Origin of the sequence: uncultured Clostridium sp., assembly GCF_934754925.1 — a bacterium.
In the GTDB taxonomy this organism is placed as follows: domain Bacteria; phylum Bacillota; class Clostridia; order Clostridiales; family Clostridiaceae; genus Clostridium.
Window position 1 is genome coordinate 57,672 of record NZ_CAKVJA010000004.1, and the last position, 41,889, is coordinate 99,560.

Below are 41,889 nucleotides of genomic sequence, written 5' to 3' on the forward strand. Positions count from 1 at the left end.
TAATAGGTTTATGGTCATTTATCGGACCATTTGGTGATTATTTATTACCAAAGGTATTATTAAATTCATCAGCTGATTATACATTAGCTGCAGGTTTACAAACTCTTATAACAGATGAGCGTACAATTAATCAACCAGCCTTTACAGCAGGAGCACTTTTAACGGCAATACCTATAGTAATATTATTCGTTGTATTACAAAAACAATTAGTATCAGGTCTTTCAAATGGGGCTACAAAAGGATAGGATAGGAGATAGTAGATATGAAGGTAACATTAAATAATATAGGAAAAAAATATGAAAGTAGAGAAGATTTTACTTTAAGGCATATAAATTTAGAAATTGAAGATAAGGACTTCTGTGTAATTTTAGGACCATCTGGATGTGGTAAAACTACATTATTACGTATGATTGCTGGTCTTAACTCAATTACTGAAGGTGATTTAATATTTGGTGAGAAGAGAGTTAATAAACTTGCTTCTAAAGATAGAGATATAGCTATGGTTTTCCAAAGCTATGCTCTATACCCACATATGACAGTTTATGATAACATGGCATTTTCATTATCAATGAGAAAAGAAAGAAAGAACGTTATTAATGAACGTGTTACTGAAGCTGCCAAATTACTTCAAATAGAAAAGTATTTATATTCTAAACCATCAGATATATCTGGAGGTCAAAGACAAAGAGTTGCATTAGGAAGAGCTATAGTTAGAAAGCCAAGTGTTTTCTTAATGGACGAACCTCTTTCTAACTTAGATGCTAAGTTAAGAGAGCATATGAGAGTTGAATTAGTTAGAATTCACAAGGCACTTGGAACTACTTCTATTTATGTAACACATGACCAAGTAGAAGCTATGACAATGGCAACTAAGATTGTTCTTATGAATGATGGTAAGATTCAACAAGTTGGTAAGCCAATCGAATTCTATGAAAAGCCACAAAATATGTTTGTTGCTAAATTTATTGGATCACCTACAATTAATATGATTAAAGGTAAGATGGATGGAAATAAATTTGTATCTGAAGATGGTTTAATATCAGTAGTTCCATCAGAAGCAGATTTAAAAGCCTTAGCTAGTTATAATGGTAAAGAGGTATACTTAGGAATTCGTTCAGAAAGATTTATTGGAAACCCTGAGAAGGCTGCATTTGAATGTAAAGTTGATGTAATAGAAGTTTTAGGTAAAGAAAAAACTTTATATGTTAAATTGAACAGCGGAAAAGAACTTGTTATTACAGTTCCTGGATATCATCCATATGAAGCTGGAGAAAAGCATAAATTTGGATTTGATTTAGATGCTTTACATTTCTTTGATGCAGAGACTGAATTAAGAATAAATTAATTTAATGATAAAGGTTAGAGCTATTTAAAATATAGCTTTAACCTTTTTCTTTTTTATATTATAGAATTATAGAAATTTTTAATAAATGTACTTATTTAATATAAGGTAGAATATAGTTTTAAAAGATAAATAGAAAGTTCATATATTATTTTGAAAGATATCTAATAAAATTTATTATAAATAAAATGAGAGGAATTATAGGTGATATGGATAGTTTCGAAATATTTACAGGTATATTTGGAGGATTAGGATTATTCTTATATGGAATGAAACTAATGAGTGATGGGCTTGAAAATATTGCAGGAGAAAAATTGAAGGGAATATTAGAAAAAATAACCAGTAACAAAATAATGGGAGTATTAGTTGGAATTGTTGTAACAGCAATTATACAGAGTTCAAGTGCTGTTACTGTGATGGTTGTGAGTTTTGTAAATGCTGGATTAATGACATTAACTCAAGCTACAGGGGTTATATTAGGATCAAACATAGGTACCACAATTACAGCTCAAATGGTAAGCTTTAAGTTAGAGATTATAGCACCGATATTTATTGGAGTAGGTGCTATAGTTATGATAGGTGCAAAGAGAAAAAAGGTTAAAGATTTAGCATATATAGCATTAGGTTTTGGAATATTATTCATGGGAATGGGATTAATGTCAGCTTCTTTAAAGCCTGTATCCGAACTAGATATATTTAATAATTTTATTTTATTAGTCGCAAATAATCCAATACTAGGAGTCTTAATTGGAATGTTAATGACAGCAATATTGCAAAGTTCATCGGCAACTACAGGTATTTTAGTAGCATTAGGAGCATCAGGAAATATAGATATGAATGTTGCTTTTCCAATTGTATTAGGGTGTAATATTGGAACATGTATTACAGCAATATTAGCAGGATTAACAGCTAATAGAACGGCTAAAAAAGCTGCATTGCTTCACTTGTTCTTTAATATATTTGGAACTATTATATTTTTACCGTTTTCAGATAAGGTAGTTATGATTGTACAATATTTAACACCGGATAGTGTTGCGAGACAAATAGCAAATGCACATACAATATTTAATATAGTAATAACAATTTTGATATTACCAATATCAAAATATTTTGTTAATCTTGTAAACAAGATATTGCCTGATAATGGAAATGTAATGATGTGTGGTGCAATATATTTAGATAAAAAACTTTTAGAAACACCAGTGGTTGCAATTACTCAGGTTGTTAAGGAAACAATAAGAATGGCCCAAATTGCGAGAAATAATTTTCAACTAGCAATGCAATCTTTTTTTTATGGAAAAGATGAAGATATAAAAAGTGTATATGAAAATGAAAATATTATAAATACGTTAGAAAAAGAGATTACAGAATATTTAATAGCAATTTCTCAGCATAATTTGCCAGAAGAGAATGCTGAGTTAATTAGTGAAGTATATCATACAATTAATGATATAGAGAGAATAGGTGATCATGCAGAAAATATTGTAGAGTTAGCTATAAATAAGTTTAATAATAATATTGAATTATCTAATGAAGCTTTAAAGGAAATTGAGGAAATTTCTAATGTAACCTTAGAATCACTTGATATAGCTATAAAGTGCTTTAAGGAGAAGGAATGTAAGGATAATATTATTGTTAATGAAATTGAAGAACGTATAGATAAATTAGAAAAAAGCTTTAGAAATAATAATATAATAAGATTAAATTCTAAGCAATGTTATGCTAATGCAGGAGTAATGTTTTTTGATCTTCTATCAAACCTTGAGAGAATAGGTGATCATGCAAATAATATTGCTACTATCAAGGAGAAAAACACTAATATAATATATGAATAATAGTAGAATTAATATATTTATGAGTTATATAAATTAAAGTTTACACATATAAATTTTAATATAAGTTGATTCTTGAGATGGGGGAATAAGTATAGTTATGAAAAGATTAAATTATTGTTTAGACTGTAAACGCGTATTTACTTCTGAAAATATATGTGAATATTGTAATTCAAATAATATTAAAGAATTAAAACGTGGAAAATCTGTAAATATAATTGGAAGTAAAGACAAGGGAAGTTATTTAAAATATAAAGAAGGAAAAGTTAGTGTAATAATTTATGCTGACAATAAACAAAAGTTTATTAAGGAATATGCTATTGATAAAATAAGAAAAATATTATAGAATTATCAAATTTAAAAGGTAATTTTAAATTAAATTATAAGAATAGTTTTTTAGGGTATAATTTGAATTGTATAAATTTAAATTATACCTTTATTTTTATAGGATATAAATAATATGTATGGTAAAAATATGTTTAAGGTTAAATTGCTCATAATTTAATATATCATTTAAAATATAGATAAGTTTTTATTAGCAAATTATAAATAGTTAAATATTATAATATAAATAGATTTTTAGGAGGATATGTGTTTGACAACTTTTTTTATAAAAAACTATAAGAATATAAAAAATAATATCATATTTGCTATACCTATTTTATTTATAATAGCTACTCCTATTCATTTTTTATATGATTTAACAGGTAAAATAGCAATAGTAGGTTCTATAACTCCAGTAAATGAAAGTATAGCAGAACATTTTAAGTTAACTACTATTCCAGTTATTTTATGGTGGATTATTAGTTATTACATACTAAGGAGAAAAGTAGATATAGATTTTAAAAAATGGATTTTTAGTGCTGCTATTTCTACACTTATTATGCCAATTGTTATAACTATTTTCTATTACACATATACAGGAGCTTTAGGAATTTCATTTTTAGCATTAGATATATTTTCATTACTTCTAGCATTAATTATAGGACAATGTTTAGCATTATATTTATATAAAAATATTAAAATAACAAATATAAAGTTTATAATAGGAATTTTAATTATACTTACAATAATAGTTTGTACAATAGTATTCACATTTTATCCACCACATATACCAATGTTTAAAGATTCAATGACAGGACTATACGGAATAGAATAGTATTGCGCATTACATGGGGCGAAAAAATGAAATATTTATTTTCCGGGAACGGTGAAATTTTCGCCTAGAATTTATATCTTTGTTCCATTGAACTTGCTAAAGTTGTAAAAGCCGCTGACGCTTCAATACAACTTCTTTACGAAAATTACACTAATTCCTGGATGTAATATCATTAATTTTCGTCATCACGGTATTTAAGCTTTAACCAACAATTTAGTTAAAGAGTGATTTAATTTGTGTTATGTGTTTTGTTGCTAGGTTATATCCATGATCATAGTTAGATTTTAGTTTGTTAATATCTTTTTCAAAGCTTTCTAACTTATATTCAGGTCTTAATATTATTGCTTTACCTTGTTTTTCGAGTTCTTCACAAAATTTTACAGTTTCGTTGTAAGATTCGTGTCTAGTTAAAAAAGCATTCTTTAAATTAGGATATTTACTCTTTAATAATTTAGATACAATAACATTTTTTTTACTTAAATCCTTTATATAACCTTTAGGTTGTGTAAGAACTATTAAGTGCTTTTTATTTCCATCAGCAATTGCTTTTCTTATTGGAATAGGGTCACAAAGACCACCATCATAATATTCATTATTATTTATCTTTATAACAGGAAAAAATATTGGGATAGCACAAGTTGCTCTAAGAAATGTAGCTTTATTATCAAGATCTTTTCCATCTAAATATTCTGCTTCACCAGTTTTAGCATTAGTAACTCCAATTAAAAATTTACCTGTATATTTTTTATAAGTATCCATATCAAAGGGGATTAATTTATTAGGTATTTCATCAAAAACAAAGTCTAACCCAAATAAACTTTTACATTTAAGAAAATTTCCATAGCCTAAATATCTTTTATCATTTCTATATTTGGTTAGGATTTCAAGATTACGTCCCCTTTGTTGAGAAATATATGAGACTCCATTAGTTATTCCAGCAGAAACACCTATGCAATAAGGAAAAATGATATTATTATCAAGTAATGCATCCATTACTCCTGCACTAAAAATTGGTCTAAAAGTTCCACCTTCTAAAATTAAACTTGGCATAAAGTGACTCCCTTCTAAAAGTTCTTATTTAGTAATTATAAAACAAAAAGATTTTCATTACAAATATTGGAGGTAAATAGATAAAAAAATATTTTCTATTCAATAAAAAATAAAAATATATTATAATGTAAATAAAATCATAGTTTATATACTTAATAATAAATTAAAAGGGTGTAGTTAATGTTTTTTATAGGGATATTTGGAATAGATAATAAAATAAAAGAAATTAAAAATTTAACTAACTTCTCTTGTAAAAGTTGCAATATTTCAAACGGAGCAAAGTTAATCAAATCCTATACTTTTTTTCATTTTTTCTTTATACCATTATTTAAATGGAATGAGGAATATTATGTAATTTGTAATGGATGTAAATCTTCTTTTAGTATTTCTAAGGAAAAGGGAAAAGAAATTGAAAGAGGGGGAGATGTAGAAGTTACATATTGGGATTTGAAAGAAGTAAATAATAATTATGAAAGTTATTATATAGTAAAAAGATGTTCTAGATGTAATAGAGAAGTTGAAGATAATTTTGAATATTGTCCTTATTGTGGTGAGAAAATTAGATAGTCCATATTGATATAATTTTATTTAGACAAGGATGTCTTTATCATATAGATAGAGACATCTTTTTTAATTTTTTTTATTATAAATTTATATAAAATGTATTATAATAGACAAGTAAATTTGGATAAAAGTACTAAAATTGGGTGGAGGTAATAATGAAGAAAAAGATAATAAGAAATATTATATTGGTAGTTTTTGTGAGTGCTGTTATGTATTCATTAATAGTAAGTAGGCCTAAAAACATAACAATAGAAGTTGATGGAGTTACTATAGAGCATAAAAGTACATGCGGTAATATAAAAGAAGTAATTGATGAATTAAATATAAACTTGAATAAGGAAGATAAAATAAATTATAGTCTTGAGTCTAAAGTTAAAAATAATCAAAATATAGTAATTAATAGAATTAATAAAAAAGAAGAAGAAGTAATTGAAAAAATTGATTTTAATGAGGTAGTAGTAAAAGATTATAAGAGTGCTATGGGTGAAATCAAAGTTATTTCAGAGGGAGTTCAAGGAGAAAATAAAAAGATTTACACAGTAACTTATGAAGATGGCAAAGAAGTTGAGAGGGTTTTAAAAAGTGAAGAAATCATACAGGAACCTTTAGATAAGATAGTATCAGAAGGAATTTTTGATGAAAATAGTTTAACTGTTTGTGTAAATAAAAATAGAACTTTATCTTCAGATTATAAGCCAGAGGATTTGGTTTTACCTAATGTTAGGACTATGAATAGTAAAAATAGTTTATATATGAGAGAAGAAGCTGCTAGAGCATTAGAAGATTTATTTAATGCAGCAGAAGAGGAAGGATTATATTTATATGCTGTATCTGGGTACAGATCATATAGAACACAGAAGAGTATATATAATCCATATAGTGGATATTCAGCTCCGCCAGGAGCTAGTGAGCATCAATTAGGATTAGCAATGGATATAACCTTAGCTGAATATGGAGGAAAACTTTATGTTAAGTTTGGTCAAAGTGAAGAAGGCGTGTGGGTAAAGGAAAATGCACATAAATATGGCTTTATTATAAGATATTTAGAAGGGAAAGAGGATATAACAGGATATAATTATGAGCCGTGGCATCTTAGATATTTAGGAATAAATCTTGCAACAGAGTTATATGAAAGAGGGATTACATTAGAAGAATATTATGGTGAATATTAATTTGAAATTAAGATAATTTTTAGGTTATTAAGTAGACCTATTAATCCTATAAAATGAAAGTTAATCATATAATTTTAATAACCATAACTTAGAGAGGAGGGGATGTTATGTATTGTAGGGATTGTGGCCAGCTTATAAGCAACGATAGTTTAAAGTGTACAAATTGTGGAACTAGAAAGGGTCTAGGAGATAATTATTGTTATAGATGTGGATCACGAATAAAGAGCCATAGTATAGAAGTTTGTGAATTTTGTGGTGCAAAGTTAAATAATAATATAGATGAATTAAATATAAAGATAAAAAATAAATTACTGGCAGGATTATTGGCACTTTTCTTAGGTGGTATGGGCATACATAGATTTTATCTAGGATATATTAAGATTGGGATAGTGCAATTAAGTTTGTGGGGTTTAGGATATTTTACTGGTGGTATAACATGGGTTATTGTTCAAATATGGGCTCTAATAGAATCTATATTAATATTTTTAGGAAAGATAAAAGATTCAGAAGGAAATGATTTAGAATAAATAATATAATAGTTAAGAAAAAGAATACGGTTATTAAAACCGTATTCTTAATCTTTAACTACTATTTCTTTCTTTTTTATTACAAAGAAAGCAATTATGAGACCTAGTAATGTTAATGCAGCAGTACAAGCAAATGAAACATTCATTCCATATACTTGAGCCTTAACTGGATCTGTATATCCAGATGAAATAGTGGATTTACTCATCAATGTTACTATTAAAGAAGTACCAATAGAACCGGCTACCTGTCTTAAAGTATTATTAGCAGCATTACCGTGAGCATATAACTTCTTATGTAATGAATTTAATGCAGATGTAGATAATGGCATAAGAAGCATAGATATTCCTAACATTCTTATAGCATAAATAGAAATTATATAAATTATAGGAGTAGATACTGATAAAAATGAAAGTCCAAAAGTACCTAAAGTTAAAATTGTTAACCCTGTTAGTGCAAGATATCTAGCTCCAAACTTATCAAAAAGCTTACCTGTAATAGGATTCATAATTCCCATGACAATTGCACCAGGCATTAAAGTTAATCCAGTATCAAAGGCTGAAGAGCCTCTAACATCTTCAAGATACATAGGAAGTATCAGTTCTGATGATATTAATCCTGCATAAGCTATCATTGAAATTATGGTAGAAAATGTGAAAACGGTGCTTTTAAATACAGCTAAATTAAGCATAGGTTCATCCATATTTAGTTGTCGCCATACAAAAATTATAAGAAAAACTATACCTATGATTAATGGTAAATATACCCTCATATCGGTCCAACTATAATTTCCAGCATTACTAAATCCAAAAAGTAATCCACCAAATCCAATAGTAGATCCAATAAATGAAATAATATCAAAGTGTACAGATTTATTTTCAGTTACATTCTTTAATAAAAAGTATCCTAATATTAAATCTAAAACGGCAAAAGGAAGAGTTACATAAAATAAATATCTCCAAGGATAAATATTTATTATCCAACCAGATAGTGTAGGTCCTATGGCCGGAGCAAAAGCAAGGACTATACCAACTATTCCCATAGCAAATCCTCTTTTTTCTATTGGAAAAATAATCATAAATACTGTCTGCATTAAAGGGATGATTATTCCACTAGCTAAGCCTTGAATAAGTCTAGCTGTTAAAAGCATTGTAAAGTTATTTGCAAATGCACCAATAATTGTTCCAATAGTGAATAATCCAATAGATACAAAAAAAAGGGTTCTATTTTTAAATTTATCTATAAGAAAGGCAGTAAATGGAATGATTATACCAGTCGCAAGCATATAACCTGTACTTAACCATTGAGCTGTTGATACACTTATATTTAAATCTTTCATTATGTCTGATAATGCGACATTCATAAATGTACTATTTAAATAACAAATAAAAGCTCCTAAAAGAAATACTCCTGCAATTATAATTACATTGTAGTCTTTATCTTTGGTTGATGCTTGAGTCATAAAATCACCTCAAAATTTATATTATATAAATATATTTCCAAAAGTGAGAATAGATTATACTAGATAAATTTGAAAAAGAATTGCGTCAAATGATAAACATAATTTTTGTTGTATTTTTTTGGAAAAATAATATATGTGAAATTATTAGAGTTTTTTTGCAAGTTAACTGTAATAAAAAATGAATAATTTCACAAGTTAGAAAATGTTTACAAAAATTAGGAATTATACTTATAATAAAATATGTAAAATAATTTATTAAAATTTATTTTAATAAGACACAATGGGAGGAGAATTTATGAGAAAATTTAAGAGAGCTTTGGCTGCTATATTAAGTTTAATGATGTGTATAGCATTCATTCAACTACCAATTTCAGTCCAAGCTACTGAAAGTACAGAAGTAAGTGCTCAGGCTACTGAAGAGGTTTATGTAAAAATTAGGTACAATAGACCAGATGGAAATTATGATGATTGGAACCTATGGGTTTGGGAAGCAGGAAAAGATGGTCAACGTGTTGATTTTATAGGTGAAGATCAAGAGGGTAAATTTGCTGTTGTAAAAACATCAAAAGATGCAGGGCAATTAGGGTATATTCTTCGTAGAAGCGAACAGGGTAATGAATGGGCTGAAAATTATTTTGGAGCTGATAAGTTTGTAGATTTAACTGCTGGAGACACAGAAGTTATTATAAATCATAAAGATGAAGATAAAGATGTAGAATTAAAGGAAATAAATAGGGATTTCGAAAAAGTAACTTTAAATGTACATTATTATAGATTCAATAATGATTATGATGAATGGGATGTATGGGCATGGTTAGATCCAAATCATGGGGGAGAAGGACATGCGTTTACTGGTGAAGATGATTTTGGAAAGACTACTTCAATAGTATATGAAAATGTAGTTGATGCAAGAGAAGATGGAATCGGTATCATTATTAGAAAACCAGACTGGTCAGCTAAGGATATTGAATTTGATAGATTTATTAACTTAGCTTATGCAAATAATAATGGTGAAATAAATGCATATTTAGTTCAAAGTAATTCAGAGATAGTTTTTACTGCTGAAGATGCAGTTAAAGATTTAGCAATAACAAGTGCTAAAATGGATTCAGTAAATGAAATTAGTTTTATTACTAATGTAAAGATGAGTAAAGATTTAAGTTTAGAAAATGTAACATTAAAGGAAAATGGAGAAGTAATAAAGGTTAAGAGCTTAGAAATTAATGAAAATTTAACTTCAGGTAAAATAGTAACAGAAAAAGATTTAAGCTTAACTAATGAGTATAATTTAGAGATAGATGGATATCTTAGCAAAGATGTAACATTAGGTAAGATATTTAATTCAGATGAATTTGCAGACTTATATCATTACAATGGAGAATTAGGAGCTTTATATTCAAAAGAAAAGACAAGCTTTGTTTTATGGTCTCCAACTGCAACAAGTGTTAAGTTAGCATTATTTGATGCAGGAAATGGTGTAGATGCTAAAGAAGTTAAAGAAATGGCTAAAGGTGAAAATGGAATTTGGACTTTAGATGTAAATGGAGATTTAAAGGGAACTTACTATACTTATTTAGTAACTAATAATGGAGTAGAAAAAGAAGTTACAGATCCATATGCAAAAGCTGTTGGAGTAAATGGTAATAGAGCAATGGTTATTGATTTAAGTTCAACTAATCCAGAAGGTTGGGAAAATGATGTAAAACCAGAATTTGTAGATGCTACAGATGCTATAATTTATGAATTGCACATAAGAGACTTTACAATTGATGAATCATCAGGTGCTTCTATGGAAGTTCAAGGAAAGTACAATGGTATGTGGGAATCAGGTACAACTTTATTTGGCAATGGCGATATAAAAACGGGAATAGATCATTTGGTAGAATTAGGAATAACTCATGTACACTTATTACCTACTTTTGATCATAGATCAATAGATGAAACAAAATTAGATCAAGCACAATATAACTGGGGTTATGATCCTCAAAACTATAATGTACCAGAAGGTTCTTATTCTTCAGATCCTTATAGTGCAGAAGTTAGAGTTGAAGAATTTAAGAAAATGGTAATGGAACTTCATAAGGTTGGAATTAGAGTAGTAATGGATGTTGTTTATAATCATACAGGTGCTACAGCTGATTCTCACTTAAATTTAGCAGTTCCAGATTACTATTATAGACAAAATAGTGATGGTGGTTTTTCTAATGGATCTGGATGTGGAAATGAATTAGCATCTGAACGTTCAATGGTTAGAAAAATGATGGTAGATTCAGTTAAATATTGGGCTGAAGAATATCATATTGATGGATTTAGATTTGATTTAATGGCACTTCATGACATAACAACAATGAAAGAAATAAGAACTACTTTAAATGAAGTAGATGAAAGTATATTAGTATATGGAGAAGGTTGGACTGGTGGAGATTCACCATTATCAAGTGAAGAACAAGCATTAAAAGTTAATACTGTTAAATATGGAGATTTACAAATAGCTGCATTTAGTGATGATATGAGAGATGCTATAAAAGGACATGTATTTGAAGATGAAACTGCTGGATTTGTAAATGGATTTGATGGACTTGAAGAAGTTATTAAATTTGGTATAGTTGCATCAACACCAAATGAGCAAGTTGATTATACAGGTGGACCAAATCAATATTCAGGATATGGTAAAACAGCTTGGGCTAATCAACCATATCAAACAATAAACTATGCATCAGCTCATGATAACTTAACATTATGGGATAAGTTACAAACTACAAATTCTAATGCAAGTGAAGAAGAACTTTTAGCTATGAATAAGATGTCAGCGGCTCTTGTATTAACATCACAAGGTATTCCTTTCTTCCAAGCTGGAGAAGAAATGGCTAGAACTAAGGTTAATGAAGATGGAAGCTTTAATCATAATAGTTATAACGCACCTGATAGTGTAAATAAAATGGATTGGACTAGAAAAGAAAAATATAATGATTTATTTGAATACTATAAAGGACTAATTTCTTTAAGAAAAGCTCATAAATCATTTAGAATGAATACAACTGCTGATATACAAGCAGGACTTAACTTCATAGATGTTACAGATTCAAATGTTGTTGCTTATACTTTAGATGGTAAGCAAACAAATGATTCATGGGATAATATTGCTGTAATATTTAACTCTAATGACAGTGAAGTTGAAGTAGAACTACCTTCAAGTGATTGGACAATAGTAGTAAATGGAGAAAAGGCTGGAGTTGAATCATTAGGAACTGTTGATGGAAATAAGGTAGTTATTCCTGCAAAAGCATCTTATGTTTTAGTAGATACTAACAGTTATAATGGAACAACAGAAGATGAACCATCAGAAGATGTAAAGCCTGAAACAAACGAAAAACCAGTTATTAATGCTAAAGATTTAGAATTAACAGTTGGAGATAAATTTGATGTATTAAGTGGAGTTACTGCATCAGACAAGGAAGATGGAGATTTAACTTCTAGTATTCAAGTTATTGAAAATACTGTAAATACTAAAAAAGCTGGAAAGTATAAGGTGACATACAAGGTTACAGATAGTGATAACAATGAAACAACTTTAACTATAAATGTAACTGTGAAAGCTAAAGAAATGCCAAAGACAGGGGGACAAAACTCTTTTGTGGTACTTGCTGTAGCATTAGGATTAGTTGTTTCAGGAGCATTTGTTATAAAAGGAAAAAGAAGACAAGCATAGTATCTTATATTAATTAAAGTAAAAGTGGAAGAGTAGATAAATTTGTTTAAAACACAAATCTATCTACTCTTTTTTATAGTTTATATCTTGGAGTTTATTTTATCTATTTCTTCTTTATCCCAAATAAAAAGTTGCTCTTTATTATTTAAAGCAGAGAATAGTTTATCCTTTAAATTAGGGAAAGTTCCATTAAGATTTTTAATTAACATCTTAACATCTTGTCTTTTAGTGTGACCATCAGCAGGACACGGATTTTTTATTATAGGATAATTATAATCTTTAACAGCTTTTTTTATCATATATTCATCGATATAAACCATAGGTCTTATTATAGTTAAATTATATTTCTCCATATAAGATTTTGGAGAAAAACAGTTAACTCTACCTTCATAAAACATAGCCATGACAAATGTTTCAACAGCATCATCTTTATGATGGCCTAAAGCAACTTTTGTACAACCTAATTTTTGTGCAGCATCATTTAATGCACCACGTCTTAGTTTTGCACAAAGAGAGCATGGATTTTTCTCATTTCTTATATCAAATACTATTTTTGCAATATCAGTTTGTATTTCATAAAATGGAACATCTATTTCTTTACATAATTTGTGAAGAGGTCCATTATCAACACCACCTGGGTTTAAAGTTATTGCTATAAGTTCAAATTTTACTGGGGAAAACTTCTGGAAATTTTTTAGTATGTGAAGAAGAGTTACACTATCTTTTCCACCTGATAAACCAACTGCAATCTTATCATTTTCTTCTATCATATCAAAGTGATTTATAGCTTGACGAGTTTTGCTAAGTAATTTTTGCATCATATATTTTGACCTCCAAAATTCAATACTTAGATATTTTAGCAAAGCATTAGTTTTTATACAAATAAAATTTAGAGGTAAAGTTAATTTTTATAAACATCTTGAGCTAGATAAGTTAATTTTTCTAAATCTAAAATTTTAATTGTATTTTTATTTTTTTCTATAATTTTTAAATCAGAAAGATTTTTTATAACCCTATTTAAATGACGATAGCTAGAGCCTAAAAGTTCAGCTAAATTAGTAATACCATCAATATCAACAAGTATTTTATCAAAAGAATTTGTTGGTAATGATGAGATTAAATAGCTTGCAAAACGATTTTCAATTGGCGAAAGGATATTAATGCTCATATAACTTGAGTTTCTCCTAAGTTTTTTTTGGAGAGATGATATTATAAATCTTAAAAATACAGGATCATTATAGCCATATTCTTTTATCTTATTTAAGGGTAATGCTAAGCAGATACAAGATTCCAAAGCTTGAACATTACAATCAGCATATGGATTTTCTATAAACTCAATATCACCCATTACTGATAGGGGAGTATTAAAACAAAGAAGTAATGATTTTCCTCCAGAAAGTAAAGTTGTTACTTTATATTTTCCTTCTACTAAAAAATAAATATAGAATAATTTTTCGTTTAATGAACAAAGATATTCATTTTTAGTGAATGTATGTATTTCTAAAGAATTTAATAAATTTTTATTTAAGTAAGAATGTAAAGAATATTTATCAACATAATAAATAAGCATGTTTTTATCAATAAGTTTTTTCATAAGTACTCCTTATAAAGTTAATTAATATATATTAAATTAGTAAAGTTATATAAAAAGAGTATACTATCAAAAGTAAAATAGGACAAATGTCCTATTTTACTTTTCTATCTATTGATAATATGTTTCTAGAACTTTAACGGGAGGAATTTAAAATGTATAATATTTTAGCATTAGTAATAGGGGCACTTATTTCTATTATGATATCTTTTAATAGTGGATTAGAAGGTTATGTTGGTAGTACATATTCTGTAGTGATTATTCATGCAATAGGACTTATTGCTATACTTATAGTTGCTGCGATTAAGAAGGAAAAAATAGTAATAAAGGAAGCTATACCATTTTACTTGTTTTTAGGTGGAATTTTTGGAGTTATGCTTACTTTAGTTAATGTAATTACAATAGGTAGCATTGGTGTTGCATTGACAACAGCATTAGCTGTATTTGGACAATTAGTATTTTCATCCTTAGTAGATCATTTTGGATTATTTGGTTTAACTAAATATGAATTTAATCCTAAAAAACTTGTAGGACTTTTTATAGTTTTAGTTGGATTAGTTATTATGACAATGGTATAAAGGGAGGATTATAGAATGTTAATGATTTTATTAGCTATATTAGGTGGAGTATTAACTACCTTATCAATGATAGTAAGCTCAACACTTGGAAAGAAAATAGGTTTAATTCAAAGTACAATAATTCATTATATAGGTGGACTTATAGGTGGAGTATTTATTCTAATTGGAATGGGGAGTACATCAGCTCCATCAATTATAGATATGAGTAAAATGCCACTATATATTTTTCTAGGTGGAATCATGGGAGTTATGGTAGTATATGCATCTAATATAGTAATTCCAAAGATACCGGTAGTATATAGTACATTATTAATGTTTTCAGGGCAAATGTTATGTGCAATTATTATAGATGCAATTGTAATGGGAGATTTTTCTTGGAAAAAGCTTTTAGGAGCAATAATAGTTGTGTTAGGTATTTTTTATAACTCAAAGATAGATGCAAAAGAGAGTGAAGCAGTAATAGAATAAAAAACTAAAATAGTATTATATTTATGTTTTAATAAATATAAAATTAAAAATCACATGTATATTGAGACATGTGATTTTTTATAATTTTAACTTTTATAGCTTTTTTAGATGAATTACATTACCAGAGTAATTACCAAATAGTTTTTCAAGATATACGCCTAAATGCATTAAGGCTCCGCCTGAAAAAATTTCATTAGTTTCTTTACTTATATAAATAGAATCTTCATTTAGTCCTTTTAGTTTTAATCTTTTTAAGTTAGAAATATTTTGTAATGATAATCCTTTAAATGTAAGTAATACTTCTGATTTATCTTTTGATACAATTTGAAAGCATTCTACACTATTATTTTTAGAGAAATTATTTATTTTATATCGCTTCTCACCAAATAATGAATTATTTTTGGTAACGGTTTCTGAATTGTTTTTAAAAAAATCCTTATCTGATATTCTTTCATTAATATTAATATATATCATATCAAATGTATTATTATTTTCTATAATACTAAATCCCATATTAACATGCCCCCTACTTTGTTTCTTTATTTAAATCGATATATTAATCAAATATTACATAAATTTGTTAACGTTTACCTATATAATATATTATTTTACTAATATAATCAAGGGAGTTAATAAAAAATGTATACTTTTCGTAAAAATGGTACATTCTTTTATAAAAATTAATATTTAAAATAAAATAATTTATAATGTTTATATAATAAATATTTTATTTTAGGAGTATTAACTAATGAGATTTTACTATGGCAATTATAATTATCTATTAATCTATTGAAAATATTAGAAAAAAGATATATTATATAAGTGATAATAAATAATAACAAATGATAATGAAATGGTAATAAAGTGATATAAAGAAGGGGTTATTTATGTTTATGGAAGAGAGATTAAATGAGATATTAGCTATTATTAAAGAAGAGAAAAAAGTATTAGTTAAAGAGTTAAGTGAAAAATTTAATGTTTCTGAAAGTATGATTCGTAAGGACTTACAAAGGCTTGAAAAAGAGGGGAAGATAAAGAGAACTTATGGGGGAGCAATATTAGAGAGAGAATCATCATACGATGAGAAAACTAACTCTAGAGTTTTTATAGACTTAGAATCAAAATCCTATTTAGGAGAGTTAGTTGTTGATATTATTGAGGATAATGATGTTGTTTTTTTAGATATTTCAACTACAAATCATACTATTGCTATGATGTTAGGAGCTACAAAGAAAAATTTAACGATTATAACAAATATGAATAGAATTGCTATGGAGTTTGATAGGGCACCTAATGTAGATGTAATATTAATTGGAGGAAGGTACAATAAAAAATTAGGGGGAACTGTAGGTAGTGCAGCAATAGAAGAGATAAAGAAGTTTAAAATCACCAAAGCCTTTGTTGGTGCAGGCGGAATTAATATAGAAGAGAATTTTATTAGTAATTTTAATTATGATGAGGCTGCTGTAAAAAAGGAAATTTTAAGATGTAGCAAGAAGAGATATATAGTAGCAAACTATGAAAAGTTGTATAAAGATGGAGCTTATAAGTTTGCAACTTTAGATGATATAGATTATATAGTAACTGAAAAAGAGCCTGAAGGGAATATTAAAGAAATTTTAAATCAAAAAGAAGTAAAAGTAATATGTTAATAAAGGATTTAGGAGTAAAATATATGATTAAATTAATAGCAACAGATATGGATGGAACATTATTAAATTCAAGAAATGAGATACAAGAAGGTTTTTATGAAGTATTCAACGAACTTCAGGAAAAAGAAATAATATTTGCAGCAGCAAGTGGAAGGCAGTACTACAATCTTTTAGAAAGATTTAAAGGTATAGAGGATAAGATGATGTTTATAGCTGAAAATGGAACATTTGTTGTGTATAAGGGAAAGGAACTTGTAGTTAATTCTTTAGATATAAATCTTGCTAGAGAGCTTATTAAAGTAGGTAGAAAGATAAAAGATTCCTATGTAATACTTTGTGGAAAAAAAGCTGCGTATATAGAAAGCTCTGATAAAAGATTAATTGAGCAGACAGAAAAATATTATGCAAGATATGAAATAGTATCAGATTTAACTAAAATAGAAGATGATATATTAAAGGTTACAATTTGTGATTTTGCAGGATCAGAAAATAATAGTAATAAATATTATCAGGATTATAGAGATAAAGCTCAAGTTGCAGTATCAGGTGAAATTTGGCTTGATATAACTGCAAAGGGAATAAATAAGGGCGTTGCAATAGAAGAAGTTCAAGAGTTATTAAATATAAAACATGAAGAAACTATGGTATTTGGAGATTATTTAAATGATTTAGAAATGATGAGTAGTGCGTATCATAGTTATGCCATGGAGAATGCTCATGATGATTTAAAAAAGGTAGCAAGATTTAGAGCTAAAAGTAATGATGATAGTGGAGTTGTACATGCTATAAAAGCAATGTTAAATAACTAGATTATATATAATAGAAAAAAAGCATGTCTTAAATTGATAGTTATTTCAATTTAAGACATGCTTTATTTTATAAAATATAAAGAAAAAATGTTTTAAATAATACTAAGAACGCTCCCAATCAGCATAAAAATCTAAAAGAACCCAAGTTCCTTTATCAAAATCATAAGAAAGTGTTCCATGTACATGTGCTGCATCAGGATTATATGAAGCAAGTTCAACTTTTGTAGAATTCAAATCTCCGTTTTCTGTTAAAACATAAAGAGAATCTACATAACTTTTGGTATAATTATAATTTACATCATTAAAAATAAAGCCATTCTCAAAATATACAGCATTACTAATAATATGTATAAGAATATCTCCAGCAGAAAATAACGGAGAAAATCCAGAGGTCTGTATATTAATAATATCATTTATATACCAACCATTTTTATAAGTGTATTTTATTTCAGCAGTAGCAAAGCACTGCATTTCTCCAGTAGGAAAATTTAAAGTTAAAGCTATAGGTGCATCTATAATATTAGATTTAATATAGCTAGAATCAACCAAATAAACATTATTGGTATATATAAGTTCTTGAGGTAGCCTATCGGTAGTTTTTTCTTTAATAGTATGAAAAATTAATTCATTTGAAGATGAAATTAATGAATTTAAATCTTCGGATGATATAGGAATGGGAGTTGTAAGTTTTTTATATATCATGGTAGATGTAATAGTACCAGACCAAATAAGTATCATAGCAATTAAAATAGTTAATTTTAATTTATAATTTTTTTTCTTATTATCAATAAAAATAATTTTATTACTAAATTGCATAATATTTTACCCTTTCTTTTGATATTTAAGTATATTATACTAATTATATGTAAAATTAACAATAATGGGGGATATATATTAAATGAATATAGTATTTAGAATGAGTATTGAAGATTATTTTGAATTAGCTAAATTAAAAAATTGTGATAAAGATCTTACAAGAAGTAGTAGGATTATATATAAACTATCAATTATAATTTTAATAATAGCAATAAATTTAAGTTTTTTTGAAGATGTATATCCATATTACATACCAATGATGGTAGTAAGTGGTATTTTATTAATTCTTTGGATTATATTTAGTGATGATATGTTTAATAGAGCTAGATATAGAGAAATAAGAAAAATAACAGTTAAGCAGTTTTCAAGTTCAATTGAGCTAATAAGAGATACTAGGATAACACTAAATGAAGAAGCAATAATAAAGGAATGTGACGGAATGTACAGTAAAACTAATTGGAACTGTATAAACAATATAAATGTAACACAAAACAATATATTTATTAATTTAATATCATGTCAAACAATAATTATTCCAATAAAAGTTTTTAATAGTAAAGATGAGCAAGAAATGTTTTTAGAATATATAGATGATAAGATTAATAGTAACTTAATAAAAGAATCTAAATAAAAAGATAAATCCACAATTTATACTTAGAGGTATAAATTGTGGATTTATTTTATATTAAAGAATCGTATATTTATTTACAATTAAACTTACTAGGCTTTACGTTATCTTGTACATCCATTAGAGCTTCGCCAAATCTTTGATAGTGGACAACTTCTCTTTCTCTTAAGAAACCTAGAATTTTTTTAATTTCAGCATCATCTGTTAAGTTCATTAACCATTCATAAGTTGTTCTTGCTTTTTGTTCAGCATCCATATTTTCATGTAAATCAGCAATTACATCACCTTTTGCTTGGATATAAGTTGCAGTCCACGGATTACCTGTTGCGTCTGTGTAAAATAGTGCCTTACCATGGTCTGCATAGTGTCCCGCTAATCCAGCAGCTTTTATTTCATCAATTGATGCATTGCTCATTAGTTGATATACCATGGTTCCTATCATTTCAACATGAGCCATTTCTTCTGTTCCTATGTCTGTTAAAAGACCTTTTGATTTATTAGTTGGCATTGTAAATCTTTGATTCAAATATCTAAGAGCAGCACTAAGCTCACCATCAGGGCCTCCATATTGAGTTATCAAAAGTTTTGCCATAGTTAAATCACAAGATTTTAAATTAATTGGATATTCTAAGGTTTTAACATAATACCACATAAATTAATCCTCCCTGTTACTTTCGTTTTCCCAAGGCCAAGGAGTATCAATCCAAGCATCAGGATTTTGAATATAAGCTGAACCAAAGTTACTTAAAGGACCATATGATTGTTCATAGTCCCATATTAACTTTCTTAGTTTGGAGGAAATTAATTTATAGTCATCAATTGCATCTTTACAGCTAGGAAAGTTATCTAAATATAAATTTAAGTCTATTGCAAAAAATTGTAACTTTCTAATTGCATCTAAACATTCATGTTGATTCATTTTTTGACCTCCTTAGAATACTTAATAGCACAATAAGGACTATAAATATCCTTAAATATTGTTCCGGCATCGAATGCAGAATTTATATCAAATAAATTTTGATATGGTTGTAAAACAATACATGCCTTTGCATAAGTTTTAGGGTCAAAAACTTTATAAGATTCATAACAGTTCTTTTTTGTGTTAGAACAAGCAATGTTACATGATAATTTAGATGGATCGTTTACGCAATCATTGCAGTCTATACAGTCATCGATTCTTTTATAGTACATAATAGTATATCCCTTCGTTAAATTCTCTATATAATACTTTATGTAGAAAATTGAAAAAAGTGACAAGATACTAAACTATAAAATTTTACTTTCTTTATGGCCACAATATTCGCATTTAAAATAAACTTTACCATGAACATTATTATCATATCCATATTCATACTCAGTCATTTCTTCACCACAGACAGGGCATACTAAAGTAATAGTATTATTTTTTTTTGAAGACATAAAATTTTCATCTCCTTATAATAAAATATTTTAAATTTAATATTTATTATGAAACAATATATTAGACTTAGCAATAATGAAATTAGATATTAAAAAAATACCATAGTTTGCATAAATGGATAAGAAGGTATATTATAAAATAATATAAAAATATAATTATTTATATTATACAAAAGAAAAGGGGAAAGATATGAAATGGAGTTAAGATTAGATATTTTTCAAACAATGGCTTTAGTAACCGTTGTATTTTATTTAGGAACATATTTTAGGAAAAGAGTTGGATTCTTATCTAAATATTGTATACCAGCCCCAGTAATTGGTGGACTTTTATTTGCTTTAGTTATGTTATTTTTAAAGATAACTAATTTAGCAACTATAACATTAGATACAACATTGCAAAATTTGTTTATGACTACGTTTTTTGCAAGTGTAGGTTTTACAGCAAGTTTTAAAATATTAAAAAATGGAGGAATAAAGGTAGCTATGTTCTTAGGAATAGCTATACTTTTAATTATTTCACAAGATATAGTAGGAGCAACACTAGCAAAAGTATTTCAATTAAATCCCCTATTAGGATTATGCACTGGTTCTATTTCTATGATTGGAGGGCATGGAACGGCAGGATCTTTTGGTCCACTTTTAGAGGAACTAGGTGTTAGTGGTGCCACCACAGTTTCTTTTGCTTCAGCAACATTTGGATTAGTTATGGGAAGTTTTATAGGAGGATTTGTAGCAAAGAATTTAATAGAAAATTATAAGATTAAAACACCTAAAGAATCTCAAGATAAGTCTATTCCACTTAGTGATTTTCATGAAGATAATCAAGCTATACTTTGTCACCATAAGCTTATGAAAGCTTCAGCTTACCTTTTCTTTGCAATGGGAGTAGGTTCAATTATATCTAAGTTTATTCAAGATACAGGCTTAACATTTCCATCGTATATAGGAGCTATGATTGCAGCTGCTATAATAAGAAATGTTTGTGATATAAGAAAGCAGGAAATTGAAGAAAAGGAAATAGAGGTAATAGGAAATATTAGTTTAAGTTATTTTTTATGTATAGCATTAATGGGACTAAGGCTTTGGGAATTATTTGATTTAGCATTACCACTAGTTGTTATGTTAGTTGCTCAATCACTACTTATGGCTATATTTGCATACTTTATTACTTTTAGAGCTATGGGAAAAGATTATGATGCTGCAGTTTTTGCATCTGCAAGTTGTGGATTCGGAATGGGGGCAACTCCAAATGCAGTTGCTAATATGGATGCACTTTCAGCTAAATTTGGATTTGCAGCAACACCATATTTTGTAGTACCAATTGTAGGAGCCCTTTTTGTAGATTTTGTTAATTCAGCAGTTATTACTTTATTTATAAATATATTAATGTAATACTTATAATTTTAAAAGAAGAGTATAGTGTTAAAGAATTATTATCACTATGCTTTTTATTTTAAATAAGTAGTCAAGGCTGTTTAATAGTTTATAAATTGGACAAAATAGGATATAATAATACCTAATATAACTTTAATAAGATTTTATAAATGGAAATATTTTATATAAGAGGAGATAAAAATATGCAAGCATATGAAAGACTAATAAAATACGCAAAAGTATATACAACATCTGACCCAAAATCAGAAACTACACCATCAACTCAAAGACAATTTGATTTAGCTAATATATTAGTTGAAGAAATGAAGGAAATTGGGATTCAAGATGTTAAGGTAGATGAAAATTGCTATGTTTATGGAGTTATTCCACCAACTAAAGGATATGAAGATAAGCCTAGTATTGGATTTATAGCACATATGGATACTGCACCAGCAGCACCAGGAGAAAATGTTAACCCTCAAATAGTAGAAAATTATAATGGGGAAGATTTAACACTTTTAAATGGAACAGTTCTTTCAGTAGAAAAATTTCCACATTTAAAGAACTTAAAAGGAAGAACTTTAATTACAACAGATGGAACTACTCTTTTAGGTGCAGATGATAAGGCTGGTATTGCTGAAATAATAACAGCATGTGAAAGAATAATAAAGGAAAATATACCTCATGGTAAGATATGTATAGGATTTACTCCTGATGAGGAAATTGGTAGAGGTGCTAGCAAGTTTGACGTTAAAAACTTTGGAGCTCAATTTGCATATACTATGGACGGGGGAGTAGAAGGGGAAATTTCTTATGAAAACTTCAATGCCTCAGCAGCAACAGTTGAAATTCATGGTGTTTCAGTTCATCCAGGGTCTGCAAAAGACACAATGATTAATGCAACAAATGTAGGTATTGAGTTTGATAGAATGTTGCCACAAGGAGAAAAGCCAGAACATACTGAAGGATATGAAGGGTTTTATTATTTAGAAAGCTTTAGTGGAAATACTGATAATGCAGTATTAGGATATATATTAAGAGATCATGATTCATGTAAGCTTGAATCTAAGAAAGCTACATTACAATTAGCTGAAAAGCTATTAAATGAAAAGTATGGAGAAGGTACAGTAAAACTAACAATTACAGATCAATATAAGAATATGGCTGAGCATGTTAAACCTTGTATGCATTTAATTGATAATGCAAAAGCTGCAATGAAAACTTTAAATGTTACACCTGTTATTGAACCAATTAGAGGTGGTACTGATGGAGCTACTTTAAGTTATATGGGATTACCTTGTCCTAACTTAGGAACTGGTGGATATGCATTCCATGGAGAGTATGAGCATATTACTATTGAAGGTATGGAAATTGCTACAAATATAATAATTGAAATATTGAAGAAATATGCTGAATAAATTGTGATATTAAAGTATTATTTTAGGCAGAGCAAATAATTACTCTGCTTATTTTTATGTTAAAATTTATAGTGGGGGTATGAATTTTATAAAAAGAGTTATTGTTATAGGTTGTGGAGAAGCAGGAAAATCAACTTTTTTTATTTTGAGTTAAAATATTTAGATATTATAGAAAATAGGCTTTGAGTTATGATATTATCAGAGGTATGGATAAGAATTGAGATTATTTATGATATTGATAAATAATACAAAAGTACTTACATATAGGAAGAAACATTGGTGAGGTGAAAAAATGATTAACTTTGATTATAGGTGCTTAACTGGAGAAGTAATTACTAAAGAAGATTTTGAATATGAAGAAGAGAGAAAGGCTTGGAATAGGGCTATAGAAAAATATCCATTAGTAATTGTATATTGCAAAACTGAAGATGATATCAGAAATGCAATAATATTTGCTAAAAATAATTCACTTTCAATAAGGATAAGAAGTGGACGTCATCATTATGAAGGATATTCTACAGGAAATGATATAGTAGTTATTGACGTTAGTAAAATGAATAAAATTTATATAGATGAAAAAAATGAAACCGTAAAGGTTCAAGGTGGAACTCGTAATAGAGAACTTTATAAAGCAGTAGGAAAAAAAGGATATCCATTTCCAGGAGGAGGTTGTCCAAGCGTTGGAGTAGTAGCCTTTACTTTAGGTGGGGGATGGGGATATTCATCTAGGCTTTTAGGATTAGGTTGTGATAGATTAGTAGAAGCTGAATTGATAGATAGTAATGGAAACTTAATAGTTTGTAATGAAGAGATAAATGAAGATTTATTTTGGGCTTTAAGAGGCTGTGGTGGAGGAAATTTTGGTGTAGTTACTTCTATGACTTTTAATTTACCAACTAAAATAGATATGGTGACATTGGTTAATATTGACTTTCCAAATATTGATTTTGAAGAAAATATTAATCTTATAGAAGCTTGGCAAGAAAAATATAAAATTTTAGATAAAAGAGCTAATTTTAAAATGGCTATTTATAATTCAAGTGAAAAGGGTAGAGGAGTAAAAATAGTTGGACTAGTTTATGGAGATAAAAAGTTAGCCAATGAGGTTTTAAAACCCATAAAAGATATTGTTAGCTCTGGAAGCTATAGTTTAGAGTATATGACTGTTTTAGAAGCTAATAGAATAATCCAAGATAGTCATCCAGAATATGAAAAATACAAGAGTTCGGGAAACTTTGTATACAGAGATTATACTAGAGAAGAAATTGTAGATCTTTTAAATATAATAGAAGAAAGAGCTGAAGGTGCTGTTTATACTGCAATTACATTTTATGGTCTAGGTGGAGTTATAAAAGAGGTTAAGAGGGATAGTACAGCATTTTACCATAGAGATGCAAGATTTATATTAGGTTTTCAATCAGTATGGGAAGATGCTAAATATGCACAAATAAATAGAAGATGGTTAGTAGAAAAATTAAAGTACATAAAATCTATAACAAAAGGCGCCTTTGTTAATTTTCCATGTGCAGAAATAGATAATTATGAGGAAGAATATTATGGAGAAAATTCAAAGTTATTAAAGAGAGTTAAAGAAAAATATGATAAGGATGATTTCTTTAATTTTGAACAAGATATTAGAATAGAAAAAAGATTATGGTATAATATTTTAGTGGAGTAAATAAATTTAAAATATATATTGAAACAGTAGGCTGTTTTTTAATAGCCTACTATTTTTTTATAAAGAATTACAATTATGATTAACAGTCATAATGAACGTGAGTTTGTTCTTTCTTATTTTTGCACCTATTAGAATTTTCATAAGCATCATCATTATTATTACAATTATATCTCATAACAATATTCCTCCTCATTTGTTTGTATACTACATAATATGAAAAGTAGAGAAAGTTGACATAAACTTTATAAGATTAATTAAAATTTTTTCTCCAATTCTCAAGGAAATTTATAATATCTTCTAAGGTAGGACTTTTGGAATTTCGTACATAATATCCTGATGTTGCAACTCCTAGTAATAATGAAAGCTGTACAGAAAGACCAAGCACTTGTCCAAAACAAAAACCAGCATTAAAGTTATCTCCAGCCCCTGTAGTTAATTTAGGATTTGGTTCATATGGTCCAATAGTATGATAAAGTTTACCATCGCATACTGCATAGGCTTCTTTAATAGGGTGAACAACTAAGCAATAGATATCTAGTTTTTGTGCAATAGATTTAACTAAAGTATCTAATGGTAGTTTGTCTGCTGTAGATGAGATATCTAAAACTTCACCGATTTCATAGGCCTCTTTTTCGTTAAGCCCTAAGATTACTTTAAATTTATTAGAGAATTTTTTTATTACAGAAAGAGCTTCTAATATATCATTTTTTAATCTATTTTCAGGATCGGCTAAATCAAAATATATTTAAGGCAGTTTAAATAATTTCATAATATATATACGGTTAATTTATATTAAATATGTTAGTATTTTTTATAAATAATAAGTGATATAATAGAAATTAAATGTTTTTATAATATATGATGATAATGATATTAACAAATGATAAAAGAAAAGTTATTTTTATATTTTTAGTTGAGGAATGATATATAAATGCAAGAAAGAATAGACTATAAAAAATTTAATTTTCAATTAGCCAGAAAAGTATTAGAAGGAAAAAATATAGTATTTACAGGACGAGGATTTTTAGTTAGAGGAGAATTAATGCGTCTAGCAAGACAAGCAGGAGCTAATGTGGATAGTGTAGTAACTAAAAAGTGTGATATTTTAATTGTTGGTGAAAAGCCAGGGAGTAAGTTAAGAAAAGCAAATGTTCTAGGATGTGAGATAATTACTATTTCTGATTTTAAAGATATATTAGAAGGAAAAGTTAGAAAAAATGAAATGGAAATAGATGATATATTAAATATAGACTTAGGAAATGAAGCAAGAGAAAGGATAAATATTTTAAGAAAAAATATTATATTATTTATAAATAATGAGATAGTTAGAGAAAGAATAATTAGAAATATTAAATTAAATGGTGGAAGTATAGTAAATACTATGGATGAAAATACAGATATATTAGTTTACCAACCAAGTTCAGATATTAATGAGACATTAGAAATAGCAAAAAGATTAAATATAGAAATATTAACTTTGGGTGAATTTAATAAACGACTTATTATGAATAGATAAAGCTTAGCATATATTTATATGAGGTTAATTAGGAGGGGTATTATGAATAAAATGAGAGATGGACACGTTCATAGTCATTATTGTCCTCATGGAAGTAATGATAGCTTTGAAGAGTATTTAGAAAATGCTATTAATAGAGGAATTGGGGAAATAACATTTACAGAACATATGACAATGCCTAAAAACATAGTAATAGAGGGAATGGAAGAAAATTTTTTAGATACCGTTTCTCCTAGCATATATAGTATTGAAAAATATATAGAAGAAGCAAAGTATTATAAAAATAAATATAAAGATAAAATAAAAATAAATATAGGTTTAGAAGTAGATTATTTAGAGGGATATGAAGAGTTTACTACAAAAATGCTTGACATATATGGAGATGTACTAGATGATGCAATTTTGTCAACTCATATTGGTATGTATGATGGTAAATACTATTGTTTTGACTGTATAGAATCTTTTGAAGGTCTATTAAAAAAAATTGGAACTGTAGAAAAAATATATGCTTTGTATTATAATACATTATTGAAATCAATAAAAAGTAATTTAGGAAAATTCAAACCCAAAAGGATAGGACATCCAACTCTTGTTAGAATATTTAACAAGAAATATCCAATTAATTATTCTAATGTAAATTTATTTCAGGAAATTATGGATGAAATAAATAAAGGTAGTTATGAAATTGATTATAATACAGCAGGTTTAAGAAAAGAGTTTTGTGGAGAGGCATATCCTAGTGGAGAATTTTATGAAATAGCAATAAAAAATAATGTGAAAATGGTTTACGGTTCAGATTCACATTTTGCAAAGGATATAGGTTTCAATTTTAAATAAGAAGATAGACAGCTTGGAGGGAAATTATGAGAAGTATAATGTTGAGAAAAATAATAGCAGGAGCACTAATATCTTGTATTGTATTTGGAGCAGTAGGATGTACAGATAAAAATACAGTTGGAGATGGCAATTCTAATATTGTATCAGAAAATTTAGATAATCAACAATCTAATAATAATGAAGAAGATAATATAGAAAATCAAGAGTCCTTAAAAACTACAGAAATGTTATTATATTCAAAGGATGTAAATACAGATGAACAATTAGTTTTAGGAGAAGTCGAAGTAAATGAAGATTTATCATTAGAAGAAAAGCTAAAAAAATTATCTAAGGAATTAAGTGAAAAGGTATTTGATAATTTACCCATCCAATTTGTTAAATTTAATAATATAGAAGGAAAGAAAATAGCTTTATTTAACTTAGATGAATTGGGAAATAATGCTGCAGATATTACTTTTGATAAATATGAAGGAACAAGTTGGATTAATAATTATTTCGTTGGTTCTGCAGGAGGCAGTGTAACTGAATATACCCTAATAACAACATTATTACAAAAAAATTATACTGGTGAATGGATAGATGGTGTAGAGTTTACTTATAAAAATTCTAATATAGAATTTGATCATGTTCCAGCTCTTGGAGAAATAACTTATAGATAGTAATTGTTAAAGAAGTATATATAGTAGGTATGTTAAAAATAACTTGCCTACTATTATTTATTAAGGGAAAGTAATCAAATAGTTGCTTTTATTTTATAATTTAAGTAAAATTGATTTTGTTATTAAAAATATGAGGTGATAATTATGAGTAGTATAGCAGGTCATGGATGCGAAAGAATAGTTCCAGAAGAAGCTAAAAAAACTCTTGAGGAAATAGAAAGAAGTATAGTAAAGAGATATAGAAAACCTATTTGGTCTAAGTTCATAAAAGCTGTTAAGGATTATCAGCTTATTGAAGAAGGCGATAGAATAGCTGTTGCAATATCAGGAGGCAAGGATTCTCTACTTATGGCAAAGCTATTTCAAGAGTTAAAAAAGCATGGGCAAGTAAACTTTGAAGTTGAATTTATAGCAATGGATCCTGGATATCATCCACAAATTAAAGATTTACTTATAGAAAATTGTGAACACTTAAATATTCCAGTACATATATATGAATCAAAAATATTTGAAATAATTGATGAAAAAGCAAAGGATTATCCTTGCTATCTTTGTGCAAGAATGAGAAGAGGCTCATTATATAACAAAGCAAGAGAACTTGGGTGTAATAAATTAGCACTTGGGCATCATTATAATGATGTAATAGAAACTACAATGTTAAATGTACTTTATGCAGGAAACTTTAAAACAATGTTACCTAAATTAAAGGCTGATAACTTTGAAGGAATAGAGCTAATTAGACCTCTTTATTATGTAGAAGAGGAAGCTATTAAGAGATTTATAAAGTATACTGGTCTTTGGCCATTAAATTGTGCATGTATGGTAGCCGCAGAAAAAATAGGTAATAAGAGACATGAAATTAAAGATTTAATTGCAGAATTAAAGAAGAACTTTAATGATGTTGATAAATCAATATTTAAGGCAGCTGCAAATGTAAATATGAATTCAATTTTAGGATGGGAAAAGGATGGAGAAAAATATTCATTTTTAGATCCTAACACACCAAAAAGTAAATAGTAAGTGTTATTGACCATATATTTTAATGAGAATAAAACAAGCCATGTTGCTAATACTAAGTATATAGTATTTAGTGGAGGTGATATTATGGCTAAAAAGGGTCAAAGAGCAACTTGGGAAAATGATCATTTTAAGAGTCCAGAAAAATCTATGGCTGCAAGAGTGCCAGAAGTAAATAAGGTTGGAAAAAATAAATAGATACAAGTAATATTAAAAAATAAATTTATGAATTAAGCTAAAATACATAAAATATGTATTTTAGCTTAATTTTATATATTGTATAATTATAAGAAAGAATATTTTGTATGTTATAATTATTATAAAAACAATATAAAAACGGAGGAAATAATGGATAGAGAAGTGTTATTAAAAATGGATCCTAATATATTAGTAAGTATGATTAATATGAAGCTTAGAGATTTTTATTCTAATTTAGACAGCTATTGTGAGGATATGGATATTAGTAGAAATATAATAGAGAAAAAATTAGAAAATGCTGGATATAAATATCATAGTGATTTAAATCAATTTAGATAATTTACTAACTTATTAGAGCAATGTATAATTATACTAAAAATATTGATTGTAAGTAGAGGGAATAAAATGAAAATAAAAAAAATAGGAAAATTAGCAGTTGTATTAGCAGCATCAACTGCATTAGTTGCAACTTTAATAAACGATAAAAAGAATAAGGAAAATACTAAAGAAGATTAAGTTATATTAAATATTCAATAATAATTAAATATATTGTTTATTATAGAAGTTATAATTAAATAAAATATATAGTTATAAGATATTTAAATAAAATTAAAAGAGAAGAAGTAATAAAGTATTTATTGCTTCTATTTTATTGGAAAAAAATAAGAAAGGAACCTTTGTGTTATGAAGAAGAAGATAGATTTAGTATCGGGAAGTATAGTAAAAACATTATTAACGTTATCACTACCTATTTTAGGTACATCATTTATCCAAATGGCTTATAGTTTAGTAGATATGATTTGGATAGGAAAAGCAGGAAGTGCAGCAGTTGCAGCAGTTGGGACGGCGGGATTTTTTGCTTGGCTTGGAAATTCTATGGTTATGATAACAAAAACAGGTGCAGAAGTTGGAGTTTCACAGTCCATAGGTAAAAATGATGAAAAAGAAAGAAAATGTTATGTATATAGTAGTATTTTCTTATGCGTTGTGATGGCTATAATTTATCAAATTATATTAATTGTTTTTAAAGATAAGTTAATAGGTTTTTTTAACCTAGGAGATCCAGTAATAATAAAGATGTCTATTGATTATTTAATAGTGATATCATTAGGTATGGTTTGTGCATTTTTAAATCCTCAATTTACTGGAATATTTACTGCATCGGGAAACAGTAAAACGCCTTTTGTAGTTAATACTGTAGGGCTTATTATGAATATTGTATTAGATCCAATTCTAATCTTTGGAGTCGGAGGAATAAAACCATTGGGGGTTGTAGGAGCTGCTTTAGCAACTATACTTTCACAAATGTTAGTTACTATAATATTTATATATACTTTTATTAAAAATGGATATAATTTTAGTTTTAATAATAAAAGATTTGTAAAGCTGAAGTATTTAAAGAGTATTTGTGTTTTAGGTGGTCCTACAGCTATTCAAAATTGCTTATTTACATTCTTCTCAATGCTTATAGGTAGAATTGTAGCAAGTGCAGGACCGATAGCAATTGCTGTTCAAAAAGTTGGTTCACAAATAGAATCTATATCATGGATGACAGCAGGAGGATTTGCAAGTGCATTAACAGCTTTTGTTGGACAAAACTATGGAGCAAAAAGAAATGATAGGGTGATAAAGGGCTATGTGAGTACTATTATTATTTCATGTATTCTAGGAGTATTTACAACGTTATTATTAGTATTTGCAGGTGGGCCTATATTTTCTGTTTTTATAGATGAAAAAGAAGCCATTTTACAAGGAATTGATTATTTAAGAATATTGGGATATTCACAATTATTTATGTGTATAGAAATAACTACATCAGGAGCATTTTATGGTGTTGGGAAGACCATAACTCCATCAATAGTAGGAATAATATTTACGGGTTTAAGAGTTCCTATAGCAATGTTGTTATTTAGGCCTGAAATACTGGGTATTAATGGAGTATGGTGGAGCATAAGTGGAAGCAGTATAGTAAAGGGAATTTTATTATTTCTTCTATTTTTCTTTATGGTTATAAAACCGTTAAGAAAAACACCTAATTATAACTATTAAATAAAATTTATGATAATATGAATAAGCAGTAAAATAAAAAAATAGCTAGATATTAAATAATACATGACTTCTAGCTATTTTTACTTTATATTTATCAGGTAATTATTTCTTTAACACATGATATATTTCAGGTGTATCTACAGTTATTTTTTCAAAATTATATCCTTGACTCTTATAATATTTAATAATTCCTCTTACAGCTTGTGCCGTGTTCTTGTTAGCGTGAGCATTGTGCATTAAGACAACAACATTATCCTTAGTTGATATAGATCTATTTAATATGAGGTCAGGAGAGGAGTTAGGATTAGCACCATCTAAGGTATCTTGAGTCCAATCGTAAATCTTAAAATTATTTGAGTGAACTGCATCTACCATTTCATTTGTTAATCTATAGGTACTATTATTTGTTCCAAATGGAAATCTTAATATATAGTAATTTTCACCTGTAATATCATAAAGAGCTTTTTGAACTTGTTTCATTTCATTAATAAAACCAGAGCTACAACTATATAGCTTAGATCTTTCATGAGTAAAACTATGTAAACCTATGCTATGACCTTCATTTTTCATTCTTAAAATTATATCTTCTTGACCTTTTATTTGCTCACCGATTATAAAGAAAGTAGCAGGCACATTTTCTTCTTTTAGTATGTCTAAAGTTTTTTTAGTTACTTCACCACCAGGAGCATCATCAAATGTTAAATAAACAATTTTTTTAGGGCAATCTTTTTTATCATCATTTGTACTATATGCATTTAATTGAGGGCAAACTAATAAAGCTAAAAGCATAAAAATAATTAAATTTGTTAAAAACTTTCTCATAATTAATCACTCTTTTCTATAAAAATATTTCATAAAGATACCATTTATATATAGTGCAATTATATTATGTGCAAAAATAATATAATATATTTCTTGATATTTTTTGATAAAGGATATATAATAACAAAAAAAGCTTTAAGTCGAAACAGAGAGTTCGGTAAGTTCAGAGTTTACAGTATTAGTATTTACAGGATAACTATAACTTCTTACCGATGTAAGAAGTTTTTTTATTTACCTTTAATAACAGTCCAGAGAGGCTGAAAAGGGAGAAAGTTAATGTTTCTCCTTACAATAATAAATAAGGAGTGGATTTCATGACACAGTTTACAGGTAGTATTTCATCAAAAAAGGAAGCGGAAAAAGGAATTAAAGATTCACTTTTCAAATTAGTATTAGCGCTTCAACATTTAATTGCAATGTTTGGAGCAACTGTATTGGTTCCTATGCTTACGGGACTAGATCCATCAGTTGCATTATTTTCGGCTGGAGTAGGAACTTTAATTTTCCACTTATGTACTAAAGGAAAGGTTCCAGTGTTTTTAGGATCATCCTTTGCTTTTATTCCAGTAATTATAGCGGTATCAGAAAAATATGGTGATTTAAGATATGCTCAAGGTGGGATTATTGTAGTTGGAGCAATTTATGTTTTAGTATCTCTTTTAATAAAAAGGGTAGGATTAAATAATGTTAAAAAAATATTACCGGCTCAAGTTGTAGGGCCTATGATTATCGTAATAGGACTTAACTTAATACCAAGTGCATTAGAGATGACTGGTGTAACAGAACTAATATCAGGCAATAAAAGTGTTTTAACAGGTGTAGTAATTTCAATAATAACTTTAAGTATAGCACTATTAATAAAGAAGTTCAGTAATGGATTTTTATCACAGATTTCAATATTAATAGCAGTAGCTGTTGGATATACAATAAGCTTAATGTTAGGACAAGTATCTACTACTGAAATACAAAGTGCAAGTTTAGTAGCAATACCTAGTTTTACATTTCCTAAGTTTGATATAGGAGCAATAGCAATTATAGCACCAGTAGTATTAGCAGTATTTATGGAACATGTTGGAGATATAACTACTAATGGTGAAGTTGTTGGACAAAACTTTATAGAAGATCCAGGATTAAATAGAACTTTATTAGGAGATGGATTAGCTACTTTAGCAGCAGGATTTATTGGAGGACCAGCCAACACTACATATGGTGAAAATACGGGAGTTCTCGCAATAACCAAAAATTATAATCCAGTGATATTAAGAATAACAGCAATATTTGCTATATTACTTAGTTTTATTGCTAAATTTGGAGCGATTATTAGAACAATACCTCAACCGGTAATGGGTGGAATAAGTTTAATATTATTTTCTATGATTGCAATTGTTGGAGTTAAGACTATAAAGAGAGAGCAAGTTAAATTTACATTCTTTAATATTATAGTTATGATTTCTATTTTATTTGTTGGATTATCAGGAAACTTTTTAGATGAAGCTATTTCAATTAAAATAACAGAAACAGTAAATATATCTGGATTAAGTTTAGCTGCAATAGTGGGGGTTGTATTAAATATAATATTTACACAAATAAATAAATTTACTAAAAAAGATATTTAATTAATATATAAACACTATACATGATATTCTTTTATGTATAGTGTTTTAATTTTTTATGAAAAGTATATAAGATATATAAGAAAATTATAATTAATGCGATTTTGTGTATAAATTTTGGTATTTATGATACAATTACAGTATAAATATAGAAATTTGGAGGGAAAGATGAATTTAAAGGGATCATACGATAGTAGATTCTATAGAATAAGTAAGATTTTTGTAATGTTTATAATAATATTTACAATTGGAGCTGGCTATAATAATAAAATTAGATTATCAGAAAGTATAATGATTATTATAATTTGTATTTTATTATTATTTATACAAGAGTGTATAAATAAAATACAAAAGACTGATAGTAAGTATAAGCTATGTGAGCAAGAATATACCTTATCTATAGAGGCAATTAATGGAGCTATTTGGATATGGGATGATAAGAGTAATAAGGTATATGTTTCTAATAAAATAAGGGAATTATTAGGATTAGAAAAGGAGAAAATTACTTTAGAAGAATGGTATAAATTTATTATTGAAAGTGACTTTAAAAGAGTTAAAGCGTATTTTGAAAGTATTTGTTTAAATAGAATGTGTATTAGTACTAATATTAGATATTCTATTAAAGCTATTAATGGACAAACAATACATATAGAGTATAATGGCAAAGGTAGTATTAGTAATGGCATATATAGCTTAGCAGGCGTAATAATGGATATTACTAGTGAAAAAAATAATGAAAATAAGATTAAGCTTATGAATTATTATGATAATATCACGGGTATACAAAATAAAAAAATGTTTATAGAAAAATTTAAACAATTAATCAATAATAGTTCAAATAAAAGTAAATTAGGAATTATTTTTTTTGATATAGATAATTTTAAAAATATTAATGACTCATATGGACATGAAGTAGGAGATGAAATACTTTTAAGACTTTGTAAGAGAATTGAAAATATTTTAGATGGAAGGCATACTTTTGCTAGATTTGGTGGGGATGAATTTATTATTGCCTTCTCAAATGTTATTAATCAAATAGAAATAAAGGATTTCTTGGATGAATTATTATTAAAGGTTAGAAAACCATTTTATGTTGATAGTAGAAAAATATGTTGTTCAATTAGTATTGGTGTTAGCATATATCCTAACGATTCTAATAGATTAGATATTCTTTTAAAAACAGCAGATATGGCAATGCATACTGCTAAAGAAGAAGGAAAAAATAGATATAAATTTTTTGATATTAATATATTAAATATATTAAAAAGACAGAGTGAGATTGAGAAAGCATTAAGAACTGCAATTGAAAATAATGAAATTTTTATGGTTTTTCAACCTAAAATATCAATTAAGGATGAAAAGGTAAATGGATTTGAAGCATTAGTTAGATGGGTAAATGATGAATTAGGGTTCATATCTCCAGCAGAATTTATACCAATAGCTGAAAGTAGTGGATTAATAATAGATTTAGGAAAATATATTATTGAGGAAAGCTTTAAAAAATGTAAAGAATTATATTGCAGTACTAAATCAAAGTTTCATATAGCAATTAATATATCGGATATACAATTAAGGGAAGAAGGATTTATTAGTTTTATTTCAGAAATGTTAGAAAAGTATAATATACCTCCAGAATTTATAGAATTCGAAATAACAGAAGGGGTTATTATGAAGTCTGTTGTAAAAAATATTGAATTATTAATAGGACTTAAGAGGTTAGGAGTTTCTATTGCATTAGATGATTTTGGTACAGGATATTCTTCTTTGAGCTATTTAAAAAGATTACCTATAGATGTATTAAAGATAGACAAGAGCTTTGTAGATGGAATAGGTGTAGATGAAAAAAGTGAGTATATAGCAGAGAGTATAATAAAGCTTTCGCATAGTTTAAATTTAAAAGTAGTAGCTGAGGGTGTAGAAACTAAAGAGCAACTAGGATATTTAGATAAAATGAAATGCGATGTAGCTCAGGGGTATTATTTTAGTAAACCAGAGAAGTTTGAAGTTATTAAAGAAATGATTTAAAAATAAATATTTTTATCACAAAAAAACTTCTAATTGCGTATTATGTAAATATATGCTTTTAGGAGGTTTTTATGCGTATCAGGATAGATGATGATTTTGATAATGATTTAGATGCAGAATATAAGTCAATTGATAACGATACAATAGTAGGAAATGGAGCATTATCAAAAGAAAATATTCCTATAATTGATGTAAAATCAGAAGATATAAAAGAACAAGAGTTAGCAAATGATCAAATTAATAAGAGAAGTATTATAAGAGAAGAAACTAATAAATATAATTTAAGTAATGGATTTAGTATTGAAATTCAAGGTGCAACATTATTAGATGATACTGAAACTGAAAATTATGATAATAATTTAAGAGAAGGTATAAGGAATAAAGCAGAACAAAGAAGTGAAAATAATAGGATAAAAGAAAATAGTGAATATATAGGACAACGTGTAAGAGGAAAAATTACAGTAGGTGTTAGATTAGGAGATAGAAAGGGAAAAGCTATATCAGAAGCAAAAGTAAATCTTTATGCATTAAACGGACTATCACCTAAATTAGTAAGTTCAAAATTAACAGATATAAATGGGATTGTTGTATTTGATGGATTGCCAGAAGGAAGTTATAGGGTTATAGAGATAGTAAATAGAAAATACTTTGAAAAACCAACATATATTCAATGGAATGAAGTAACTATTAATAAAGATTTCAGAGAAGAAAGTATTATTATAGTAAATAGAATAAAAAAACACCCAAAATAATCTAAATAATGATAAAATAATAGTTAATTATTATAGAGTTAGGATATATTAAAAATATTCTAACTCTAATTTTTAAATAGATAAGTTATTTTATATAAAAAATAAAATAAAAATATGATAAAATGATTTTAAACTAAAGAAATGAGGATATAAGTTATGAAGATAAAGATAAAGTACTTTGATGGAGCAACTAAATTGAAAAAAATTAGTAAGGGAAATTGGATAGATGTTTATGCTAATAAGGATATATTTGTACCTTTAAATGAGAGAGCAATGATTCCTCTTGGATTTGCACTAGAATTACCAAAAGGGTGGGAAGGACATTTAGCACCAAGAAGCTCAACGTTTAAAACTTGGGGAGTAATTCAAACAAATAGTGTAGGAGTTGTTGATGATACATATATAGGAGATAATGATCAATGGCATATGCCAGTATATTGTTTACAAGCCAAGGATGAAAATGGAACTTGGATAAGAAAAGGTGATAAAATAGGCCAGTTTAGAGTGATGGAAGTAATGCCAGAAATAGAATTTGAAGAAGTAGAATTCTTTAACAATATTGATCGTGGTGGTTTTGGAAGTACAGGAGAAAGATAGTATATATTTATCATTCAGGTAAATTAAAAATATTGTTAAAAATCAGAAATAACACATTGTAATTAAATGTAAAATATGATAAAATAAACAAATAAAGGGTGGGTAAAAATTAATATAATCAAACAAAAGGGAGAAAGTGGGAAAATATGAAGTATATTGATTTATCTTATGATATAAAAAATGAAATGCCTGTTTATCCAGGTGATATGGAATTGAATTTAAGTAAAGAAAAGGATTATGATAAGGATGAATTTAATTTATATACAGTTTCTACATCTATGCATGTAGGTACTCATATAGATGCGCCTTTACATATGTGTAAGAATAAAAAATTCATTTCTGAATATTCAATAGATAAATTTATAGGAAATGCAGTACTACTAGATGTACGTGGTGAGAAGGTAATAGAAATAAAAGATGAGTATTATAGAGATATAAAAGAAAATGATATAGTTTTATTATTTACGGGATGGGATAGTTTCTATGGAAAAGAGGAATACTATAATAATCATCCTATAGTTAGTGAAGAATTAGCAGAGCTTTTAATTAAAAAGAAAATTAAGATGTTAGGAATGGATATGCCTTCCCCTGATAATCATGAATATAATATTCATAAAAAACTATTTGAAAATGAAATATTTATTTTGGAAAATTTAACAAACTTAAATAAGCTATTATATAACGAAGAAATACAAGTATTTGCACAACCATTAAAAATTCAAGGTGAAGCAAGCTTAGTAAGAGCAATAGCTGTATATAAGGGATATTAAAAAATATATAATTATAAAATAACAGAGTACATTTTGTATTCTGTTATTTTATATATTATGATAGGGATTAAATATATAAAACTTATTTTTATACTGCATAAATATCAGAAAATTCTATGTTACACTTTTCAACTTTAGAATGACTAGTGTCATCAATTTTATATACAATTTCAGAGTTAGGTATAATAGTTTTAGGTAAAGTAAATGTAAATTCTGAGCCTATTCCTTCAATGCTATAAACAGCTATTTTACCACCATGCATCTCTACTAAAGATTTAACTAAAGAAAGGCCGATTCCACTACCTTCACATTTCCGTGTAAGAGTATCATCAACTTGCATAAATCTTTCAAATATTATAGATTGATTCTCCCTTGATATACCAATACCTGTATCTTTAATTGAAATTATAACATTATCATCAGTAATATCTACATTCACAGTAATACGTCCATTAGTAGGAGTATATTTTATTGCGTTTGATAAAAGATTTAGCATTATTCTTTCAATTTTATCAGGATCGCAAGAAATAATAAGTTCTTCAATAGTTGTATCAAATAATAAGTCTATATTTTTATAATTTACATATTGAGCAATAGAAAGAGTAATATCTTCTATTATTGAAATGATATTACAGTTTTTCTTGTGGATTTCATATAGCCCTGTATCTATTTTAGTAATATCTATAAGATTATTAGCTAATCTTAATAGTCTATAGGAATTTTGCTTTATAGAAGCTGTATATTTATTAAAGTCAAAATCATTAGCTATAGTTATATTGTTATTATTTAAGTTTTGATTTATAACTTGTAAACTAGCTAAAATTATATTTAATGGAGTTTTAAATTCATGTGATATATTAGCAAAAAACTCATTTTTTACACTTTCAACTTGAAGAGCTTCTTCCATAAGTTTTTTCTCTACTTCCAATCTTTTTTCTTCAGTTATATCTCTACCTGTTGTTATAATAATATTTTCCTCTTGTATATAAGAAAAAATCCAATGGATCCATTTAATATTATGGTTATTGTCTATAACTCTTGTACAAACTTCTGAAATTGATTCTGAAAGTATACAATTATTTATCAAAGACTTAAGCATATCTATGTCATTTTCATGAATAATATCATACCAATTTTGATTTATAAGTTCATTTGAAGTATATCCTAAAACATTATTCCAACCATCATTAATTTTTATAAATGCTCCATTAATAGACATGATAGCTGTTATATCAGTAGCTGTTTTTAAAAGAAAGGATAATTCTTTTTCTGTATTTTTATGAAATTTAAAGTCTTTGTCTAAATTTTCTAGTAATAAGTTATCAGTGGTAGCATCATCTAGCAAAAGAAAAATACTGTCAAAATCATTAAATTTACCAAATGATAAATCTAATTTGAATTGTATTATAGAATTATTCTTTGCTAATATATCTACAGTATACTCTTTATTATAATTATTATTTATATTATCAAAGTTTATTTGAGGATTAATTATTAAATTGTATATATTGTCAAGTTCATCTAATTGATACTGTAATTGATTTAATAAAATTTTATTACAAAATAAAATTTTTCCTGAATAATCAATAATTAAAAATTTTTCCTGTAATTTATTAAAAAAATTTTCCATTATTTCCTCGCTTTCAATTTTTATGTTATATTTTACTCATTTAAGTAATTATACTAATAAATAAATAAAATTTATAGTATATTTGATAAAAATATTTAAAAAAGGAAAAGGTTCGAGGATAATCTAAAAATCTTTATATAAAATTTGAAAGTTTTTTATAAAGACTTTCACCTTATAAAATGAAAGAATAATATATAATATGAACAATTAAAAGGAAATAAATATGAGGAAAGAATCTATTATTGATATAAAAAGTGGAAATATTTATGGGAAGGGTGAAGAAGAAACTATAATTTTAAAAGGTTACTATTTATATGAGGATAGTAATTATGCTGAAAGAGTAACTATTACTATTAAGGATGAAAATAATAATATTGAAGAGTATCCAATTAAAGTTAATGGTTATAATCTTAAAATTTTTCTTGGAAAGTTTTCTAGTAAGTGTAGTGATGATATATATATCTATGGAGAAGCAGGTCAATCTGTTAGATATGCAATTGCTATAGTATATAAATATAGCAAAGGAAATTTGGTAGAGGTATTTAATGGAGAAAAGTTTTCTAAGAAATATAGTTGCATATCAAGATATTTAGAAAAATATAGAATAGAAATTATTTGTAAGTTATATGAAAGAAAGTACATTATGGATATTGAAAATAGCAGTAATGATTATTTAAAACAGATTTATGATAGAGATGGAAAAATAAAAATTAATGAAGATCCTAGTGTTTCATATATTAATAAGATTGATTTAATATATAACTTAGATGATGAACTAATTAATTTACTAGTTTATCAAAGAATAATAGGAGTTAATGATATTAATATTTTAGGTAACATTAATAGTGTAATATCTTTAAAAAATAATGAAATTAATATATTAGATAAGTATATTACTAGTAATGGTAAAAATATTTCTAGTATGACTAGAATAAATGATATAAAGGAAGAAATTGAAAATCAGATTCCTAAGGATGCAATCTTTATTAATTTTAATAAATTTGGTGGTACTAATGGATTAATTAATAAGGATATCGATGGAGATGGAGTCGATGAAATACTTTGTGGATATAAATCTAAGGATATTCAGTATATATCTGTATTTAGAGAAGTTGAAGGAGTAATAAAGCATTTAGACACAATTGTAGGGGAAGGTTATGATGTATCAGATTTAATAATTACTAAGTTAAAACCAAAGTCTAATAATAATATTCTTATTGGATGGAGAATTGGTTCAATATGGTCTGTTTTAGATATACTAGAGTTTAAAGAAAATAAATTTAATAAATTGTTAAGGGGAGATAAGATAAATTACTCTAAAGTTGAAATAGTAGAATTTGATGATAGAAAAAGTGGAACATCTGATATTGCTATATGGAATCATGAAACAGGCGAGGCCTATAATATACAAATATATTCATTTAAAGGAGATAGTCTAGAAAAAACATCTAAATATGATAAGGAATATTTTGAAAAGGTGGAGGAGTATTATAAAAAATTAATAGATAGGACGAGAGAAACACCACAATATTTATATTATCTAATTGATGCAGAATATAGATGCGGTAAGAAGAGAGAAGCCATAGATAATATAAATAAGGCATTGAAGCTTTCTAAGCCATATCCTTCAATACAAGAACTAAAAAAGCTACGAAAAAAAATTAACTAAATTGTGCACTATATGAAAGGAAAAAATGAAATATTTATTTTCCGGGAACGGTGAAATTTTCGCCTAGAATTTATATCTTTGTTCCATTGAACTTGCTAAAGTTGTAAAAGCCGCTGACGCTTCAATACAACTTCTTTACGCAAGTTAAATTCCACAAAGATTAAATTCTACGGCTTAATTTCAATATTCCCTCCAAATTAATATTTCATTTTTTCTTTTTTCATGTATCTGCTTATAACATATCCCCGTTTATAGTTAATGTTCTGTGCTACAAATTATTTTTATATTATAGTTATCTTTTAAATTAAGAATATTTTATCAAGTGTAAGACACTTTTAGTTAATTATTTTATATAAAATAATTAACTTATGATCTAATTACTTCAACTTTATAGCCGTCTGGATCTGTAACGAAGTAGTAATGAGGTGCTTCGCCAGGTAGTCCTTTTAGATCTGTTACTTCGTAACCAAGGGCTATATGTTTATCTCT

The 41,889-nt window shown here is 27.0% G+C and carries 41 protein-coding genes and 1 pseudogene (1 of these 42 cut by a window edge); 29 read left to right on the forward strand and 13 right to left on the reverse strand.

The features are described 5' to 3' along the window. The 5 genes from Q0G30_RS03250 to Q0G30_RS03270 form a co-directional block, all read left to right on the forward strand. Positions 1 to 245: the end of a sugar ABC transporter permease gene (locus Q0G30_RS03250; RefSeq protein ID WP_195515741.1), read on the forward strand. Its footprint begins 652 nt before the window's first position; only the last 245 of its 897 coding nucleotides appear in the window; its start codon lies off the left edge, out of view; its stop codon occupies positions 243 to 245. Between the two features lie 17 nt (positions 246 to 262). After that, positions 263 to 1,345 carry an ABC transporter ATP-binding protein gene (locus Q0G30_RS03255; protein ID WP_294386429.1) on the forward strand — a complete coding sequence of 361 codons (1,083 nt, stop codon included), beginning with the start codon at positions 263 to 265 and terminating at the stop codon, positions 1,343 to 1,345. A gap of 206 nt (positions 1,346 to 1,551) precedes the next feature. Next, positions 1,552 to 3,177 (forward strand): Na/Pi cotransporter family protein, encoded by a 1,626-nt coding sequence (locus Q0G30_RS03260; RefSeq protein ID WP_294386431.1) that lies wholly within the window; start codon positions 1,552 to 1,554, stop codon positions 3,175 to 3,177. A 97-nt stretch (positions 3,178 to 3,274) separates the two neighbouring features. After that, a complete protein-coding gene (locus Q0G30_RS03265; RefSeq protein ID WP_294386434.1) occupies positions 3,275 to 3,520 on the forward strand; it encodes a hypothetical protein in 246 nt (81 codons plus the stop codon). Positions 3,521 to 3,769: 249 nt separating this feature from the next. Further along, positions 3,770 to 4,333 carry a DUF6512 family protein gene (locus tag Q0G30_RS03270; protein WP_294386436.1) on the forward strand — a complete coding sequence of 188 codons (564 nt, stop codon included), beginning with the start codon at positions 3,770 to 3,772 and terminating at the stop codon, positions 4,331 to 4,333. 213 nt (positions 4,334 to 4,546) lie between these two features. On the opposite strand, the gene Q0G30_RS03275 is transcribed toward Q0G30_RS03270, so the two are convergent. After that, positions 4,547 to 5,383 carry a patatin family protein gene (locus tag Q0G30_RS03275; protein WP_294386440.1) on the reverse strand — a complete coding sequence of 279 codons (837 nt, stop codon included), beginning with the start codon at positions 5,381 to 5,383 and terminating at the stop codon, positions 4,547 to 4,549. 180 nt (positions 5,384 to 5,563) lie between these two features. Between Q0G30_RS03275 and Q0G30_RS03280 the strand changes: the two genes are divergently transcribed. From Q0G30_RS03280 to Q0G30_RS03290, 3 genes are all read left to right on the forward strand, one after another. Beyond that, the gene (locus tag Q0G30_RS03280) at positions 5,564 to 5,950 is read left to right on the forward strand and encodes a zinc ribbon domain-containing protein (protein ID WP_294386443.1); all 387 of its coding nucleotides are present in this window, start codon (positions 5,564 to 5,566) and stop codon (positions 5,948 to 5,950) included. A 152-nt stretch (positions 5,951 to 6,102) separates the two neighbouring features. Beyond that, positions 6,103 to 7,119 (forward strand): D-alanyl-D-alanine carboxypeptidase family protein, encoded by a 1,017-nt coding sequence (locus tag Q0G30_RS03285; RefSeq protein ID WP_195468629.1) that lies wholly within the window; start codon positions 6,103 to 6,105, stop codon positions 7,117 to 7,119. Between the two features lie 107 nt (positions 7,120 to 7,226). Continuing rightward, positions 7,227 to 7,646, forward strand: a complete 420-nt coding sequence (locus tag Q0G30_RS03290) for an NINE protein (protein ID WP_294386447.1) — start codon at positions 7,227 to 7,229, stop codon at positions 7,644 to 7,646. A gap of 47 nt (positions 7,647 to 7,693) precedes the next feature. Here Q0G30_RS03290 and Q0G30_RS03295 read toward each other — a convergent pair whose 3' ends face one another. Then, positions 7,694 to 9,106: an MDR family MFS transporter gene (locus Q0G30_RS03295; protein ID WP_294386450.1), complete on the reverse strand. Its 1,413-nt coding sequence runs from the start codon at positions 9,104 to 9,106 to the stop codon at positions 7,694 to 7,696. A gap of 295 nt (positions 9,107 to 9,401) precedes the next feature. Here Q0G30_RS03295 and pulA point away from each other — a divergent pair, with 295 nt between their 5' ends. After that, a complete protein-coding gene (pulA, locus tag Q0G30_RS03300) occupies positions 9,402 to 12,815 on the forward strand; it encodes a type I pullulanase (RefSeq protein WP_294386453.1) in 3,414 nt (1,137 codons plus the stop codon). Positions 12,816 to 12,895: 80 nt separating this feature from the next. Here the strand turns inward: pulA and Q0G30_RS03305 are convergent, their stop codons facing one another. Next, positions 12,896 to 13,633 (reverse strand): ATP-binding protein, encoded by a 738-nt coding sequence (locus Q0G30_RS03305; protein ID WP_294386532.1) that lies wholly within the window; start codon positions 13,631 to 13,633, stop codon positions 12,896 to 12,898. Positions 13,634 to 13,716: 83 nt separating this feature from the next. Then, positions 13,717 to 14,409 carry a cyclic nucleotide-binding domain-containing protein gene (locus tag Q0G30_RS03310; protein WP_294386455.1) on the reverse strand — a complete coding sequence of 231 codons (693 nt, stop codon included), beginning with the start codon at positions 14,407 to 14,409 and terminating at the stop codon, positions 13,717 to 13,719. A 152-nt stretch (positions 14,410 to 14,561) separates the two neighbouring features. Here Q0G30_RS03310 and Q0G30_RS03315 point away from each other — a divergent pair, with 152 nt between their 5' ends. Further along, positions 14,562 to 14,984, forward strand: a complete 423-nt coding sequence (locus Q0G30_RS03315) for a DMT family transporter (RefSeq protein WP_294386457.1) — start codon at positions 14,562 to 14,564, stop codon at positions 14,982 to 14,984. Positions 14,985 to 14,999: 15 nt separating this feature from the next. Continuing rightward, the gene (locus Q0G30_RS03320) at positions 15,000 to 15,452 is read left to right on the forward strand and encodes a DMT family transporter (RefSeq protein WP_294386460.1); all 453 of its coding nucleotides are present in this window, start codon (positions 15,000 to 15,002) and stop codon (positions 15,450 to 15,452) included. Positions 15,453 to 15,545: 93 nt separating this feature from the next. On the opposite strand, the gene Q0G30_RS03325 is transcribed toward Q0G30_RS03320, so the two are convergent. Further along, a complete protein-coding gene (locus Q0G30_RS03325) occupies positions 15,546 to 15,965 on the reverse strand; it encodes a GH36 C-terminal domain-containing protein (RefSeq protein WP_294386462.1) in 420 nt (139 codons plus the stop codon). A 374-nt stretch (positions 15,966 to 16,339) separates the two neighbouring features. Between Q0G30_RS03325 and Q0G30_RS03330 the strand changes: the two genes are divergently transcribed. Beyond that, positions 16,340 to 17,104: a DeoR/GlpR family DNA-binding transcription regulator gene (locus Q0G30_RS03330; RefSeq protein ID WP_294386465.1), complete on the forward strand. Its 765-nt coding sequence runs from the start codon at positions 16,340 to 16,342 to the stop codon at positions 17,102 to 17,104. A gap of 23 nt (positions 17,105 to 17,127) precedes the next feature. Next, positions 17,128 to 17,913, forward strand: a complete 786-nt coding sequence (locus Q0G30_RS03335) for an HAD family hydrolase (RefSeq protein ID WP_294386468.1) — start codon at positions 17,128 to 17,130, stop codon at positions 17,911 to 17,913. 102 nt (positions 17,914 to 18,015) lie between these two features. Here Q0G30_RS03335 and Q0G30_RS03340 read toward each other — a convergent pair whose 3' ends face one another. Then, complete coding sequence (locus Q0G30_RS03340; protein ID WP_294386470.1) at positions 18,016 to 18,729, reverse strand: hypothetical protein; 714 nt, start codon at positions 18,727 to 18,729, stop codon at positions 18,016 to 18,018. Positions 18,730 to 18,811: 82 nt separating this feature from the next. Here Q0G30_RS03340 and Q0G30_RS03345 point away from each other — a divergent pair, with 82 nt between their 5' ends. Next, complete coding sequence (locus Q0G30_RS03345) at positions 18,812 to 19,360, forward strand: hypothetical protein (protein WP_294386473.1); 549 nt, start codon at positions 18,812 to 18,814, stop codon at positions 19,358 to 19,360. Between the two features lie 70 nt (positions 19,361 to 19,430). On the opposite strand, the gene Q0G30_RS03350 is transcribed toward Q0G30_RS03345, so the two are convergent. Genes Q0G30_RS03350 through Q0G30_RS03365 form a run of 4 tightly spaced genes read right to left on the reverse strand, consistent with a single transcriptional unit; the run spans position 19,431 to position 20,776 of the window. Then, positions 19,431 to 20,009: a manganese catalase family protein gene (locus tag Q0G30_RS03350; RefSeq protein ID WP_294386475.1), complete on the reverse strand. Its 579-nt coding sequence runs from the start codon at positions 20,007 to 20,009 to the stop codon at positions 19,431 to 19,433. 3 nt (positions 20,010 to 20,012) lie between these two features. Beyond that, positions 20,013 to 20,276, reverse strand: a complete 264-nt coding sequence (locus tag Q0G30_RS03355; protein ID WP_294386478.1) for a spore coat protein CotJB — start codon at positions 20,274 to 20,276, stop codon at positions 20,013 to 20,015. Further along, positions 20,273 to 20,614, reverse strand: coding sequence for a spore coat associated protein CotJA (locus tag Q0G30_RS03360; protein WP_294386481.1), 342 nt, complete (start codon positions 20,612 to 20,614; stop codon positions 20,273 to 20,275). The genes Q0G30_RS03355 and Q0G30_RS03360 overlap by 4 nt, the downstream gene beginning before the upstream one ends. Positions 20,615 to 20,623: 9 nt before the next feature. Further along, complete coding sequence (locus Q0G30_RS03365; RefSeq protein WP_294386482.1) at positions 20,624 to 20,776, reverse strand: hypothetical protein; 153 nt, start codon at positions 20,774 to 20,776, stop codon at positions 20,624 to 20,626. Positions 20,777 to 20,971: 195 nt separating this feature from the next. Between Q0G30_RS03365 and gltS the strand changes: the two genes are divergently transcribed. From gltS to Q0G30_RS03410, 9 genes are all read left to right on the forward strand, one after another. After that, positions 20,972 to 22,168 (forward strand): sodium/glutamate symporter, encoded by a 1,197-nt coding sequence (gltS, locus tag Q0G30_RS03370; RefSeq protein ID WP_294386485.1) that lies wholly within the window; start codon positions 20,972 to 20,974, stop codon positions 22,166 to 22,168. Positions 22,169 to 22,353: 185 nt separating this feature from the next. Next, positions 22,354 to 23,568, forward strand: a complete 1,215-nt coding sequence (gene pepT / locus Q0G30_RS03375; RefSeq protein WP_294386488.1) for a peptidase T — start codon at positions 22,354 to 22,356, stop codon at positions 23,566 to 23,568. Between the two features lie 292 nt (positions 23,569 to 23,860). Then, complete coding sequence (locus tag Q0G30_RS03380; RefSeq protein ID WP_294386490.1) at positions 23,861 to 25,246, forward strand: FAD-binding oxidoreductase; 1,386 nt, start codon at positions 23,861 to 23,863, stop codon at positions 25,244 to 25,246. A 931-nt stretch (positions 25,247 to 26,177) separates the two neighbouring features. Further along, on the forward strand, positions 26,178 to 26,762 hold the full coding sequence (locus tag Q0G30_RS03385; RefSeq protein WP_294386493.1) for a BRCT domain-containing protein: 585 nt from the start codon (positions 26,178 to 26,180) through the stop codon (positions 26,760 to 26,762). A gap of 42 nt (positions 26,763 to 26,804) precedes the next feature. Then, positions 26,805 to 27,599, forward strand: coding sequence for a histidinol-phosphatase HisJ (hisJ, locus tag Q0G30_RS03390; protein ID WP_294386496.1), 795 nt, complete (start codon positions 26,805 to 26,807; stop codon positions 27,597 to 27,599). Positions 27,600 to 27,625: 26 nt separating this feature from the next. Beyond that, the gene (locus Q0G30_RS03395) at positions 27,626 to 28,258 is read left to right on the forward strand and encodes a hypothetical protein (protein WP_294386497.1); all 633 of its coding nucleotides are present in this window, start codon (positions 27,626 to 27,628) and stop codon (positions 28,256 to 28,258) included. A 144-nt stretch (positions 28,259 to 28,402) separates the two neighbouring features. Then, entirely contained in the window at positions 28,403 to 29,275 is an 873-nt protein-coding gene (locus Q0G30_RS03400; RefSeq protein WP_294386502.1) for an ATP-binding protein, read from the forward strand. Positions 29,276 to 29,623: 348 nt separating this feature from the next. Continuing rightward, positions 29,624 to 29,812 carry a DUF4250 domain-containing protein gene (locus tag Q0G30_RS03405; RefSeq protein ID WP_294386504.1) on the forward strand — a complete coding sequence of 63 codons (189 nt, stop codon included), beginning with the start codon at positions 29,624 to 29,626 and terminating at the stop codon, positions 29,810 to 29,812. Between the two features lie 345 nt (positions 29,813 to 30,157). Further along, positions 30,158 to 31,522, forward strand: a complete 1,365-nt coding sequence (locus Q0G30_RS03410) for an MATE family efflux transporter (RefSeq protein WP_294386506.1) — start codon at positions 30,158 to 30,160, stop codon at positions 31,520 to 31,522. Between the two features lie 102 nt (positions 31,523 to 31,624). Here the strand turns inward: Q0G30_RS03410 and Q0G30_RS03415 are convergent, their stop codons facing one another. Further along, positions 31,625 to 32,344 (reverse strand): polysaccharide deacetylase family protein, encoded by a 720-nt coding sequence (locus Q0G30_RS03415; RefSeq protein ID WP_294386508.1) that lies wholly within the window; start codon positions 32,342 to 32,344, stop codon positions 31,625 to 31,627. A 314-nt stretch (positions 32,345 to 32,658) separates the two neighbouring features. Here Q0G30_RS03415 and Q0G30_RS03420 point away from each other — a divergent pair, with 314 nt between their 5' ends. From Q0G30_RS03420 to Q0G30_RS03440, 5 genes are all read left to right on the forward strand, one after another. Further along, a complete protein-coding gene (locus Q0G30_RS03420) occupies positions 32,659 to 33,960 on the forward strand; it encodes a uracil-xanthine permease family protein (RefSeq protein WP_294386510.1) in 1,302 nt (433 codons plus the stop codon). 165 nt (positions 33,961 to 34,125) lie between these two features. Further along, complete coding sequence (locus Q0G30_RS03425) at positions 34,126 to 35,982, forward strand: EAL domain-containing protein (protein WP_294386513.1); 1,857 nt, start codon at positions 34,126 to 34,128, stop codon at positions 35,980 to 35,982. A gap of 71 nt (positions 35,983 to 36,053) precedes the next feature. Beyond that, a complete protein-coding gene (locus Q0G30_RS03430; protein WP_294386516.1) occupies positions 36,054 to 36,734 on the forward strand; it encodes a prealbumin-like fold domain-containing protein in 681 nt (226 codons plus the stop codon). Between the two features lie 156 nt (positions 36,735 to 36,890). After that, on the forward strand, positions 36,891 to 37,331 hold the full coding sequence (locus Q0G30_RS03435; RefSeq protein WP_294386518.1) for a deoxyuridine 5'-triphosphate nucleotidohydrolase: 441 nt from the start codon (positions 36,891 to 36,893) through the stop codon (positions 37,329 to 37,331). Between the two features lie 146 nt (positions 37,332 to 37,477). Beyond that, complete coding sequence (locus tag Q0G30_RS03440) at positions 37,478 to 38,101, forward strand: cyclase family protein (protein WP_294386520.1); 624 nt, start codon at positions 37,478 to 37,480, stop codon at positions 38,099 to 38,101. 88 nt (positions 38,102 to 38,189) lie between these two features. Here the strand turns inward: Q0G30_RS03440 and Q0G30_RS03445 are convergent, their stop codons facing one another. After that, positions 38,190 to 39,731, reverse strand: coding sequence for a PAS domain-containing sensor histidine kinase (locus tag Q0G30_RS03445; protein WP_294386524.1), 1,542 nt, complete (start codon positions 39,729 to 39,731; stop codon positions 38,190 to 38,192). A 223-nt stretch (positions 39,732 to 39,954) separates the two neighbouring features. On the opposite strand from Q0G30_RS03445, the gene Q0G30_RS03450 reads away from it, so the two are divergent. Then, positions 39,955 to 41,400: a hypothetical protein gene (locus Q0G30_RS03450; RefSeq protein ID WP_294386527.1), complete on the forward strand. Its 1,446-nt coding sequence runs from the start codon at positions 39,955 to 39,957 to the stop codon at positions 41,398 to 41,400. A gap of 366 nt (positions 41,401 to 41,766) precedes the next feature. On the opposite strand, the pseudogene Q0G30_RS03455 reads toward Q0G30_RS03450, so the two are convergent. Then, positions 41,767 to 41,889: pseudogene (locus tag Q0G30_RS03455) on the reverse strand (lactoylglutathione lyase); the annotation flags it as partial.

Coding starts and splice junctions, on each gene's coding strand:
- Q0G30_RS03255 (WP_294386429.1), top strand. CDS start 263: ATGAAGGTAACATTAAATAATATAGGAAAAAAATATGAAAGTAGAGAA.
- Q0G30_RS03260 (WP_294386431.1), top strand. CDS start 1,552: ATGGATAGTTTCGAAATATTTACAGGTATATTTGGAGGATTAGGATTA.
- Q0G30_RS03265 (WP_294386434.1), top strand. CDS start 3,275: ATGAAAAGATTAAATTATTGTTTAGACTGTAAACGCGTATTTACTTCT.
- Q0G30_RS03275 (WP_294386440.1), bottom strand. CDS start 5,383: ATGCCAAGTTTAATTTTAGAAGGTGGAACTTTTAGACCAATTTTTAGT.
- Q0G30_RS03280 (WP_294386443.1), top strand. CDS start 5,564: ATGTTTTTTATAGGGATATTTGGAATAGATAATAAAATAAAAGAAATT.
- Q0G30_RS03285 (WP_195468629.1), top strand. CDS start 6,103: ATGAAGAAAAAGATAATAAGAAATATTATATTGGTAGTTTTTGTGAGT.
- Q0G30_RS03290 (WP_294386447.1), top strand. CDS start 7,227: ATGTATTGTAGGGATTGTGGCCAGCTTATAAGCAACGATAGTTTAAAG.
- Q0G30_RS03295 (WP_294386450.1), bottom strand. CDS start 9,106: ATGACTCAAGCATCAACCAAAGATAAAGACTACAATGTAATTATAATT.
- pulA (WP_294386453.1), top strand. CDS start 9,402: ATGAGAAAATTTAAGAGAGCTTTGGCTGCTATATTAAGTTTAATGATG.
- Q0G30_RS03305 (WP_294386532.1), bottom strand. CDS start 13,633: ATGCAAAAATTACTTAGCAAAACTCGTCAAGCTATAAATCACTTTGAT.
- Q0G30_RS03310 (WP_294386455.1), bottom strand. CDS start 14,409: ATGAAAAAACTTATTGATAAAAACATGCTTATTTATTATGTTGATAAA.
- Q0G30_RS03315 (WP_294386457.1), top strand. CDS start 14,562: ATGTATAATATTTTAGCATTAGTAATAGGGGCACTTATTTCTATTATG.
- Q0G30_RS03320 (WP_294386460.1), top strand. CDS start 15,000: ATGTTAATGATTTTATTAGCTATATTAGGTGGAGTATTAACTACCTTA.
- Q0G30_RS03325 (WP_294386462.1), bottom strand. CDS start 15,965: ATGGGATTTAGTATTATAGAAAATAATAATACATTTGATATGATATAT.
- Q0G30_RS03330 (WP_294386465.1), top strand. CDS start 16,340: ATGTTTATGGAAGAGAGATTAAATGAGATATTAGCTATTATTAAAGAA.
- Q0G30_RS03335 (WP_294386468.1), top strand. CDS start 17,128: ATGATTAAATTAATAGCAACAGATATGGATGGAACATTATTAAATTCA.
- Q0G30_RS03340 (WP_294386470.1), bottom strand. CDS start 18,729: ATGCAATTTAGTAATAAAATTATTTTTATTGATAATAAGAAAAAAAAT.
- Q0G30_RS03345 (WP_294386473.1), top strand. CDS start 18,812: ATGAATATAGTATTTAGAATGAGTATTGAAGATTATTTTGAATTAGCT.
- Q0G30_RS03350 (WP_294386475.1), bottom strand. CDS start 20,009: ATGTGGTATTATGTTAAAACCTTAGAATATCCAATTAATTTAAAATCT.
- Q0G30_RS03355 (WP_294386478.1), bottom strand. CDS start 20,276: ATGAATCAACATGAATGTTTAGATGCAATTAGAAAGTTACAATTTTTT.
- Q0G30_RS03365 (WP_294386482.1), bottom strand. CDS start 20,776: ATGTCTTCAAAAAAAAATAATACTATTACTTTAGTATGCCCTGTCTGT.
- gltS (WP_294386485.1), top strand. CDS start 20,972: ATGGAGTTAAGATTAGATATTTTTCAAACAATGGCTTTAGTAACCGTT.
- pepT (WP_294386488.1), top strand. CDS start 22,354: ATGCAAGCATATGAAAGACTAATAAAATACGCAAAAGTATATACAACA.
- Q0G30_RS03380 (WP_294386490.1), top strand. CDS start 23,861: ATGATTAACTTTGATTATAGGTGCTTAACTGGAGAAGTAATTACTAAA.
- Q0G30_RS03385 (WP_294386493.1), top strand. CDS start 26,178: ATGCAAGAAAGAATAGACTATAAAAAATTTAATTTTCAATTAGCCAGA.
- hisJ (WP_294386496.1), top strand. CDS start 26,805: ATGAATAAAATGAGAGATGGACACGTTCATAGTCATTATTGTCCTCAT.
- Q0G30_RS03395 (WP_294386497.1), top strand. CDS start 27,626: ATGAGAAGTATAATGTTGAGAAAAATAATAGCAGGAGCACTAATATCT.
- Q0G30_RS03400 (WP_294386502.1), top strand. CDS start 28,403: ATGAGTAGTATAGCAGGTCATGGATGCGAAAGAATAGTTCCAGAAGAA.
- Q0G30_RS03405 (WP_294386504.1), top strand. CDS start 29,624: ATGGATAGAGAAGTGTTATTAAAAATGGATCCTAATATATTAGTAAGT.
- Q0G30_RS03410 (WP_294386506.1), top strand. CDS start 30,158: ATGAAGAAGAAGATAGATTTAGTATCGGGAAGTATAGTAAAAACATTA.
- Q0G30_RS03415 (WP_294386508.1), bottom strand. CDS start 32,344: ATGAGAAAGTTTTTAACAAATTTAATTATTTTTATGCTTTTAGCTTTA.
- Q0G30_RS03420 (WP_294386510.1), top strand. CDS start 32,659: ATGACACAGTTTACAGGTAGTATTTCATCAAAAAAGGAAGCGGAAAAA.
- Q0G30_RS03425 (WP_294386513.1), top strand. CDS start 34,126: ATGAATTTAAAGGGATCATACGATAGTAGATTCTATAGAATAAGTAAG.
- Q0G30_RS03430 (WP_294386516.1), top strand. CDS start 36,054: ATGCGTATCAGGATAGATGATGATTTTGATAATGATTTAGATGCAGAA.
- Q0G30_RS03435 (WP_294386518.1), top strand. CDS start 36,891: ATGAAGATAAAGATAAAGTACTTTGATGGAGCAACTAAATTGAAAAAA.
- Q0G30_RS03440 (WP_294386520.1), top strand. CDS start 37,478: ATGAAGTATATTGATTTATCTTATGATATAAAAAATGAAATGCCTGTT.
- Q0G30_RS03445 (WP_294386524.1), bottom strand. CDS start 39,731: ATGGAAAATTTTTTTAATAAATTACAGGAAAAATTTTTAATTATTGAT.
- Q0G30_RS03450 (WP_294386527.1), top strand. CDS start 39,955: ATGAGGAAAGAATCTATTATTGATATAAAAAGTGGAAATATTTATGGG.